Raw genomic sequence first — 57,128 nt, 5'->3', positions numbered from 1 at the left:
TGTGCGGCTGGGCGAGCAGCAGGCCGCTCATGGTGCCCGATGTCCTCAGCGACGACCTCGCGGTCCTCTACCTGCAGTACTCGACGCAGTGGGATTCCTTCGCCCACCACGGCGCCGTCTTCGATCTCGACGGCACCGGCGAGCCCGTGATCTGCTACTACAACGGCTATCGGGCCGACGTCGACGTGCTCGGCGACCCGGCCGGTTCGGTGCCGCCGCACGCCGGCGCGCTCGGCATCGAGACCATGGCCCAGACCGGCGTTCAGGGCCGAGGGTGCTGGTCGACTTGGAACGGGCGGTCGGCCACCGGCGCGTCGCCGTCGGGTACGACATGCTCACCGAGATCATGGCGGCGCAGGACGTGACCGTCGAGGCGGGTGACATCCTGTGCGTCCACACGGGACTTACCGCCATCACGCTCGAGCTCGGCGACGACCTGACCCAGGAGACGCTGGACGGCAGCTGCGCCGTGCTGGACAGCCAGGACGGCCGCCTGCTGCAGTGGATCACCGACAGCGGGCTCTCGGCGATCGTGGCCGACAACCTCGCCGTGGAGCGCTTCAGCCTGGATCCGGCCCCGGCGCCGAATCCGTGCTGCCGCTGCACACCCACTGCCTTTTCAAGCAGGGCATCCCGCTGGGCGAGAGGTGGTACCTGGCGGATCTCGCCCGCTGACTGCGCGAGCACGGGCGGTCCCGGTTCCTGCTGACCGCACCCCCGCTTCGGCTTCCTGGTGCCGTGGGCTCTCCGGTGAGCGGGGTCGCCACCGTCTAGGCGCAAGTCCGCTCACCGGGCGCGAAAGCCGGGAGCCCGGCTCGCTGGTCCGCGAGCCGCGGTCAGGGCCGGGCGAAGATTCCCGCGGTGGCCATCGCAACCCGTCTGCGCGCGGCCGCTTCGTCGTCGCCGAACCGGTCGACCGCCCACGACAGCGCGAGCACCAGCTCGTACACCTCGCCCGCGGCGACCGGGCCGGCCAGCTCACCGGCGGCCGCCGCCGAATCGAGGAGGCTGCTCGTCCGATCGAGCAGCGGGTCGTAGGCCGGTTTCATCGGCGACTCGGCGTCCTGCAGCGCGGTGGCCAGGCAGTACGGCAGGTCGTGCCAGACGCGCAACCGCCAGGTCAGCAGCACCAGCCACTCGACGAGCGCCTCACGCGCGGAGCGGGTGCGGGCCAGCTCGTCGGCTTCGCCCAACGCCTCGGCGATGCTGCTCGCGATGACGGCGGCGAGCAGGTCGTCGCGGGTCGGGAAGTGGCGGTAGAGAGTGGCGTTGCCGACTCCCGCGCGCAGGGCGATGCCGTCGAGCGAGGTCAGCGCGCCCTCGGCCTCGAAGACTTCGCGGGCCGCCTCGACGATCGCGTCTCGGTTGCGCCGGGCGTCGGCGCGCAGCTTCCGGACCGTGGCCATCGACACTCCTCCTGGCGAAGTGGGGACTGTCCCCGCATAATGAATCCGGGGACGTTCCCCACTTGACAAGGAGTCTAGATGAGTCAGTCACTCGACGGCCGTACGGTGCTCGTGACGGGCGCCAACGGCGGTCTCGGCGAACAGTTCGTCCAGCAGGCGCTGGAGCGGGGTGCGGCAAAGGTCTACGCCACCGCCCGCACCCCGAAGCAGTGGGACGACGCCCGCGTCCGGCCGCTCGCCCTCGACCTCACCGATGCGGCGAGCGTCGCGCGGGCCGCCGCGGCCGCGTCGGACGTCGACCTGCTGATCAACAACGCTGCCGTCGCGCCCGCCGGGGACTCCATTTCCGGGCCGGAGGACGAGCTCCGCCGGATCTTCGAGACGAACTTCTTCGGCACCTTGCGGGTCGCGAACGCCTTCACCCCGGTGCTCGCGGCCAACGGCGGCGGCACGCTGCTGAACATCCTCTCCGCGGCGGCCTGGATCAATGTGCCGACCGGCTACGCGGCGTCGAAGGCGGCGATGTGGTCGGCCACCAACGCGCTGCGGACCGAACTCGGCCCGCGCGGCACGCAGGTCGTCGGCCTGCTCGTCGGCATGGTCGACACGCCGATGTCGGCGCGCTGGGACGTACCCAAGGTCAGCGCCGAAAGCGTGGTGGCCCAAGCCTATGACGCTGTCGCGGACGGTTCGCTCGAGGTGCTGGCCGACGAGCCCACGCGGAACCTGAAGTCCCGGCTCGGCACCAAGGCCGAGGAGCTTTACCCGTGGCTCGACGAGCAGCTGGCCTCGTTCGTGCCCTGATCGAGCGGGTGCCGCCGCCGGGGCCGGGGTCCGGCACGCCCCGTGCCCTGTCCCTGCGCGCCGGCCTGCCCTACATCGCGCTGCCGACGACCTACGCGGGATCCGAGATGACCCCGGTCCGGGGGATCACCGAGGACGCACGCAAGCGGACCGGGCGGGATCGGTCGGTGCTGCCGGCCCGGGCGACCGCACTGCGGGGCGCTTGGCTGCGCGGGGCGTGCCTCGGCGCGACGACGATGGGCCTGCACCACAAGCTCTGCCACGTACTCGGCGGCATGCCGTCCTGCTCCCGCACGTCGCCGCGTTCACGCTGCCGGCCGCAACCCCACGCCGCCGCCGTGGTGAGCAGAGCACTCGACGCTCCCCTTGCCGTACCCGCCTGCACGAGCTGGTCGCCGGACTGGGGCCCCCACGAGCCTCGCGGAACTCGGGGTCACCCGGCCCCAGCTCCCTCGAAGCAGCCTGGTCCGGCACCATCTGAACTTCTGGTACTTCACCGTTCGGGAAACGATGCGGGCGCAGCGGCGTTGAACGCACAGCCCACCGCAAGGCGCCGTGCCGAGTTGATTTCCGTTGCGTGACAATGATCGTCACAAGCGCTACCAGCAGGAAAGGCCGCGAATGTCCGTGCCCACCCCGTCCTCCCTCCTCTCCCTGGACCCGAACGACGACCCGTCCACCACCTTGGAAGCCTTCACCTGGGCGCTGGCGGCCCTCATCGCCACCCTGGACGACGCCGCCACGAAGCCGCTGGCCGATGTCTTGACGGCCAACCCGCATCGCACTGCCGTACTCGAAGCGGCCGGACTGGTGCGGCGGGACGGGGACTCACTGGTTCTGCATCGGTCGTACCAGTACCCCGACGGTCCGACGAGCCGCAGCGCGGCGCAGGCACGCCTGAGTTCGCTTCGTCAGGCGGTGGGTGCGGCTGCGGGAGACCAAGGTGCGGCTGGCGGCTGGGCGGACCAGGACGACGAGGTGTTGCGCAATCAGGGCCGCGCCTCCGCGGGCACCGGCCGCGCCATCGCCGGCGAGGTCGTTCCCGCCCTGCCTGGTCTCGCGGAGCGGCTGGACCGGCCGGGTAGCCGGATCCTGGACGTCGGCACCGGCATCGCGGCGTTGGCGCTGGCGCTGGCGGAGGCGTTTCCCCGTGCCGAGGTCGTCGGCGTCGACGTTATGGAGCGCGTGCTGGAACTGGCGCGCAGGGAACTGGCCGACGTCGGTACCGAGGCCGCCGGCCGCGTCACCCTGCGTCACGCCGACGTCGTCGATGTGGCGGACCGAGCCGCCTACGACATGGTCTGGCTGCCCGCCCCCTTCCTGTCGGAGGCTGCCCTGATCCAAGGATTGCCACGACTGATCGAAGCTCTGAAACCCGGTGGCTGGATCGTCGTGGGCACCAACTCGGCGGCCTCCGATCCCCTGCTTCGCGCCGTCGCCGGCTGGCACGCCGCACGCAACGGCGGCAACGCCTACGACGCGGACCGGATGGCGAACGCTCTCACCGCGCACGGCCTGCGGGGTGAACGGGAATTCCCGACGGTGCCGGGCGGGCCCGTGCTGGTCGCGGCACAGCGCGACTGAAGGCGCTGCCGACGCGGGGCATGGTGACGTAGTGGCAGCCGGGCGAGTGGCGAGGCGAGTCGTTCACGGGCCGGCTTCACGACGAGTGCGTGCAGATCACCGTGTTCTGGTCGCTGCCCCGGCCCGGGTCGTGATCAGCGACTGGAAGATCGAGTACGAGTGCGGGCGCATCGATGTCGTGGTCGACAACGCCGGACACGGGCTGTACGGAACCGTGGAGGAACTGACCACCGAGCAGATCAGACACTGCAGACCGGACAGTGGACCAGCGCCTACGACGGCTCACCAGCCGCGCTGGTGCGGGCGTGCAGGCGCCTTCCTGGCCCGCGGTCGGTGACCCCGCGCTGATGGCAGCTCGAATCATCGAGAGCACGGTCACGCACGCCTACCGCTTCATCCACGACGCACTGACTGAACGCCTCGCCGAGATCGAAGCCCAGTCCGACAGCTCCGCCAGAACTGATGCATTACCGTCCTGATGAGTCGTCGGCACGATCCGCTCGGCACGGAACCTAAGTGAGGCGAGCCGCCTCGATCACCGCCGTGCCAGCGGTTGCCTCGGCTCGGCGGCGGCGCAAAAATCGGATCGGTAGCTCGACGGCCAACAGCAAGGCCAGCGGCGGCGGGCCGGCTGCCACAGTCACGGCGAAGCACACGGCGTCGACTTGGACTGCATTTAAAGATTCGGCAGTCATTTCGGCTCGGCGGAGAGGCGCAGTGTCCGCGACAAGCCCAACGCGGCCGTCCGGACCGCCGGGGCCAGGTGCGCCGGCCGGAACTGCTCGCGCGGGACCGCCACCGACAGCGCCGCGACGGCGACCGCGCCGCTGAACACCGGCGCCGCGATGCAGCTCACGCCGAGCGCGGCTTCCTGCTCTTCGTACGCCAGGCCGGACACCTGCGTCTGCTCCAAGGCCGTGCGCAACCGGACCGGGTCGGTGATCGACGACGACGTCAGCTGCGGCAACGGATCCGCGAGGATCGCGTCTGCCAGCGACGGGTCGGAGAACGCCAGCAGGGCCTTGCCGATCGCCGTGCAGGTGAGCGGGAGCCGGCCACCGATGCGGGACGGCAGCGGGACCGCGTCGTGGCCGTGGATGCGTTCGAGGTACACGACTTCGCGGTCGTCGCGGATTCCGAAGTGGACGGTCTGGCGGGTGCTTTCGAACAGGTCCTGCAGGAACGGCAGGGCGGCCTCGCGGAGGTCCTGACGCCGAGGCACGAGCGAACCCAGCTCGAACAGCGTGCCGCCCAGCCGGTACCGCTCCCCCGCCCGCTCCAGGAACCCGAGGCGGACGAGGTCGCCGGCCACCCGGAACGCCGTCGTCTTGGTCAGCCCCGCCCGGGCCGCGAGTTCCGTCAGGCGGAACGACCCGCCGTCCGGGCGATACACCGCCAGGACGGCGGCCGCCTTGTCGAGCATGTTGCCGTTCTCACTGTTCCGTGTCACGGTACAAACTTTGGCAGACCGGAGGGCCGGGGCCTATACCTGGCGGGTCACGATCCCTGCTCCGGAGGTCCCTGATGAACGAGGCCGTCCCCAAGGCCGCGGCGGTGCTCGCGGCCGCGGCCGCCACTGCCACGCCGTGTCCGCCGATCCGCGACCTCTTCGCCGACGGCGACATCGACGCGGCTTACGAGGTGCAGCGGCTGCACACCGAGCGCGTGCTCGCGGCCGGGCACCGCCTGGTCGGGCGCAAGATCGGTCTGACGTCACCGGCCGTGCAACGCCAGCTGGGCGTCGACCGCCCCGACTTCGGCGCACTGTTCTCCGACATGGCCCTCGGCCACGAAGGAACAGTTCCCGCCGGCCGGCTGCTGCAGCCCAAGGTGGAGGCCGAGATCGCCCTGATCCTCGGCGCCGACCTGCCCGGTCCGGACTGCTCGGTCGCCGACGTCCGCGCGGCCACCGCGTTCCTCGCCCCGGCGCTGGAGATCGTCGACAGCCGGATCGCCGACTGGGACATCACCATCGTCGACACCGTCGCCGACAACGCTTCCTCGGGCATGTTCGTCCTCGGCGACGCCCGCGAGGCGATCGACGACGTCGAGCCCGCCGACGTCGAGATGCAGCTCCACCGTGGCACCGAACTCGTCTCCCGGGGCACCGGCCGCGACTGCCTCGGCGACCCCCTCAACGCGGCCGCCTGGCTCGCCACCACGCTGGCCCGCCGCGGGGAACCGCTGCGGGCGGGCGACATCGTCCTCACCGGCGCACTGGGCCCGATGGTGCCCGCCGCGCCCGGCGACGTCTTCACCGCCCGGATCTCGGGGCTCGGCGAGGTCACGATCAGTTTCGGAGGGGTCGCATGAGCGCGAAAGTCGCCATCATCGGATCGGGCAACATCGGCACCGACCTGATGATCAAGGTCCTGCGCCTGTCCGAGCACCTGGAAATCGCCGCCATGGCCGGGATCGACCCCGCGTCCGACGGGCTCGCCCGCGCCCGCCGGCTCAAGGTCGCCACCACGCACGAGGGCGTCGACGGCCTCGTCCGGCTCGACGAGTTCGCCGACGTCCAGTACGTCTTCGACGCCACCTCCGCGGGCGCGCACCGCCGTCACGACGAGGTCCTGCGCGGCCTCGGCCGGACCGTCATCGATCTGACGCCCGCTGCCCTCGGGCCCTACGTCGTCCCGCCGGTCAACCTCGGCGAGCACCTCGACGCCCCCAACGTCAACATGGTCACCTGCGGCGGCCAGGCCACCATCCCGATCGTGGCGGCCGTCCGCGCGGTGACCCCGGTGCACTACGGCGAAATCATCGCGTCCATCTCGTCGCGCTCGGCGGGGCCGGGCACGCGCGCCAACATCGACGAGTTCACCGAGACCACCGCGGCCGCGATCGAAAAGGTCGGCGGTGCCACCCGCGGCAAGGCCATCATCGTGCTCAACCCGGCCGAACCGCCGCTCATCATGCGCGACACCGTGCACTGTCTGGTATCCGATGTGGACACCGAAGCCGTCACCGCGTCCATCGAAGAAATGGTCGGCCGGGTGCAGGCCTACGTCCCGGGCTACCGGCTCAAGCAGAAGGTCCAGTTCGAGACCGTCGCCGCCGACGACCCGCTGCACCGCCTGGTCCCCACCGGCGACGCGGTCAAGGTGTCGGTGTTCCTCGAGGTCGAGGGCGCCGCGCACTACCTGCCCGCCTACGCCGGGAACCTCGACATCATGACCTCGGCCGCGCTGCGCACCGCCGAACGCATGGCCGCTCAGGAGGCAGTCCGATGACCGACCTGTACATCCAGGACGTCACCCTGCGGGACGGCATGCACGCCATCCGCCACCGCTACACCGTCGAGCAGGCACGCGCGATCGCCGGCGCCCTCGACGCCGCCGGCGTGGCCGCCATCGAAATCGCCCACGGCGACGGGCTTTCCGGGTCCAGCATCAACTACGGCGTCGGCGCCCACACCGACTGGGAATGGATCGAAGCGGTCTGCGACGTCACCCGCAACGCCATCCCGACCACGCTCTTGCTGCCCGGGATCGGCACGCTGCACGACCTGCGGGAGGCCCACCGGCTCGGCGTCCGCTCGGTCCGCGTCGCCACGCACTGCACCGAAGCCGACATCTCCGCCCAGCACATCGGCGCCGCCCGCGAACTCGGGATGGACGTCGCCGGCTTCCTGATGATGTCCCACATGGCCGAGCCGAGCGAACTCGCCAAGCAGGCCAAGCTCATGGAGTCCTACGGCGCCGCGTGCGTCTACGTCACCGACTCCGGCGGCCGGCTCACCATGGATGGCGTCCGCGATCGGGTCCGCGCCTACCGGGACGTCCTCGACCCGGGGACGCAGATCGGCATCCACGCCCACCACAACCTCGCCCTGGGCGTCGCCAACAGCGTCGTCGCGGCCGAAAACGGCGCCGTCCGGATCGACGCGTCCCTCGCCGGGCAGGGCGCCGGGGCGGGCAACTGCCCCCTCGAAGCGTTCATCGCGGTGGCGGACCTGATGGGCTGGGACCACGGCTGCGAGCTGTTCCCGCTGATGGATGCCGCCGACGACCTGGTGCGCCCGTTGCAGGACCGGGAAGTCCGGGTCGACCGCGAGACGCTGAGCCTGGGTTACGCGGGCGTCTACTCGAGCTTCCTGCGCCACGCCGAAGCGGCCGCGGTGCGGTACGGACTCGACACCCGGGCGATCCTCGTCGAGGTCGGCCGCCGGGGCATGGTCGGCGGCCAGGAGGACATGATCACCGACATCGCGCTCGACCTCGCGGGTTAGCGCCCCAGCGCGGGCAGTACCCGGCCGGCGAAGTCGGCGGTCAGCTGCCGCGGCAGATCGTAGGAACCTACGTGCTGCAGCAGCACCGCCGACACGCCGGACCGGGCCAGCTCGGTCAGCCGGGCCGCGATTTCGGCGGCCGTGCCGTACAAACAGAACCGCCGGGCGAACAGCTCGGCGGTTTCGTCGTCCACAAAGGATTCACAGGCCCGGACCGCCGAGTCCCAGGACTCGGCGTGCAGCAAGTCCGGACGCAGTTGCGGCAGCCGCTCCGGCACGCGCACGTCTACCCCCGCCGAAGCGAGGAACGTCGCCCCGCCGTTGGCCGCGATGCTCAGGCACACCGGCTTCAGTTCCCGGGCGTCAAGCCGTACCGAGTCGGTGACGCGGCAGAACGCCGACACGGTGATCGGCACGGATCCGCCGGCCGTCACCTGCCGCATCGCGGCCTCCAGGGGCTCCGGGGCCACGCCGGACAGCAGGATCGCACCGTCCGCGATCTCCCCGGCCAGTCGCAGGTTCCGCGGCCCGCTCGCCGCCAGGTGGAGCGGCACGGCGACCGGGTCGCGCAACCGCGACCGCACGCCGCCGAAGTCCACCTCGTCCCCGGCCAGCAGGGATCGGATCACCCGGAGCCCGGCACGCAGCCCGGCCCGGGTCGACGGGGCGAGCCCGGCCGGGACGACCGAGCTGTTGCCCACGCCGACGCCGAGCACGAACCGGCCGGGCGCGAGTTCGGCCACGGTCCGCGCCGCGCCCGCCACCACCGACGGGTGCCGGGTGACGACGTTCGTCACCGCCGTGCCGAGCCCGATCATCGACGTGCCGGCGGCGGCCGCGGCCGCTGTGGCGAAGACGTCCCGCCACAGCAGCTGCGAGTCCGGGAACCACACGTCGTCGAACCCCAGGCGTTCGACCTCCTGGACGAAGGCCACCAGCTCCGGCAGCGGGACGCACGGCGGAACCCGGACCCCGATCCTCATGCCGCCGGCGCCCCGGACGCCTCACGGAGGACCTCCGGCTGCTCGGACGGCGCGGGCCGCAGCAGCAGCCCGCCGACCGCGGTCAGCGCCCATGCCACCGCCATGTACGCGGCGATGGACACCCACGTGCCGGTCGACTCCAGCAGGGACGCGCTGATCGCGGGAGCGAAGGCGTTGCCGAGGATCGTGCCGAGGGTGAAGCCGATCGCCATCCCGCTGAACTGCAGCGAAACCGGGAACGCCTCCGAGAAAAAGACCGGGAACATCGCGAAGTTGGCGGCGTAGCCCGCGAACAGCAGCGCGAACCCGAGGAACATCAGCCAGGGATTTCCCGTGTTCAGCAAGGGGAACCAGGCGAACGAGAGCACGACCATCGCGACGGCGGCGGTGACGAAGACCGTCTTCGGCCCGATCCGGTCGGCCAGCCTGCCGTACAGCGGCGCGCCGATCACGACCACGAACAGCCCGGGCAGCAGGACGTCGATCATCGTCGACGTGCTCACGCCCAGCTCGGTCTTGCCGTACGTCAGCACGTACACCGAGCTCACGGTGATCGTGACGCCGGCGCCGAGCGTCGCCAGCGTCACCAGGACGACGGTGCCGCCGCACCGGCGCAGGACGTCCACCAGCGGCAGCTTGTGCACCGCGCCGGCGCCCTTGACGTCCGCGAACTCCGGGCTCTCCCGCAGGCCCAGCCGGATCACCAGCCCGGCGACGACGAGCAGCACGCTCACGAGGAACGGGATGCGCCAGCCCCAGGCGAGCTGCGCGTCTTCGGGCAGCCGGGCCACGAGCAGGAACATCGCGTTGGCCAGGATGGTCCCGACCGCCGTGCCGGTGTTGAGGATGCCGCCGAAGAACCCGCGCCGCCGCTGGTCGGCGTGTTCGACGGTGAGCAGCACGGCACCGCTGGACTCGCCGCCGAGGGACACGCCCTGCACGATCCGGAGCGCGACGAGCAGGATCGGCGCGGCGATGCCGAGAGTGCCGTACGACGGCAGCAGCCCGATCGCCGTGGTCGCGACGCCCATCATCATCAGCGTGGTGACCAAAATGGACTTGCGGCCGAGCCGGTCACCGAGGTGCCCGAACAGCAGGGCGCCGAACGGGCGGGCGACGTAGCCGACCCCGAAGCTGGAGAGCGAGATGAGCGTGCCCACCACCGGGTCGGCGGCGGGGAAGAAGACCTTGGGGAACAGCAGCGACGCCGCCAGGCCGTAGACGAAGAAGTCGTAGAACTCGACGGTGGTGCCGAACCACCCGGCCAGCGCGGCCCTGGTCTGTTGCCGTTGTGGTTGTGTACCAGCGGACATGGTTGCCTCCGGAAGAGCCGGTTGAGTTGGCGTACTTTCGTGTGCGGGCCGGGACGTCGGCAACGCGCGGGTTCAATCAGCGGACCGGGTGAACCGGCGCAGGAAGGGCAGCACCGTGGCCGCGACCTCGTCGGCCTTGTCCTCCATGAGCGCGACCGTGCCGCCGTCGATCACAGCCAGGTGCACGAGGGCAGCCCCGGTCAGGTGCTGTTCCAGGGGCTCCAATGCGGGCAGGGCGAACGGGTCGGCGCCCGCGCCGAGGAGCAGGGCGGGGGCGCGCACCTGCCCGATCCGCCGTTCCATCTCGTACCGGGCGCACGCCAGGTGACCTTCGCGCGGGTCGACGCCGGGAGCCAGGGCGTCCCGGACGAACCGGTCGAGCAGGCCGGTCGCCGCCTTCGGGTAGTAGGGGCGCCGCTGTTCCCACCACGCGAGCAGGTGGCCGCCGCCGGGTTCGCGAGCGGCGTCGTCGACCCCGGGACCGTCCACATGCGACGCACGGTAGCCCGCGTCCGCCCACGGCGTCGACGACAGGACCACGGCGGTGATCCGGCCGGGTGCCGCGGCGGCCAGCTCGACCGCCACCACGCCGCCGGTGTGGTGGCCGACCACCGCCGTGCGGTCCACCCCGAGCGCGTCCAGTGCCGCGAGGACGCCACGGGCGTAGTCCTCGATGTGCTGGGGCGCGGGCAGCGGTGTGCTGTTGCCGAAGCCCGGCATGTCGAGCGCGATCACCCGGTGGTCCGCGGCCAGCAGCGGCTGCAGCTCGCGGAACTCGTCGTGCGAGCGCGGGGTCTGGTGCAGCAGGAGCACGGCCGGGCCGGTTCCCTGCTCCGCGTAGTGCACCTGGCCGCCGGGCACCTTGACGTAGCCGTACTCCGTCGTCATGCGGCTCCCTGAGGTCGGAATGGAGGTGCCCGGGAGTGTTCGCCGTCACCCCCGGCGGACCTAACCCGGCGGTCCGCCTACCGAACCGCGTCACCAGACCGTTTCACGGCGGGAACGACCGGAAACTCGCTGGTAACGGACGGTGACGTCCGCTGGACTTGGATCTTTCCGCGTGGTGATAATCCACAGCCGCGAGGAGGTGCCATGTCCACCGAGGACGAAGGCCGGCCCAGTTCGGTGCTCGGCAAGGCGCAGCTGCTGCTCGGCGCGTTCGAATCCGGCGCCTACCAGCTGGGACTGACCGACCTGAGCCGCCGGTCCGGCGTGCCGAAGGCGTCGGCGTACCGCCTGGCGCAGGAGCTGGTCGAGTGGGGCCTGCTGGAGCGCCGCGGCGACTGCTACCAGCTCGGCCTGCGGATGTTCGAGCTCGGCCAGCGGGTACCGGCTTCGGCGGTGCTGCGCGCGGTCGCCCGGCCCGCGCTGGCCGACCTGTTCGCCGCCACCCGCGCGACGATCCACCTGGCCGTGCTCGACGGCGCCCACGTGCTGTTCCTGGAGAAGGTCGCCGGCGAGGCGAACATCCACTCGCACTCCCGGATCGGCGGCCGGCTGCCGCCCGGCGCGGGCGACGCACGAGCGGCTGCCGGTGCTGCTGTGGATCCACGGCGGCGGGTTCTCGTCCGGCTCCGGCAGCGCGTTCGACGGGTCGCTCCTGGCCGAGACGAACAACATCGTCGTCGTGACGATCAACTACCGGCTCGGCGCGTTCGGCTTCCTCGGCCTGCCCGGCTTGAGCAACTCCGGCGCGGGCAACTACGGCCTGCTCGACCAGGTCGCCGCCCTGGACTGGGCCAACCGCAACATCGACCGGTTCGGCGGCGACCACAAGGCCGTGACCGTTTCCGGGCTCTCCGCCGGCGGCCACTCGGTGTGCGCGCTGCTTTCGTCGCCCCTGACGCGCGGCCTGATCGACGGCGCCATCATCCAGAGCGGCGGCTGCCCGAGCCACACCGTCGCCGAGTCCCAGGCGGCCGGCGCGCGGTTCGCCGCCGACGCCGGCTGCACCGCCGACGCGGTCAGCTGCCTGCGCGCCAAGTCCGCGGCCGAGCTCCAGAGCGCGAGCGCCGGCTTCCGCGGCGGCATCCTCACCGGCCCGCTGCCGACCGCCGGCGTGCCGGAACTGCCCCTCCCGCCCGCCGAAGCCGTGCGCACGGGCCGCTTCGAGCGGGTCCCTCTCCTGATCGGCAGCACCCGCGACGAAGTACGGGGCTGGGCCCAGCCGTTCGCCACCGCCACGCCCGCCCAGTACACGAAAAGCCTCGAGTACCTCTTCGGCAACCGCGCGGCGGACGTCGAGAAGGTGTACCCGCTGAGCAACTACCCCGCCCAGAACACGGCGGCCTATGCCTTGGGTGCGGTGTGGACGGACTCGAGTGTCTTCTACGGACTGGGCGGCTGCCAGTACGCCCGGCTGGCGCAACAGTTCTCGAGGTATCAGCCGAAGACGTTCCTGTACCGCTTCGACGCGCGAAGCCCCTCCGCCCCGCCGGCCCCGGGCTCCTTCGACGCCGGCGCGGCGCACGCGGCGGACCAGGCCTATCTCTGGCCCACGGCGACCAGCGTCTACGACCGCGACCAGCTCCGGCTGTCGGCCGAAATGGTCCGGTACTGGGGCGCGTTCGTCCGCCAGGGCACCCCGGACGCCGCCGGGCAGGCGGAATGGCCGGGCGTCAAGGACAAGGGGGCGATGATCCTCCGGCTCGGCGGCAGCTCGGCGGTGGCCTCGACCGCGTTCGCCGCCGCGCAGCACTGCGACCTGTGGAACAGTTTCGGCTACCAGTGGCTGGACATCAATCCCGATCAGCTCGCCCGGCAGGTCGGGGTCGTACAGAAGTAGCTCCGGCGGCGCCGGCCGACGGGTCCGGCACGTCGGCCGGCCCGCACCGCCCGAACGACCCGGCCGACGATTGCCGACTGGCCGGAACGGCGAGGAGTGCGACCCGATCCGATTCGGGACGGGCGGCGCCCACCCCACGCGCCCGGACGAGCAACGGCTCACCCGCTCGCTCGGCCTTGCAGCCCTCGACGCTCGCCGGTGATCATGTTCGGGCCGAGCAGCCGCCGCTCCGAGTTCATCGGGCGCCCGGCGACGCGGCCGGCCGAAGCGGTCCGCCACCTCGTCGAGATCCGAGGCACGTCACGGCAGATCGGCCTCGGTCCGGCCCAGCACCAGCTGGTCGAACCGGGCGCCGGCGCCGTCCGCGCGGAGGCCGAACCCGCGCACCGGCACCGGCTTGCCGCCCGAGAGGGCCCAAAGGTCCACGCGGACCTTCGTCCACGCGGACGGTGGCTCGCCGGGCACCCGGTGCTCGGCGAGCACCGAGTAGTCGGGCCAGCGCGAATCCCCGGCGAACACGCAGTAGGCCGGGGCCGGCCACGGGTGGCCCAGCCGCACCCCGATCCCCGTCGTGCCGGGCGACGTCGCCGTCCACGCGAATTGCAGCCAGCGGTACTGACCGGGCTGCGGGTTCTCGGCGATCGTGAAGTCCCAGTCGGGGATGGCGTGTCCGAACGGCGCGCGGTAGAACGGGTGCGCCTCTCCCGCGCCGGAGAGCTCGAGACACGTGCTGCCCGAATACGCGTCGCCCTGGTGGAACCCGAACACCGGGAAGTACAGCATGGCGGCGAGGTCGCCGACGCGGTCGTCGAACAACGTCGCCCGGCCGCGCCGGGCGAGCACGTCACGGTGCGACGCGCCGAGCTGCTCGCCGTGGAACACCACCTCGCCGAGCCGGATGTTGCCGCCGGGCCAGCTGCCGCCGCCGGTCGTGGCGAACCGGAAGCGGGCCGCCTCCAGGGGCTGGTCGAAGACGTGGCTGTGCAGCGGCTCGTCGGACAACAGCAGCGGCCCGTCCTGCCACCGCTCGGTTTCCGCGTCCCACCACTGGATGCGCAGGTCGCGCAGCCAGGACGCCGGGTGGGCCGGGTCTTCGGCGAGGGTGACGCCGGTCAGCCGCAGCTGCGTGCGGAAGGCGTCGAACTTCAGCACCAGCTCGTCCCGCCAGCCGCTGTTCACCAGGCCGATGTCGTGCCAGTGCAGCCACGGCTCCGGCGGCGGGTCGGTCTTGCCGTCGCGCAGCAGGTCGGCGGAGTGGCGGCCCTCCAGGGCCTGCTGGGGCCGGACCGACTCGGCCGTGATCAGCGCACTCGTGTCCGTCAGCAGGTTCGGTGTCAGCGGCAGCGGCGGGTGGACGGCGTTGCCCCAGCCGGTCTTGCGGGTGGTCGGGGTCGGGTCCGGCAGCCGTAGTTTCGCGCGGGCGTCGGTCTCGGTGGGGGCCAGCTTCGTCCGCCACCGCTCGGCGAACCTTCCGTCGTAGCGGATCACCGTGCCGAGCCAGGTCGCCACCAGCAGGTCGCCGCCGGGCAGCCAGGCCGCGACCGGCAGCGCGCGCAGGTCGCGCTCGGCCAGCACCACGCCGTCGCCGGAGAGCACGGTGAGGGTGCCGAGCTCGCTGCCGACCGCCACCCGGGCGCCGTCGGCGGAAATCCGGGGCCGGCGCAGGAGGTCGTCGCCGGTGAACGTCCACAGCAGACCGGTGGCCGCGTCGAACAGCGACAGCTTGCGCCCGGCGGTGACGGCGATCCGGCTGCCGTCGGCGGAGACGGAGACCTCCTCGGCCGGAGCCGGGATGGTGGCGGCCACCGCGCCGCCCCGCACGACGAACAGCCGCCCGCCTTCGCCGTCGGACCACAGCACCGCGGTCCTGCGGTCGGCGCTGACCACGCCGCCGCCGAACCAGCCGGCGTCCGGCACCGGGATCGAGAAGACCTGGAGACCGTTGTCGGCCGCGTACCCGGTGATCCATTCGCCGCGGTAGCCGATGAGCACGTCGTCGTCGAGGGCCAGCAGCCGCAACGGGGTCCGGTCGTCGGCCCACCACTCCGCCGACCAGCGCTGGTTCCCGGCCGCGTCCCAGACCACCACCCCGAGGTCGCCGGCGGTGGCCACCCAGGACCCGTCGGGAGCGACGGCGAAGTTGGGCATCCCGGTGTCGTAGGCCCACTCGCCCTGCGCCCAGTCCGTGGCGCGCTTCGGCAGCCCGAACACCGCGAACCGCCGCCGCGGCACGCCCGCGGGGTCGAGCAGGTAGAGGTGGTGGCCCTCGGCGGTGTCGAGGTCGAAGCCGCGGACCGCGAACCCGCCACTGTGGACGGTCGGCGCGATGGCGAAGTGGTGCCCCAGCTTCCGGCGCCACCTGGTCTTCCCGGTCGTCAGGTCGAGGCCGTAGGCGTTGTGATCCCAGGCGAAGCAGTTCAGCAGCGCGTCGCGGCCGTCGGCGGTGACGGCGATGTCGCGCACGTGCGGGCCGAACGCGTCGGGCGACGCGGGCGGCAGGACTCCGTGCACGACCGGCACGACGGCGTACAGCCGTGCCGGGGCGGTCCGCAGGTCGGCGGTGAACCGGCCGCCGACCAGCGTCACCGGCTTCCCGGTGAGCACGTCGACGACCTGGTGCAGCAGCGGGACGTCGAGGCTCAGCTCGGCCAGCACCGGCACCCGGGCCGTCATGAACAGCCCGACGCGCCACGCGTCGCCGGGGTCCCAGTCGAGCATCGTGTTGTTGACCACCCAGATGTACCGGACACCGCCGGCGGTCCAGTCGCCGAGCAGCACCTCCGGCTGGTCGCACTCGGCGACCGGCTTGACGCCTTCCAGGACCTTGCGCAGCGCGGCCGCGTGCTCCAGGAAGCAGCCCTGCAGCCGCGGGTAGGCCGAGTCGTCCTGGAACACCGACGGATCCCGGCGGACGCGGTCGAACGTCAGGCCGAGCGGCGGGTAGCCGGCCACGACCTCCGGGCGGCAGGACCCGTCGTGGTACACCGGCACGCCCGCGGTGCGCAGCGCCTCCGCGAGTGGCGGGTCGAGCTCGACGCGCTGGCCGACCAGCAGCACGGCGTCGAACGCGCGCAGGACGTCGGCGTGGGCGTCCTCGGTGAAGACGAACGACGCCGGGCGGTGGGCGTAGAGGCAGGCGTTGTAGGCCTCGAACTGCGCGGCGAAGTAGCTGCTCCAGATCTGGGCGTCCCATTCCTCGATGCTCTGCATCCGGCGGGAGACGACGATCGCGACGCGGTTGCCGTTCTCGGCCCCGGCGGTCACCGGGCCGTACTTCGCGGCCAGGTCGAACAACGCGCGCAGCATCGACGTCTTGCCCGCGCCGCCCGACCACGCGTCGCCCGGCCGCGCGCCGAGGCCGCCGGTGCGCTCGTTCGCGACCGCGTGCGGCGGGATGTGCCGGGCGCCGGCGTCGCCGACCATCCCGGTGCCGTGCGCGCCGCGCATGACCTGCTGCAGGACGGTCGGGGCGAACATCCCGCCGGTGCCGTCGTCGTTCCAGAGCTCGGGGTGGCCCCAGACGGGTTTGCCCGGCCGGCGCTGGAAGTCGACCTCGTGCCCGGTGACCTGCGGCGGCTGGATCTGCTCGGCCTGGAACTGCACGTCGACCTCGTCGGCGTGGGCGAACAGGACCTGCGGCGGGCTCTGGATCGCGCGGTAGGGCCCGGTCATCGCGCTCACCTTGCCCGAGTCGACGGAGTCCGCCGCGGCCCGCAAGCGCGCCTCCGCGTCGACCTTCAGCGCGAACGCCCGCGCGGCGACGGAGTCGAGCACCGGGTCCCAGGCCCCAGTGGCCTTGGCCGCCGCCAGCGCGGCGGTGTAGGCCGCCTTCTCCGTCTCGTCGGCGGCGAGGTCGGCGCCGGTCTTGGTGAGCCACCAGTTCGCCGCCCAGCTCCAGCCGCGGAACGCCGGGTAGTGCTTCAGGATTCCGGTGACGCCCTTGACGTCGGCTTCCATCTGCTCCGGGCTGCGGGTGTCGTACGGCGTCCCGAGCGGCAGCCCGGCGTCCATGTACAGCAGGATCGCCTGCTCTTCGATGCCCTGGGCGCCGTACGCGGCGATCGCCCGGCGGCTCGGGTCCTCGAAGACGGCCTTTTCCGGGGCGACCGCGGCCGGGTCGGCGGCGAGCCGGGCGGCCGTCGCGGGGTCGGCCGAATGTTGTTGGAACCGGCCCGGCCAGCCCCAGCCGAGGCGGTCGACGAAAAGGGTGAGCCCGAGTTTCTTGGCGCGGGTGACATGGTCTCGCAGGACGTCCGGGACGTCGGCGACGCGCGGCGGAAGCGTGCTGGTCGTCCGCGGGTCGGTCGGGAAGCCGTCGCCGTAGTCACCGTGCTGGACGAGGTGGTACGCGGGCCTGGTGGCGAGCCCCGGGCCGAGGTCGAGATGCTGCGGCGCGACCGTGGCGCCGGGAACGTCGGCGTCGAGGACATACCGGCCGATCGGCCACGATGTCGTGTCGAAGCTCGCCTGTCCCCGGCCGCCGGTCAGGGTGACGTCGGCGGTGGCGACCGGCTTTCCGCCGCTCACGGCCGCGAGCCGGACGGTGCCGGGCGCGGTCCCCCGGGCGACGACGGTGACCGGCACCGGTTCGCCACGGCCGAAGGAGAACCGGTTGAGCTCGGTGAAGACCGACACCGTGCCGGCCGCACCCGGCGTGCGGATCTCGACGACACCGTCCACGACGTACTCCGCGTGGCGCCCGCGGACGTCCGGCGAGACGCGCAGCTGGTACAGCCCCCGGGCACCGGCGGGCGGAGTCACCTTCCCGTCGATGAGCGGGAGCTCGGTGAACTCCGGCACGCCGAGCGGACGCACCCACACGCGCCAGCGCGGCGCCGCCGTCCAGCGCCCGCGGTCGTGCGCGATCGTCAGCGGCACGGGCTGCCCGGCGAACCAGACGTCGTCCGGACAGGTGACGGTGAGCCGCTCGACGTCGGCCGCGACGCGGCGGAGGAGCCGGCCGGTCGTGCGGTCGTAGACCTCGAACAGGGTCGCCGGGTCGTCACGGCGGACGTAGATCTCGCCGCCACGCAGGCGGAGGGTGCTCACCGGGTACCGGGAGTCGGGCAGGGCGAGGGTGAGGGATCCCGCGGGCGACCCGTTGTCGTCGTACCGCTGGACTTCGGCGCCCCCGGCGAGGACGTGGAGGTGACCGTCGTCGGCGATGTCGAAGGCAGCCAGCAGAAGTCCCGCGGGCCGCACCGGGACGTTCCACAGTGGACGGCCGTCGAACGTCGTGGCCCAGATGCCCCCGGCCTGCCAGGCGGTGTAGAGACGGCCGCGCGCCTCGGCGACGCGGAGCCCGCCGGTGTAGTTCCTGGCCTCCGCCGTGACGTCGAGCGGGTGCACGGCCACCACACCGCCGCGGTTGAGCCGCAGCACTCGCTTCTCGTACTGGTCGAGGGCGTAGAAGTCACCCGACGCGCCCGCTTCGACAGCGGCGGGCGCGGCCCAGCCGACGGTGTCGTTGTCGGTGAAGTCGTCGAGGTGGCCCAGCGCGTTCCACCACCGGTCCCAGAACGCGACCCGGTGCGGGAAGTGCGCTTCGGCGGTGACGACGGTGCCGTCCGCCCCGGCGGTGACGGCGAGGGCGGAGTACCCGACCTGGCCGAGTTTCGGCGACGACCCGTCCGGGCCGACGCGGAGCACGCGCCCGCCGGCGGTGAGGTAGACGAGCCCGTCGAGGCCGAGCCCGAGCTGCGCGCTTGCGACGTCGAACGCGGGGTCGTGCCGGGAAACCACCTGGTCCAGGATCATCGCCGCGTCCTCCCGCCGATCGAGGATCCGATCGTGACAGGCGCGGGCGTCGGCGACAGGGTCCGAAAGTGCAGGTGAACGGGCCGTTCACCGGCCGCGGGCGCTGACGCGCTCCCCCGGTGGCGCAACGCCGAGGCCCGCGGTGCGGCCCGCATCGCGAACCGGGCCGCTCGCCGAACCCCTGCTCCAGCCGGCGCTTGCCTTGCTACAGCGACGTCCGACGCGACGCGGGTCCGCTACCGCCCCGGCGTGGGCTCATCTGCTGGGGCCGGGGACGTCACCAGCGGCAGCAGGACCTCGTCGACGATCGCCGTCACCTCTGCCGCGGTGACCGTCCCCGCCTCCATGTGTTCGACGAGGACCAGGCGCGGTCCCACCGCGGCGATCCGGGCGGTGACCGCGGAGGCGCGTGCCTCCGCGCGCTCGGCGGCATCGGCCAGCACGCCGAGGATCAGCTCCTGGCGGGGGCGCAGCACCAGGTCGCGGACCCGGGCGAACAGCCCCGGGTGACGCTCCCGCTGCGTGACCAGCGGGCGCAGGGCCCGGCCGTGCGGTTCGTCGAGCACCCGGGCCAGTCCGCCGAGCAGGGCCAGCAGGTCGCCGCGCAGGGTTCCGGTTTGCGGCGGCCGGGCCTCCCCGAAGCCCGCGTCCGGGTCGGTGAGCGCGGCCAGCACCAAGTCCTCGGGCGTCGCCCACCGCCGGTAGAGCGCCGCCTTGCCGGTCCGCGCGCGGGCCGCGACCTTCTCGAAGCTCAGCTCCTCGAACGAGGTTTCGGCCAGTTCGGCCAGCGCCGCCTCGAGGATCGCGCGGACCAGCGCGTCGCCGCGGCGCCGGGTCTCCGCCATCGGCCACTCCTCTCGTGTACGGTCGTTAGTGAACGATATCGTTCCTTATAGGAGTGGGTTATGACGGCCATCACGAACGTCCGGGTCTTCGACGGCACCGGGCTCACGCACCCGCGGACCGTCTTCGTCGACGGCGGCCGCGTCTCCGGCGAAGCCACCGGCGGCCCGGTGCTCGACGGAACCGGACAAGTCCTGCTCCCCGGCCTCATCGACGCCCACGTCCACCTCCACGGCCGGGAGAACCTCGAACAGTTCGCCCGGTACGGCGTCACCACGGCCCTGGACATGGCGACGACGTCGGCGGCACTGCTGGCCGGCCTGCGGGACCAGCCAGGGCTCCCCGACATCCGCAGCGCCGGCGTGCCCGCGATCGGGCCGGGCGGGATGCACGCCCGCATGCCCGGCATGCCCGCCGACGCGGTCGTCACCGACCCCGCACAGGCCGCGGGCTTCGTCGCGGCCCGCACCGCGGCCGGGTCGGACTACCTCAAGATCGTGCTCGAAGCACCCGGGAGCGGCGGACCCGAACTGCCGGCCGCCCGCGCCCTCACCGAAGCCGCGCACGCGGCCGGGCTGCTGGTCGTCGCCCACGCCGCGAGCACCGGGGCGTACACGATGGCGCTGGACGCGGGCGTGGACGTCGTCACGCACGCGCCGCTCGGGCCACCGATCGCGGACGGGGACCTCGCGCGGGCGAAGGTCGTCGTGCCGACGCTGACGATGATGAAAGGCATCGCGACGGCGACCGGCCGGCCGCAGCTCTACGCGGGCGCGGCGACGTCGGTGACCCGGCTCCACCGTGCGGGCGTGGCCGTCCTGGCCGGCACCGACGCGAACGCCGCGCCGGGAGTACCTTTCTCGGTCGCGCACGGCGCGAGCCTGCACGACGAACTCGAACTGCTCGTCGCCGCCGGACTGTCCACAGTGGAAGCACTGCGCGCCGCGACCGTGTTGCCGGCCAAACACTTCGGACTGACCGACCGCGGCGAGATCCGGCCGGGACTGCGCGCGGACCTGGTCCTGCTCGACGGCGACCCGATCGCCGACATCCGCGCCACGCGTGCGATCAGCCGGGTCTGGTGCGCAGGCGTCGAGTACTGATCCAGACCACGCCGAGCACGGCGGTCGAGGTCGCCCTTCGTGAAGGTCTTTCGCGGGTGACGGGGGCCCAGCTTCGGCGACACAGAGGCTTGCGGTCCTGCGACCGCGTGCCCGCCGCCGCGCCGCTCTGCGCATGACCGTCGCCGGGGCTGCGTGCCTGCGAGTCACCGGTGGCGGCGCCGGCCTCGCCGCCGTCGGCGGGCGGAAACCACGGGAGCAGACCCTCAAGCTGTGCCAAGCTCTGTGGAACACCGGTCGGTTCGACGACCCGGGGTTCCAGAGCGCGACTTCCGGAGGTAGGCGATGACCGAAGAGGGATCGACCAGACGCGATCGACAGGAGTTCGCTGTCACTTCTGTCCTTTTTATCATTCTTTCATTCCTGGGAGGCGGATTCATCCACCAGGAGCCTTATCGGACTTTCTGGCCCATAGCCGCCGGTGTCCTGTCCTGCGCCGCCGGGATTGGCTGGCGCCGGCTCCGCGCTGGGCGGGGCAAGGCGTAGCGCTCGGCGACGATAGCGCCATCGCCTGCCCGGTTGTACACGTCCGTCCGTTTCACCGAGCTGAGAGAGAGCGCCACGATATCGGTTGACTGGCGGCAGTTCGGCAGATCCGCTCAGCCCGAAACGATCCGCCGGAAGGCTTCCCGTTCCTCCCGGGAAAGGGGCACCAGCGGGACGTCGGCAGCCGGCCGCGGGACCGGGACGGCCGGCCCCGGCTCGAACGGCGCCGGCAACACCAGGACCCAGCCGATGCCGGACAACGCCCGGGCGAGCGCGCGCACCGCGCCCTTCATCCGGCGACCGTGACCGGATGCCGAACGACCGCGCCGAACAGGTAGCCCTGCGTGTTGTACGGCGCGACGTCCGGCTGGCTCACGCCGGTGATGTCGGTGGCGCGCGCCCGCAGCGTGTAAGCACCGGCCGCGTGCGGGCGCCACGCGAATTCCCACCGCAGCCAGCCCCGGTCGAAGGCGCGGCCGATCGGTCTCGCCGGCTGCCAGGTCACGCCGTCGGTGCTCACCTCGACCCGCCGGATGCGACCGTGCCCCGACCAGGACCGGCCGCGCAGCACCTGCCGCTGCCCGGAAACGAGCGTCGCGCCCCACGGGAGTTCGAACGCGCTCTTCACCACCTGCTCGGTGACGAGCGTGCCCTCGGCCGGGTAGTCCGGGCCCAGCAGCCGGTAGAACTGCGTGCTCCACGGCGACACCAGCGGCGACGCCGACACTTCGATCCGGCCCAGCCACTTGATCGACGAGATCCCGGCCCACGACGGCACCACCAGCCGCACCGGGAACCCGTGGTCGGGCGGCAGCGGCTGCCCGTTCATCTCGTACGCCAGCAGGACGTCCTGCAGTGCCTTGCCCACCGGCAACGGCCGCCGCACCTTGCCCAAGTTCACCCCCGCCGCCACGTAGTCCGCATCGAGGCCCTCCGGCAGCACGTCCACCGCGTCGCGGGTGAGTCCGGCCCGGGCGAGCACCGTCGCCAGCCGGACGCCGCGCCAGCGCGCGACCCCGACCGCGCCGAGCTTCCACGCCGTTCCGCTGACGGTCTGTCCCTGCTGGCTGGTGAAGAAGCTCCGCCCGTTGCCCGCGCACTCGATGAACGCGGTGATCGTCTCGGACGGCAGTGCGCGCAGGTCCTGATAGGTGAACTCGAACGGCCCGCCACGCAGCCCGGAGCCGAACAGCCGCAGCCGCCAGGTCGCGGCGTCCAGCACCGGCGTCGCCGTGTGGTCGCGGACGAAGAACCGGTCGACCGGCGTCAGGTAGCCCTGGCCGCGCATTGCTTCCCAGCGCGTCTCGGCGTTGCTGCCGTAAACGTCGAACAGCTCCGGCGGCAGCGGCTTCACGATCGGCCCCGCGGCCGACGCCGTCCCCGGTGCCGTCCCGGCAGCCGCCAGCGCGAGACCACCGGCCGCCGTCAACCGCAACAGGCCGCGCCGGCTCAGTCCCGGCATCCGGGCCTCTCCGGCCCGCCACTGCGCGACGCGCACCCGGTCGTAGGCGGTCTCGTCGTTCAACGCCGTCATGCGGGCATTCTCAGGATCCCGTTACCGGACGGCCAGCACGTCCACACAGCGGAACAAGAGCTGTCCGGGTGGAGGCCGCCGGCGTGCGGGTAGGTGAGCAGGCTGCCGAGCAGGTTCACCGCGAGCGGTACACCCGACATCGTGACCACTGGCGCCACGCACCGCCACCGGGAGGGCGTCGCGCAGAACGGTCGCCGACGACGGCAGTCGCCCGCAGTTCCTTCACCTCGGCGCGGCAGATGATGCGCTGTTCGCGGCCGTTCTGTGCGCGGTCCGGTGGCATCGGCCACCCGCTTCAGCCGATCGTGAGGACTGCTGGAATCACTGGGCCGTGAAGCGGGCCAGGATTGCGATTCGTATCGCCACCCGGCATGCGAGGTTCGGAGAAGGCAAAGCCGGCGGCTTCCAGGAACCCGCGGCCAGGTTCCCAACCGGGAGCCACGTGCGTACCTATCCGGACATAGCCCGCGTCGGCGGCCGCGTCGAGCAGGGCCTGTGCCACGGCGCCGCCGATACCGCGCCTCCGGAACTCGGACCGGATCAGGAAGGTTCCGACTCCGATCGAGCCGTTGCGAGGGTATCCCAGCACCGCGTCCACCAATCCGACGACCGCGCCGTTCGCTTCGACGACCAGCAGCAGCTTGTCTTCGAAGGCGCTGCCTTCGGGCAGAGCATAGAAAAGGCTCTGCACATCGCCCGGGGCGGACGGCTGCCCGGTCTCGGCCACGAACCAGTCCTCCGAGGCGGTGAAGACGTCCAATACAGCGTCCTCGTCCTCAGCACTCAGGTCGCGGACGACGACAGCGGTGTCACCGGCACGGAGATCAAAGCGCATGACCCCAGTGAAACACAGAGTTTTCTCTTGAGCCCAGCGGTTTTCTGCCTTGACACAGGCAGTGCCGGGACCTGGGCGGAGCCGGGGCGGGGCCGCCAGGGTGTCAGACTGGCAGGCTGTCGCAGCGAAGGAGATGAGCAGTCGGCGAAGCACTCGAGTTGCAGGATTGCACGACCGTGCACGTGACTACGTGCGGTGTCACGCAACTCAAGCTGCTGATGGCGTACAGCGGGATCGTGGAGAGCCGTTGTCGGGAGGCTGCTGACCTTGTCGTTGACCAGAGCGGTGAGCGTGGTGTCAAGGCGGGTTCGTGCGCCGGTTTGGTACCCGTGGCTGTTCCTGGTGATCCCGCCGGCCGGCGATCGGGCTGGGCATGACGACCTGCGCGGCGATCGGCGGGCCGGCCCAGAACAGGATGGCGGCGGTCGCCTCGAGCCGGCGAACTCCGCCTCCTGGATGTCCCCGTCACGGCCTGCGATGCGGCACAGCGGTACGAGGCCCGGGAATCGCCATCTGCCGGAGATGCGGAACACCGCCGTCGAGCTTCAACCGCAGGGCAAGATCGAAGGCGTCCTCTAGCCTCGCGGCGTGTATCCGCGCCACGTCGTGGTCGCCGACCGACCTCGCATCCGCCGCATTGCGGCTGGCCTTCGCGATCCGCCGCCGAAAAGCCGCCTCGAACCCAGCTTTTTCTTCCATCCCCGCAATCCTTCGATCGAACACGAAAAGAAACTTTGCCCTTGACCGACGGAATGGACTATTCCGCGCCGGCCCGACTTTAGCACTGCTCAAAGTACCGAGCGGCAGTCACCGTCGGACACGAACCCGCGGTCGCCGAACCGGAGTCCGACCGAGCTGGCCGGCCGCAGGACGCCGCATCGTCCGTCGATTGCATTCTTCACACCGTATCGCTTTCCGAGGTTCGCTACTTCGACCATCGTCAATCCTGGGTCGTCTCCGTCCAGATCCTGAAGGGACGCCGGCACGCTGGTCAGGCGTGGTTTCCGTCCTTCGGGTGGCGGTGCGGGGAAACGTGCCCCGGAGAGCGAGGGAGACGGCGAACGGGTGAAGCCGTTGCGGCGGCGCCGCCTTCGCGGTTCGCCGGCGTGTCAGGAAACCCAGGGGCGTGACAGCTGACTCACGGCGCATTCTGCCCGAGCGTCCGTGAAGCCGCGCGAACACGCCACGGCCGGGTGTACCCCAGGTCACAGGTCGCGCGGTATTCTGCGGCACGAGGAGTGCTCGGGGCACTCACCCGGGGGAGGGGTCGATTCGTGGACGCTGCTGTGCGCGCCGAAGGGCCCGAAGCCGCCGATGAGCTCCGCTCCTTGAATTCCTGGCTCGCCGACGTCGACGAGCTGCGGGGCGCCGTCCGCCCCCGTGCGCAGGAGCCTCGGCCGGGCACACTGGGGCCGGTGCTGGACGCGCTCGCCGTGGCGCTCGGGCCCGCGGGGGCGGTCACCGCCTTCGCCACCACGTTGATCGCCTGGCTGCGTACCCGGCGGGGCGACGTGCGGATCAAGGTGACTCTGGACGGCGGCCGCGTGGTGGAGCTGACCGCCAAGCACGTCGCCGGCCTGGACGCCGAGGCGCTGGCACGCCAGGTGGAGCAGGTGACCGCACTCCTGGAAGCCGACCGCGAAAGCCACTCGTGACGGACCTGTCCGGCGACGGCGTCCGCGTCCTGCTGCTCGCCACCGCGACGCACGACAACCCGGACCTGCTCCCGTCCGTGCCCGCCGTCGCGCGGAGTTACGTGGACCTCGGACGGGCGTTCGCCGAACGGTGCGGGGTGCGCCCGGACCGGCTCCGGATGGTGCTCGACCCGCCCGACGCGCGGACCATGGCCGAGGTCGTCGCCGAAGCGGCCCGGCAGGCGGAGACCGTGCTCCTGGTGTACTTCATCGGGCACGGCCTGATGCTGCCCACGGGCGACGAGCTCTACCTCGCCGCCCGGAGCACGGCCGAGCTCGTGCCCGGCTTGGCCGAGCACCAGGCGCTGTCGTTCTCCGCGCTGCAGCAGGCACTCGCGGCCAGCCGCGCGTCGTCGGTCGTGGTCGTGCTCGACTGCTGCTTCTCCGGTAAGCCCCGGCTGCGCGACGGCCTTTCCGTACCCGCCTTCACCGGCGTCGAAGCGGCGCACGGCCGGTACCTCATCGGCTCGGCGGAACAGCTCGCGCTCGCGCCGCGGGACGCCGCCCACACCGCGTTCACCGGAGCCTTCCTGGACGTGCTGGAGCACGGTGACCGGCGCGGTCCCGGCTCGCTGACACTGGACGCCGTCTACGACGCCGTCTTCCGGAAGCTGGCCGAGCAGAGCCGGCCCTGGCCCCGGCGGCAGGCGGGCGACCGCTCGGGGAACCTGATCATCGCGCCCAACGCGGCGGCCCCGGCGGAACCGCCCGTACCCGAAGACGACAGCAGCGCGCCGGCCCGCTGTCCCTACCTGGGCCTGGACGCGTTCGGCCCCGACGACGCCGCCGTGTTCTTCGGGCGCGAGCGGATGACCGAGCGGGTTCTCGCGGCGGTGGCGGAGCACGCCGGCGCCGGGCCCGTCGCTGTGGTGGGCCCGTCCGGTTCGGGCAAGACGTCGCTGCTGAACGCGGGACTGCTGGCCGGGCTTCGGGCCGGCGGGCTGCCCGGCATCCCCGGGTCGGCGGCGTGGCCCTGCGTGCGGGTGACGCCGGGGCCGGCTCCCTTGCGCCGGCTGGCCTCGGCGTTCGACGCCGGGCCCGCCACCGTCGAAAGCCTGTGGCAGGAACCGGAACGCGTGGCGACGGCGCTGGCGGCAGGGCGGGTGGTGCTCGTCGACCAGCTCGAAGAGCTGTTCACCCTGTGCCCGGACGCGACCGAGCGGACCGCTTTCCTGCGGGCGGTCACGGCGATGGCGCGGCAGGTGCGCGCCGCGGTCGTGCTCGCGCTGCGAGCCGACTTCTACGGCCGGGCCGCCGACCACCCGGAGCTGCTCGAGGCCCTGCGCGACCGGCAGGTCCTGGTCGAGCCGATGACGCCGCGGGAGCTGCGCGACACCATCGAGCGCCCCGCGGCCGCGGCCGAACTGGCCCTCGACGGCGGGCTCGCCGACGTGATCCTGCACGAGCTGGGCGAACCGGCCGGCGCGCTGCCCCTGCTGTCCCACGCGCTGTGGGCGACCTGGCGCGAGCGGGCGGGCTCGCGGCTGACCGTGGCCGGCTACCGCGCGACCGGCGGGATCGCCGAAGCCATCGCGACCACCGCCGAACGCGTCTACACCGCGCTCGACGACAACGCCCGCGACGCGACCCGCCGGGTGCTTCCCCGGCTCGTCCGCGTCGGCGACGACACCGCCGACACCGCCCGCCCCGTGGACCGCGCCACGTTGCTGCGCGGGCTCCCCGACACCGGCGCGGCGCAGCGGGCGATCGACCGGTTCACCGAAGCGCGGCTGCTCACCCACGACAGCGACACGACGCGGATCAGCCACGAGGTCCTGCTGCGGGCCTGGCACCGGCTGGCGGAGTGGGTCGACGCCGACCGCGAATGGCTTCGCGCTCGCCAGCAACTCGCCGCCGACGCCGCCGCGTGGGAGCGGGCCGCGCGCGACCCGTCGTTGCTGTACCGCGGGAACCGGCTGGCCGCCGTCCGCGAGCGGGCGGACAACGCCACGGCCGGAGCCGGCGAACTCGTCCCCGAGGCCGCGGACTTCCTCGCCACCTCCTGGCAGCACGAACGTCGCGGGCTGCGTCGGGTCCGGCTCGCCGTGGCCCTTCTGGCGGTCTTCGCGCTGCTGGCCGCGGGCGGCGCGTTCTGGGCGGTGAGCGCCAACAACGAAACGCAGCACCAGCTGCGGCTGGCGAACTCGCGCGCGCTGGCCGAAGACTCCGCGCGGGTGCAGCGCATCAACCCGCGAGCAGCGCTGCAGCTCGCCCAGAGCGCCTGGCACACCGCGCCGACACCGGAGGCGTACGGCGCCCTGTTCACCCAGTACACCCGGCTGCAGCACGCAGACCGGGTGTTCCAGGACATCTGGCACGACAACCTTCGCCGCATCATGACCGGCCCCGACGGCGGAATGACGGTCGCGGTGAACGACGGCGGCCTCCCCACCACGTGGACGGGGCTCAACGGCGACGCGCCGCGTCCCGACGTCGACCGGTCGCAACCACATGAACTGACCGGCGGCACCTTCGAACTCAGCCCCTCGGCCACGAAGCTCGGGTACGCCAACGACACCGGCACCGTGGCGCTGTGGGACCTCGAGCACCACACACCGATCGTCATGCTGCGCGACACCGTCCGGCCCACCGAGGCCGTCCGCTCGATGGCCTTCTCCGCCGACGAGAAGACCCTGCTGATCAGGCGCAGCGGCTACGACGGCAAGGAAACCACCCTCGAAGCCTGGGACCTCGTGCGCCGCACGACGCTCCCGGTGGCGGCTTCGCTGGGGCCGCAAGGAGTGGACACGGATTCCGCCATCCCCGGCCCCGTGCCCGGCACCATCGTGATCGGCAAGTCCGGTGGCGCCGCGCGGGTTCACGACCTCGCCACCGGCCGTGAAGTGCGGTCGTTCCCCGAGAACGGCTCGACCGGGCACGTCGCCCGCAACGGCACAACGCTCGTCCAATGCCAGGAAAGCCAGGACCATCCACTGACCGAAGGCGTGCTCACCGTCACCGACATCGCCTCCGGAGTGCTCCTGCGCACCATCGACGTCCCGGAATGCCGGAACTTCGAGCTCGACACGAGCACGAACTACGCCCTGATCACCGAACTCGACCCGACCGATCTGGGCGGCACCGGCCAGCTCCTGCTCGCGAACCTGGCCACCGGAACCAAGCACCGGCTCTACACCCCGCCGCTCGACCTGAGCACCGGCAGCCTGTCCACCGAGAAGTTCTCCGACCGCACAGCGGTCTACGCAGGCCGCGACGGGCAACCCGAAGTGCTGATCGGGGACAAGAACCTGCTCTACCGGCTGCGCCCGATCAAGCCGGTCGAACGCGTCGCCGACCCCGGCTCGAGCCAAGCGATCAGCCCGCGCGCGGACGTCGACATCACCTTCGGCCGGCCGGACCGGTTGCTGCTCAACGACCTCCGGACCCGCGCCCCGCTCGCGACGACGACCCGCGGACAGCTCTGCTGGGGAACGTGCGGCGAGGGCAGGCCGATCGACTTCACCTCCGACGGGAAGCACCTGGTCGCCGTCTGGGGCGACGAGCTGGTGACCTACGCGGTACCCAGTCTCACCGTCGAAGCCCGCGTCCCCCTGCCCATGCCCGACCTCGGCGGGCCGCCCACCGACGACGGCGACTACCCGGCCTGGAGCAGCTCGATCGCTCCCGTGACCGACGACCAGGTGACGGTCCTGCACGGCGGGCTGATCACCCGCTGGCGCCCGGCCGACGGCACGCAGATCGGATCGCCGACGCAGGTCCGGACCGACCGCGACGGGCTCCGCCGCTCAGCGCACGCCGCCGTGCTGGAAGCACGCTGGCAGCACCCCGGTCAGGCGGTCGTCGTCGAACCCAGCGGCGACGTCGAACTGTGGGATCTCGACCGCCACGAGATCATCTCGCGGCTGGGCCGGGCAGAGAACCGGCAGGGCTCGGTCGGCTTCACCGACGACGGCGCCGTCGCGAGCGTCCGTGACCCGGACGGCGGCATCCAGCTCTGGGACGTGGACGCGGCAGGCACGGCCCGCGCGCGCGGCCGGCCGATCCCGTCCGGTGGGAGCCTGCTCGGGTTCACCCCGGACGGCAAACTGCTCGTCACCAAATCCACCGGAATCCCCGGCAGCGGGACCGTCCAGCTCTGGGACCAGTCCGTCGGGAAGCAGCTCGCGGAGCTGAGGTGGCCCGCGATTTCCCCGATCTGGGGCCTGGACGGCCGGACCCTGATGCTGTTCGGCGGCGACGACGTCCAACGGCTGGAACTGGACCCGGACCAGTGGTTCACCACGCTGTGCGGACTGAACGACCGCCCCTTCGCCGACGACGAACGCGTGATCCTGAACCAGCTCGGCGCGCCGGAAGACCGGCCATGCGGATGAGTCCCTGCTCTCCGGCTTCCCCGCGGACGCAGGCATTCCGGCGAGCGATCGTCCGGAGGTCGACGCGTCGAGGTGGCCACCAGCGAAGCACCACGACAACAGCCGCAGCCCGCGCCGCCGCGAAGACAGGCCAGTGGTGTGCGGCTTGAACTCGGAGGGGGACCTTTCCGGAGGCGGGCTCGGCAGCTTCGCACCCGGACGGCGACTGACGTGCACGCGCACCTGCCATCTACGGAGAAGGCAGAACCGAGGAAGAGATCATCCGCTGCCTCAACGGCACATTGCCCGGCGAGCCCAGAAGCTGATCCGGCTCGGCGGGAGGAGCCGGGAGCGCGGCACCGCTCTCCCGGCTCCTCCCCTCACCGGCCCACGGTCACCGAGCCGGCGAGCGTCCCGAGCCGCACCGCGTGGGTTCCCCGCGGCAGGTCGCGCACCTCGAACGAGACCCCGGTGGTCTGGTCCTTCCGCACGAACACCGCCCGCTCGCCGGCGATCGCGCCGTCGATCCACAGCAGCGCCTGGTACGTGCCCGCGACCTCGCCGACGTCCTTCACCGACGCGGCGATCCGCACCGGCGCCCGGCCGTGACCGCCGTCGGTGCGCAGGTCCGCCACCGCGAAGCGCGGCTCGGGGCCGGGTGCCCGGTCGTGGACGAAGATGTCCGAGTAGCCGTTCGTGTCGTCCTCGACGAGGTTGGTCGCCTCGCTTTCGAACGCGACGTACTTGCCGTCGGCGCTGATCGACGGGAAGTCGCTGTAGGCGTCGCCGAGCCGGCCGCCCACGCCGCCGGACACCTTGGCCGTCGTCCGCGCCCGCAGGTCGCGCACGAACACGTCCGACATGCCGTCGTCGCCGGGCACGAGGTTGGCGGCGAAGCTGAAGAACGCGACGAAGTTCCCGTCGCCGCTGATCCTCGGGCTCGCCGTGTACGCGTCCGCGCCGCCGGTCCCGCTCGCCGCCTGCGACACCAGCGTGCTCGCGCGGGTTTGCCGGTCGTACACGGAAACCTGCGACGGCGCATCGGGGCTGCTGCTCGCGTAGGCCACCATCCGGCCGTCCGCGCTGATCGACGGCTGGGTCACCTCGACCCCGGCCGGCGCCGGGATCATCTCCGTCGTCCCGGTCCGCCGGTCACGCACGAAGACGTCGCGGTGGCCGTTGCCGGTGCCGGGCACCAGGTTCTCCGCGCCGCTCTCGAACGCGACGAACCGGCCGTCGGCGCTGACGCTCGGCTCCAGCGAATCGCCGTCCGCCTGCACGCCGGCGGCACCCACCGAGACGCGCTCGGTCGTCCCGGCCACCCGGTCGCGCAGGAAGACGTCCTGCCGGCCGTTCGTGTCGCCCGGCACCAGGTTCGTGGCCTGGCTGAGGAACACCGCGTACCGGCCGTCGGCGCTGAAGACCGGCTGGCCGGACAGCCCGTCGGCCTGCCGCTCGTCGGAGGACACCGAGATCAGCTCGTTCGCGCCCGTCCGCCGGTCGCGCGCGAAGGAGTCGGGCACCCCGTTGACGTCGCCGGGCACGAGGTTGGTCGCGCCGCTGAGGAAACCGACGTACCGCCCGTCCGGGCTGATCGTCGGGCTGATCGCCCACGCGTCCGCCCCGGTCCCGTCCGCCGCGGCCGAGATCCGTTCGATCACGCCGGTGCGGGTGTCCCTGGCGAAGACGTCCATGTCGTCGTTCGCCTCGCCGGGCGCGATCTCCGAGGCCATGCTGGCGAACGCGATCACGCCGCCGTCGCCGCTCATCGCGGGCCAGAAGGTTTCGGCGTGGATCTGGCCGCCGTCGCGGGTCACCGAGGCCCGCTGCGTCGCCGGGGGCCGCGGCAACGCGAAATCGGCCGTGGCGGCCCAGATCCGGCGCACGGTGACCTGCCGCGGGTTCGCCGTCGAGATCCCGCCCGCCGAGGCGGTCACCCGGTAGGTGCCTTCCGGCACGTCCTTGATGGTGTAGCGGCCGGTTCCGTCCGAGACGGCGGTGAGCTCGTCGAGCACGTCCGCCACCCGGACCGTCGCGCCGGGCACCGTGGAACCCGTCGGCCCGTAGGTGACGCGGCCGGTGATGACGCCTCGCGGCGTCGGCTTCAGCGCGACCCGCAGATCCGTCAGCTTCCCGCCGGTCACCACGACCCGCACGCGCTGGTCGTGGTAGCCGAAGCGGGACAGCGTCAGGTCGTAGGTGCCCGCGGGCACGCGGATCTTGAAGTGCCCTTCGGCGTCGCTCGGGTACGACCGTCCGGTGGCCGTGACGGTGATCGTCGCGCCCCGCAACGGATCCCGGGACTTGTCCGCGGTCACCGTCCCGGTGATGCCGCTGGTGAGGCGCGCCTCGGCGACGGCGGCGGCCGCGTCGATCCGGCCCGCGCCGAAGCGGGTGTTGGGCCGCGCGCCGTAGCGGTTGTCGAAGAACGCCGTCCCGGTCAGGATGTCCAGCGTCTCGTCGGGGGTCAGGCGCGGGTTCGCCTGCAGCATCAGCGCGACGGTGCCCGAGACGTGCGGGGTCGCCATCGACGTGCCGCTGAGCAGTCCGTACTCACCGCCGGGCAGCGACGACAGGACGTCGACGCCGGGCGCGGACAGGTCGGGCACGACGTAGCTGTCCGGCCAGTTCGCCGGGGCGTCGGCCCAGTCCTTCTTCCGCACGACCCCGCCGCACGAGAAGTCCGGCACGTTGTCGTCGACGTCGGTCGCGCCGACGCCGGTCGCTTCGAAGACGTTGCCGGGCGCCGCCGAACCGCCCGCGACGCACTCGTTGCCGATGGCGAAGGCCGGGAACGCGCCCGCCAGGTAGATGTTGCGGGCGGGCTCGACCATTTCGCTGCTGTAGCCCTCTTCGCCGAGCGACATGCTCACGACGTCCGCGGGCTGACCTGCCGGCTTGCCGTCGGCGTCGTACGGTGCGATCGCCCACTGCATCCCGGCGATCACCTGGGTGAGGGTGCCGGTGCCGCCCGGGATGACGAGCCCCGCCATCAGCTCCGCGCCGGGCGCGACGCCGATCTGCGTGCCCGAGCTGTGCCCGCCCGCGATGGTGCCCGCGACGTGGGTGCCGTGGTAGGAGCTGTCGTGCGGGGCGGAGTGGACCGGGGAGCCGTCGGCGGCGAACTCGAGCCAGCCACCCGGGTGCTCCGGGTTCGCCGGGTCGGCGCTGACGAGCTTGCCCGCGAGGTCCGGGTGCTGGGTGTCGATGCCGGTGTCGAGGATCGCCACCCGCACCCCCGCGCCGGTGCCTCCGTCCCGCTGGACCTTGTCGGCGCCGATCTTCTGCACGCCCCAGGCCACCGCCGGTTCCGCCGCCGCCTGCTTTGTCTTCCGGGGTTCGGTCGGCGAGTGCAGCGTGAAGTTGGGGATCACGCGGTCGACCAGCGGCAACGCCGCGACCGCGTCGAGCGTGGCCGGGGTGGCGCGGACGAGCACCATGTTCTTGAGCCAGAACGTCTTCACGACCTGGTCCCGGCGGGCCCCGACGAGGTCCACGACCGGGGCCTGCATGGCCGTCGCCGAATCGGTGAGCGCCTTGCGCGCGGCCGCGGGGGCCGACGGCCGCAGCCCGCGGTCCTTCAGGACGACGACCGCCTCGAACTTCGCGTCCGGGCCGNTGAGCCAGAACGTCTTCACGACCTGGTCCCGGCGGGCCCCGACGAGGTCCACGACCGGGGCCTGCATGGCCGTCGCCGAATCGGTGAGCGCCTTGCGCGCGGCCGCGGGGGCCGACGGCCGCAGCCCGCGGTCCTTCAGGACGACGACCGCCTCGAACTTCGCGTCCGGGCCGGAGCGGGCACCGGCCATCCGGTCGAGCAGTTCCTTCGCGATCTTCGAGTGGGCGGCCGCGGGCGGCGGGCCGGCGGCGGCCGCCGGCCCGGCAGCGAGGCACCCGGCGGTGACGAGCACCGCGAGCACCAGGTGCCGGCCTCGGGTCCGCAAGGCGGACAGGGACATGGGAAGACTCCTTCGTTCCGTCAGGTCGCGGCGGACAAGCGAGACGGCGCGCCCCGTGTGAGGTTGCGCGCCGTCGACTTCCAAACGGTGCATTAATGATCACCGCGTGACAAGCTCACGAAGGCGGCGGATTCCGGTCAGGTGTCGGAAACCCGACACGAAGGAGGACGACGGTGCTGGAGCCGATCGGGGTGAGCAGCGCGGACGAAGCGACCTACAACGCCCTCGTCCGGCGCACCCAGGCGACCGCCCCCGAACTCGCCCAGGACACGCACCGCTCGCTGCCCGCGACCCGGCGGGCGCTGCAGGCGCTCGTCGAGGCCGGTCTGGCGACGCGCTCCGCCGGACGTCCGACCCGGTACGTGGTCGTCCCGCCCGACCGGGCCATCGAGGCGGTCCTGCGCGAACGCGAGGCCGCGCTGCGCGACACGCGCCGCCACATCGGCACGCTGATGGAGACCTACCGCGCGAGCACGCGGTTCGCGCACCCGGGCGAGCTGGTCGAGGTGATCTCCGGGCGGGACGAGGTCAACGACCGCTGGACGCGGATGCAGCAGGACATCCGGGTGCAGATGCGCGGCTTCGACCGGCCGCCGTACGCGGCCCCGCAAGGCCACGGCGAGCCCAACCACGTGGAGCTCGCGCTGCTCGAACGCGGGGTCAAGTACCGGGTGGTCTACGACAAGAGCGCGGTCGAGCTGCCGGGTCTGCTCGACGACATCGAACTGGGCGTGCGGCACGGCGAGCAGGCCAGGATCGCCGGCGACGTCCCGATGAAGCTGGCGATCGCCGACGACCGGCTCGCGATCATGCCGCTGATGCGCCCGGGCGACCCCGCGCTCACGGCCTCCTACCTCATCCACCCGTCCCCGCTGCTGGACGCGCTGATCGCGCTGTTCGAGTCGGTGTGGACGCGCAGCGTGCCGGTCCGGTTCGGCGCCGACGATCCCGGCGACCTGTCCGCGGACGAGTCGAAGCTGCTGGCGCTGCTGGCTTCCGGGGTGACCGACAAGGCCGTGGGGCGGGCGCTGGGCTGGAGTGAACGGACGGTGCAGCGCCACGTCACCAAGCTGATGCAGCGGACCGGGGCCCGGACGCGGTTCCAGATCGCGATGGAGGCCACCCGCCGCGGCTGGATCTGAGCACGGTTGGAAACCCGCTCACCGGTCTTGTCGACGGCAAACCCTTTGCGCTACGGTCCCCGGGAGCGCTCCCAGTGGCTTCGCATCCCCTGAGAGAGGAACACCATGCGAGCTACTCCGAGAAGGAACCGCACGGGCCTCCGGGCGGTGACCACCGTGGTGCTGCTGGGCCTGGGTGTCGTGTTCCCGTCCCCCGTCGGGTCCGCCGCGGACGCCGACACGGCGCCACCGACCGCGCCCGCCGATCCCCGCACCTCGAACCTGTCGTGCACCGGCGTGACGTTCTCGTGGTCGGCGTCGGCCGACGACGTCGGGGTGGCCTTCTACGACATCTACCACGACGGGCAGCTCATGACCTCGGTGCCGGGCACGGCGCTGTCGGCCGAGCTGACCGTCGTGCCGGGGGCCACCTGGGGCCTGTACGTCAACGCCCGCGACGCCGCGGGCAACGTCTCCCAGGCGAGCCCCACGGTCACCCTCACCGTGCCGCAGTGCCAGGCCGACACCGAGCCGCCCAGCACCCCCACCGGCGTGACGGCGACCGCGTCGGGCACCACGGTCACCGTGCGCTGGTCGCCGGCCACCGACAACGTCGGCGTCACGGGCTACGAGGTGCTCCGCGACGGCACCCAGGCCGGCTCGACCAGCGGCGCCGCCACGACGTCGTTCACCGACAGCGGCCTGGCCGCGAACACCCGCTACCGGTACCAGGTGCGGGCGCGTGACGCCCAGGCGAACCGCTCGGCCCCGAGCACGGCGGTCGCGGTCACCACCGGCACCTCCTGCGCCACGGCCATCTGCTCGGTCACGAAGGCCGCCACCGAGACCGACCTGCCGTGGGGCCTGACCACCCTGCCCGACGGACAGGTGCTCTACGGCCGCCGCGACGCCTTCGAGATCGTCCGGCTCGATCCCGCCACCGGCACGAAGACCGTGGCCGGACGGATGCCCGGCGTGGCGGGAACCGACGGCGAGGGCGGGGTTCTGGGTCTCGCCGTGGCGACCGACTTCGCGGCGGACCCGTGGCTGTACGTCATGCACACCAGCGCGACCGACAACCGGGTGGTGCGCGTCCGCTACACCGGCGGCGTCCTCACCGGCACCCCACAGGTGCTGCTGACCGGCATCCCGCGCAACAAGTACCACAACGGCGGCCGGCTGCGTTTCGGGCCGGACGGCAAGCTCTACATCTCGACCGGCGACGGCCAGAACGGCGAGTGGGCCCAGGACCTCTCGAACCTCGCCGGCAAAGTCTTGCGCATCAACCGCGACGGCACCATTCCGTCGGACAACCCCTTCGGCACCCCGGTGTGGAGCTACGGCCACCGCAACCCGCAGGGCCTGGCCTTCGACTCCCAGGGCCGGTTGTGGGAACAGGAATTCGGCAACAACGTGATGGACGAGACCAACCTGATCGTCCGCGGCGGCAACTACGGCTGGCCCCGCTGCGAGGGCACCACGGGCAGCTGCGCCGAAGCCGGCTTCATCGCGCCCAAGCGGACTTATCCCGTAGCCGAAGGTTCGTGCAGCGGCATCGCCGTGGTCCGCGACGCTCTCTACATCGCTTGCCTGCGCGGAGCACGGCTGTACCGGGCCGAGATCTCCGGGGACAGCCTGACCGATGTCCAGCAGTACCTCACCGGCACGTACGGACGGCTGCGTACCGTGGAACCGTCCGCGGACGGCGGTTTGTGGCTGACCACCAGCAACTACGGCGACAAGGACAGCATCGCGAACAACAGCAACGAAAGCATCTTCAAGGTCGAGCTAGGACGGTGAAACCCCCTCACGGAAGGAGAGCCGTCATGGCTCATCGAAAGACGCTCCGTCGCATGTGGACGGTGACGGCGGCGATCGTCGTCGCGGGCGCGGTGACACCCGCGGCGTCCGGCACCACCACGGCCTCACCGTGCGCACCGGACGGGACCTACGGTCCGCCGCTGCCGAGCCAGTCGGTGACGGCCCAGCTCATCCGGGGCGGGTTCAGCTTCCTTGAAGGGCCCACGTGGGACCGGCGCACCGGAACCCTGCTGCTGTCGAACATGCAGAACCCGACCGGCCCCCAAGGTGTGCAGCCGTCGGCGATACTCCGGTTCACGCCGCCGGCCACCTTCGAGACGTTCATCGCCGACTCCGGCAGCAACGGCCTGGCGATCACCGCCGACGGCACGCGGGTGCTCGCCGCCACCCACGACAACCGCACCGTGTCTTCCTACAACCTGACCGACCGCAGCCGGACGACGGTCGCGGCGAACCACCTCGGCCGCGCGTTCAACTCGCCGAACGACCTGACCACCGGACAGGACGGCACCACCTACTTCAGCGACCCGAACTACCAGCGCGGCAACCGCCCCGACGAGCAAGGCGGCCGGACCAGCGTCTTCCGCGTCCGCGACGGCGTGGTCGGCCTCGTCGACGACACGCTGCCGCAGCCGAACGGCGTCGTCCTGTCCCCCGACGGCAAGACGCTCTACGTGGGAGCCACCGGCGCGAACGCGATCATGAAGTACACCGTCTTCCCCGACGGCACCACCGGCAACCGCACGACGTTCGCGACCATGCGGACACCCGACGGCGCGACCATCGACTGCGCGGGCAACGTCTATTGGGCATCCTTCGACGAGGGGCTCGTCCACGTCTTCTCGCCGTCAGGCGTCCAGCTCGGCACGATTTCCGCCGGCCGCAACACCACCAACGCGGCGTTCGGCGGCCCGGACGGCCGGACCCTGTACCTCACGTCCGGGGTTTCCGGCGCGTTCGGCCTCTACCAGACGCGCCTCAACGTGCCGGGCAATCCCTACTGACCGAGCCGGGCCCGTGATCAGGCCGGCGCCGCGGGCCCGGTGGAGTCGCGGACGTCGAGGGTCGTCAGGGCTGCCGGGACGCGGCGGACTGGCGCGGTCTCCGTGACACGCCCAGCGCGGATCGCCATGTCGCGGAGGGCCCGCTTGACCGGTCCCGGGTTGCGGTGCCGCCCATCCGGGCACTGGCGGCGTTCAGCCGAGCAGTTCGTCGACGACAGCCCAGCGCGGTACCGGGTTCATCCCGGACGGAAGCCGCATTGTCTTGCTGTAGCCGAACTCGCGCAGCGTCTCGGCGGCGTGTTCGCGGCCGTAACCACTGTGCTTGGTTCCGCCGAACGGGGTGCCGATGACCGCGCGGTTGTAGTTGTTCACGAACACGATGCCCGCTTCGATTCCGCGGCCGACCCGCAGCGCGCGGGCATTGTCTGCGGTGTACACCCCGGCCACCAGGCCGAAATCGGTGTTGTTGGCGATGGCCACGGCCTCGGCCTCGTCGTCGAAAGGGATCACGCACACGACGGGGCCGAAGATCTCCTCCTTGGCCACGCGCATGTCCGGGGTCACTGCCGTCAACAGCGTCGGCGCGACGTAGAACCCCTTGGCCAGCTCGGGATCCTCCGGCAACTGCGCCTGCGCGGCGACGACGGCGCCTTCCTGGACACCGATGTCGATGTAGTCGAGTACCCGTCGCTGCTGGGCCGCCGTGACGAGCGGGCCCACGTGCGTGGTTTCGTCGAGGCCGCGCCCGACCCGCAGCCCGGCCACGGCACGGCTCAGCCGCCCGACCACCTCGTCGTGCACCGAACGGTGCACCAGCAACCGGGAGGCCGCGGTGCAAGCTTCGCCTTGGTTGAAGTACCCGCCTTCGAGGGCAGCGGCCACGGCGTCGTCGAGGACGGCGTCTTCGAAGACGACGAGCGGGTTCTTGCCGCCGAGTTCCATCAGGGTGGGGGTGAGGTTGTCCGCGGCCGTCTTCGAGACCGCGACACCCGTCGTCGGAGACCCGGTGAACGACAGCTTCCGGACCAACGGGTGTCCCGCGAGCGCCGCTCCCACGGATCCGCCGCCCGCGACGACGTGGACGACGTCGTCGGGCAGCACGGACTGGATGATCTCGGCCAGCCGCAAAATGGTGAGCGGCGCCTGCTCCGGGGGCTTCAGCACGACGGCGTTCCCCGCCGCGAGCGCAGGGGCGGTCTTCCCGGCGGTGTGGATCGGCGGCCAGTTGAACGGGATGATGGCGCCGATCACGCCGAAGGGTTGCAGCGTCGTGACGTCCAGCGAATAGCCGGTGTCCCGGACCGCACCGGGCATCTCGTGCGTGAGACTGCCGAACAGCTCGAACACGGCGACGCAGGCTTCGAGGTCGAACGCCCGCGCCTGACTCCTGGGCTTGCCGTTCTCCCGGGATTCCAGCTCGGCCAGTTCGTCGGCGTGCAGGCGGATTTGGCGCGCGACCTCCAGCAGGAACCGGCCACGCTCCACCGCGGGCCGGCGGCTCCAAGCGAGAAAACCTTCGTGGGCCGCGCGGACAGCCGCGTCGACCTCCGCCGCACCCCCACCCTGGACCGTCGCGAGGCGGTGCCCGGTGGCGGGGTCGTCGACGACGAACTGGTCTTCGTCGCGCTGAGAGGACCAACGGCCCTTGACGACGGTTTCGAGATCCATCATGCTCCTCCAAAACTCCAACAATAGTGTTGGCTTCTGTTTCCGAACCTACGCCTGCCGCCGACGATCTGCAACGCGAGTGTTGGATTTGGCCGTGGGACCGTGGTCACTGCTGGGCGGACGGGTTGCGCCGTCGCGCAAGGGGATGCAGCGGAGCCCCTCGCGTGATCGCAGCGCGGATCTCACCGAGGTGCTCGACGCTCAAGGTGACCTCGTCGCCGACGTCGAGCCAGGGATACTCCGCTCCACTGTGGACATTGGCGAGTTCCAGGATGCAACCGGTACCGACGGTGCCGGAGCCGATGACGTCCCCGGTCTGCAGGGTCGTCCCCCGGGAGGCGTAGGAAAGCAGGTCGGTGAAGGACCAGAACTGGTCGGCCCAATTCCCTTCGCTGTAGACGACGCCGTTCACCGACGCGGTCATCTTCAGGTCGAACCCCTCGCCGCTGCGCTTCCCCTCGATCTCCTCGGGGGTGACCAGGAAGGGCCCGAGACTGGTGGCCGCGTCCTTGGCTTTGCCGGGGCCGATCGCCATGGTCATCTCCGCCGCTTGGAGGTCCCGGGCGCTCCAGTCGCACAAAATCGTGTAGCCGGCGATGTGGGCGGGGGCTTCGGCCGGGCTGACGTTGGTGGCCGGGGCACCGACGATCGCCGCCACCTCGAGCTCGTAGTCGAACTGCCGGCTCCCGGGGGCGATCGGCACCGTCTCGCGCGGCCCGCGGAGCGCGGCCGGATTCTGGAAGTAGAAAACCGGCTGCTGGTAGTAAACGGGGTTCGTGGAAAGCCCCATCGCATTCATCGAAGTGACGTAGTGGTTCTCGAACGCCATGAAATCCCGGACCGACGGCGGGCGTGGTATCGGTGCCAACAGCTGCACGTCACCGGCGGGGACGATCTCGAAAGGGTCGTCTCCGGCTTCACGGGCGGCCTCCGCCAGGACCGCGGGAGACCCGATGAGGTCGATCAGCTGCCGATCGCCGCGGAGACCGTGGAGTGCTCCGCCGTCGAACAGGGCTGCGTGCTCCTCGCCATCCGTCGGTGAGCGGTAAGTGGCCCACTTCATGTTCGTCGCTCCAATTCGGTGGTGGTGATTTCGAGACCGAGCAATTGAGCCGCATTGAGCCCGGCGATGCGCCGCAACTCGGCTCTCGGCAGACCGGTCTGCTCGAGCCGGGCGAGCGGGTCGCTCACCCCCATGTCGAACGGGTAGTCGGTCCCGAGCAGCACCCGGTCGCTTCCCACCGCCCGCGTCAGCGCCGCCAGCTCCGACGCCCGGTAGACGAGACTGTCGAAATACAGCTGGGGCAAGTACTCACTGGGCCGCTTGGCCATCGAGCGGCTCTCCGGGCGCACCTCGTAGGCGTGATCAGCCCGGCCGAGGTAGACCGGCAGGAAGCCGCCGCCGTGCGCGCCGCAGATCCGCAGCCGGGGAAACCGGTCGAGCACGCCGGCGAAGACGAGCCGGCACAAGGCGATCGTGGTTTCCAGCGGCTGGCCGATGATGTTGCCCAGGTAGTACGACGACAGCCGTTGCTCCACACTGCATCCCCACGGGTGCACGAAGACGAGCACGCCGAGCTCCTCCGCGGTCGCCCAGAAAACGTCCAGCGTGGGGTCGGAGAGCTCCCGTTCGCCGGAGCGGGTCGGGATCTGCACGGATTTCACCCCGTACCGCTCCACCGCGTCACGCAGCTGAACGGCTGCCCGGCCGGGGTGCTGGAAAGCGACGTGCGCCATGGCGGTCAGCCGGTCGGGCGACTTCGCCGCCAGGTCGGCCAGGTGCTCGTTCACCAGGTACGTCAGTTCGTCCGCGAGCACTTCGTCCGCCCACGAGTGGTACTGCGTGGGCGCGACGCTGACGGCCTGCACGTCCACGCCCGCTCGGTCCATCGCGTGCAGGCGGGTGTCCAGCTCGGTGAGAGCCGAGTACCACTCTTTCCGGAACAAGGTTTGGTTGATCGCAACGGATTCCGGCCCGAAGACCGAGAGCTGGGCGCGCTGCTCCTGAAGGTGGTGTTCCCGGCCGGCCACCAGTTCGTCGACCGGCGCGTGGGCGTGCGCGTGGATGTCCACCACCAGCGGGAAGGAGCCGGCCGTCAGCATGCCCCGCGCTCCGAGCCGATGAGGCTGTCGTACAGCGCCCCCGCGTTCTCCGCCTGGATGTAGTCAATCAGGTGGTCCAGGCCGACGTCGGTCCGGCACGCTTCGGCGAAGTTGACGCGCTGGATCGTTTCTTCGCGGGACCAGCCCTTGGCCACGGCGTCAGCGACGGCGCTCTGCCAGCCCAGCAGCACGGCCCGCTGCTCCCGGACGGCTTCGAGGGTGGTGATCGCACCGTGGCCGGGCACGACGTGGTCGACGTCGAGCCGGGCGATCCGGTCGAGCGAACGCAGCCACTGGTCGACGTCGGACGTCATCAGCCAGGTCTGGCACCCGGAGAAGATGGTGTCACCGGTGAAAACGGTGCGCTCCTGGGGAACGTGCACGGCGATCTGGCCCGGCGTGTGCCCGGGGGTGTGGATCAGCTCGAAGGTGTGCTCCCCCAGCCTGAGCGTCACATCGCCGGTGAAGACGATGTCGCCCTTGTTGGGGTCGTCGTAGTACTCACCGCGTTCGGGGATCAGCTTCGCGCCCTCGGGATCGTCGTCCTCGGCGGCTTTGACCGCGAAGGCGAACGGATCCAGGTCGTAGACGGTCATGAAGTTGTCGAACACCCCTTGGTGGTGAACCACCAGACCGGCGCCGGCGAAGAAGTAGTTGCCGAAGATGTGGTCGACGTGGTGCTCGGTGTTGACGACGTAACGAATGGGGCCGTGGCTTTCCGCCTGCTGCCGCATGGCGAGTGCGTGCGTCGGCAGCTGGGGGGTGTCGATGACGACCACCCCGTCCGACGTCACGACGAAGCCGGGATCGCATCCGCGGGTGCCGGTTTCCACGTACACGTTCGGGGTCAGCTGCCCGAGCGGCCGGGGCCGCCCTTCACCGTTTTCCATCGTGGAGAACCTCCCTGTTCCCGAACGAGTTCTTCTCGCGTGTCACGGCCAGCGCGCTCAGGCCGACGAGTGCACAGGCGGAGCCCCACAGGCCCGGCGCTCCCGCCCATCCCGTCGAAGCGTCGAGCGAGGCGGCGATGGCGGGACCGAAGCCCCCGGCGACGATGGTGCCGAGGTTGAGACCGATGGACACGCCCGTGAATCGGGTGCGGGTCGGGAAGAGCTCCGGGAAGCCGGTGAAAACGGCCGCCGAGACGAACGGCTCGACGACCAGGTAGATCAGCAGAGCCGGCACCACGGCCGGCGCGCTGCTCGCCGCATCGACGTAGAGGAACAGGGGCACCGGCAGCACCGCGGCGGCGCTCAAGCCGATCCAGGCGACCGGGCGGCGGCCCCGGGCATCCGACTTCACCCCCATCACGGGGAAGATCCAGACCGTCGCCACGAAGGCCAAGCCGAGCAGGAAATAGACTTCCACCGGGGGAAACTTCTTCACCTGCACCAAGTGGACGGAGAGGTAGAGCTTGCCGAGGATCGACGGTCCGAGGACTCCGATCGTCAGCGCCGCCACGCGCAGCACGTCCAACGGGTGCCGGCGCAGCGTTTCCCGGACCGGCGTCCGGCTGACCCCGCCCGCGGTGCGGGCGATGGCTTCGAACTCCGGGGAATCTTCGAGGCGGAAGCGCAGCGCCACGCAGACCGCGGTGAGCGGAACGCAGACCAGGAAGGGGATCCGCCAGCCCCACGTGCTCATGCCGACACCGGTACTCGCGACGAGCGCCACCACCAGCGCGGCGGAAATGAACCCGATGCCGACACCCATCGCCGGGATCGATCCGTACAGCGCGCGCTTGCGCGGCGGTGCCATCTCGGAGACGTACGTCAGCGCTCCCGCCCATTCACCGCCCGCGGAAAACCCCTGGAGCAGCCGCAGAACCAGCAACAGGACCGGCGCCGCCGGGCCGATGGACGCGTAGGTGGGCAGCATCCCGATGAGTGCGGACGACACCCCCATCATCAGAAGTGTGGCCATCAGGACCGGACGACGCCCGAGACGATCGCCCAGCGCGCCGAACACCACGCCGCCCAACGGCCGGGCGAGGTACCCGGCTCCGTACACCGTGAGGGCCGACAGCGTCGCGGCCACCGGCGACGAGACGGGGAAGAACAGCGGCCCGAAAACCACGGCCAGAAAACCGTAGACGGTGAACTCGTAGTACTCGACGACCGTGCCCACCAGAGAGGCCCGAACGGCACGGCGACGGGTCGGCCCGCTCACCGACGGAGCTGGGACGGGTCTGGCAATACCGTGATCGGCAGGAAGAGACGACATCTGTTTCTCGCTTCATCGAGGGAAACCGGTCGGTTGTGGACGGTCGCGATCGGGAACTGGAACACCATGCGCCGCACGGAGCGGACCGCGGAAGCTCGATCTGCCGATGGGTGGTATCGACCTGCTCTATCCCCGGGTCCCGCTTGCTGTCGCCGGGCCGGGTGTGTAGTCATGGCGCTGTGAACGAACCCACGACCGCAGGCCACCCGTGAAGGAGCTGAAGAACCTCAACCTGAACCTGCTCGTGCACCTGGACGCGCTGCTCGCCCAGCGCAGCGTCTCCGGCGCGGCTCAGCAGCTCGGGCTGAGTCAGCCGACGGTGTCGTCCGCGCTGGCCAGGCTCCGCCGGCACTTCGGTGACGAGCTGCTGGCACGCCAGGGAAGCAGATACGTGCTCACCCCGCTGGCCGCGGCCCTGCAACCCCTCGTCACCGACGCGGTCACCAGCAGCGAGCGGGTCTTCCTCGGCCGCGCGGGGTTCGACCCGGTACGCACCCGTCGCCAGTTCGTCATCCTGACGAGTGATTTCTGGCTCGAGGCCGTCGGCCCGTCGGTCAGCCGGCTCCTCAGCGAGGCCGCGCCGGCGTCATCCGTCCGGTTCGACCTGCTGCGGATCGCCGACCTCGACGAACCCCTGGAAACCTTGCGCACCCTCGACGGCATCCTGCTGCCGCACGGAGCCATGCCGGAGGCACCGCACGTGGATCTGCTGACCACCGAATGGCGGGCGCTGGTCGACGCTCGCAACGACCGGGTGGGAGCGGCCCTCGATCGCGAGACGCTCGCAGCGCTACCGTGGGTGCTCTACGCCGACCGGTCCACGGCGACCGCGGCGCTCGTCACCTCCACGATCATGCGCCAGCTGGTATTGGCCGGGCTCGACCCCCGCGTCGAGGTCACGGTCGGGACGTTTTCCGCCGTGCCGTCCTTCGTCCGGGGCACCGATCGGGTCGCGGTCGTCCACAAATCCCTCGCACTGCGCGCGGAACTGACCCTGGGCCTGCGCTCGTTGCCGCTTCCGATGGCGTTCGACGCACTCACGCTGGCGTTCTGGTGGCACCCGCGTCACACCAACGACCACGCCCACCGGTGGTTCAGGTCGTTGACGAGGTCAGCCGCCGGGCTGGTCGCCGCCGACGCCTCGGGCTTCGAACTCGCGCCGGCCACGGAGGAACCTCCCGGGGACGGAGAGTAGGTCGACCGGGCCGCGGTGGTCGCGCGACCACACATCAACCGCCGACGGCCGCGATCCGCCGTGCCGCCTGCACGACGGCCTCCCGGCGCCGAGCCGGCGAGTCGTCGTCCTGCCCGGTCGCCAGCATGCGAGCCATCTGCGGCGTCGCCCACCACTGGACGGCCAGCGCGATGAGCAGGAAGACAAGATGAGCGGGGGCCATCGACGAGTCGACCAGCCCCGCCCCTTGGGCCTCGGCCACCGCACGAGCCTTGCCCACGTACAGCCCGGTTCGTTCGGCTTCGTCCTGGACGGCGCCCGAATCGGCGAGGCCCTCCCACAGGATGAGCCGGGCCACATCCGGGTGCTCCCGCAGGTAGTCGAACGAGAGTCCGGCAAAGTCCGCCAGATCGTCCGGGCCCGTCACCTGGCGAAGAGGCACATCTTCGGCGAGCTTGTCCAGTTCGTACCGGATCACCTTCGAAAACAGCGCCGTCTTGTCGCCGTAGTACTTGTAGACCCGTTCACGGTTCACCCCGGCGCGCTTGGCGATCCTGTCGATCGTCGTCCCGGCCGCTCCGAACTGCGAAAACTCGACGAGCGCAGCTTCTTGGATCCTGCGCTTCGTACCTTCGACGTCCCAGGCCATGGCGCAACCCTACGCCAACACCAGTGTTGCCAATCTGCCGTCCGAAGGTACGGACACCGGACTCCGCCCTGTTCAGGCCGGCGCCTCAGCTCGGGCTGGGGTGTCGTTCGCCGAGCAGGTCGAGCAACGCCGTGGTGGCCGCGCCCGGCCGCCGCGCCGAAGCCGTGGCGACGACGAGCCGCCACCGCAGTTCCTGGTCCGCGACCTGCACGGTGTCGAGGCCGGCCAGGTCGGGCACCAGCCTCTCGCCGAGGAACCCGATGCCCAGCCCCGCCCGGATGAAGTCGGCGACGGTTCCCACGTCCGGCACCTCGAGAGTCACCTCCCGCTGCACGCCCGCCGCGGCGAACGCCTGATCGGCGATGGCGCGGTTGGTGAAGCCGGGTGGGGAGTCGATGAACGGGAACTCGGCCAGCCGCGCCAGTGACGCCCGGCCCTCCCCGGCCAGCGGATGCGAGCTGGGGACGTAGACGACCATGGGAGCCGTGGCCAGCAGCCGCGTGTCGAGGTCGGCCGGCGGCGGACCGGGCAGGGAGAGGAAGGCGACGTCGAGCCGGCCTTCACGCAGGTGCTGGGCCAGGCCCGCCGATCCCTCCATCGCGGTCCGGAGCCGGACGGAGACACCGGGATGGCGGTCGCGCAGCTCGGCCAGCAGTCCGGGCATGCCGACGAAGTCCACCGAAATCTGGGTGCCGACCATGACCGTGCCGTGCAACGTGCCTTGTGTCCGGTGAACGGCGTCCTTGGCCGCGCGGGCAGCGTCGAGGGTTTCCCGTGCCCGGGGCAGCAGGGCGAGTCCGGCCGCCGTCAGGGTGACTGCCTGCGGGCTCCGGGTGAACAGGGCCGATCCCAGCTCACGTTCCAGCGCCTTGATCGTCGCCGACACCCCTGACTGCACGACGTGCAGCGTTCTGGCCGCCTGGGTGAAGCCGCCGGTGTCGGCGACCGCGACGAAGTACTCGAGATGACGTAGTTCCACGCATCATTATCACTGATCGTGCTGGCGTTTATCAGTAGACATCGTTGGACATGATGACTTTCTCGGCGTGAAGGTGGACTAGTAGGACCTGTGAGTCGTGATGAGGAGACCCGGCGTGAGTGTCGACGAAACCGAGCAATCCCCCTGGCGTTACACCGAACTACCCGTTCGGGCCCGGCAGGCGATCAAGGGCTTCGCGCCGCCGGACGCCCTCCTGGCCGAGCGCCTTGAGCGCTACGCCGACGTGCGGCCCCGTCCGGCCGACCGCGACGGGGATACCGAGGTACTCGACGGCACCGTGTTCACCCACCGCTTCGCGGACGCCCCCGGCGACCACGAAACAGTGCGGTGGCACTACGTCGAGGCCGGCACCGGGGAGCCTGTGGTGTTCCTGCACGGCATGCCCGACTCGTGGTTCATGTGGCACCACCAGATGGCCGCGCTGTCGGACTCCTACCGCTGCATCGCGGTGGACCTCAAAGGCTACGGGCAATCCGGGAAGGATCGGGGCGACTACAGCCAAGCCGGTGCCGCCGCGCAGCTCGTCACGTTGCTCGACACGATCGCGGTGGACCGGTTCGTCCTGGTCACGCACGACCGGGGAACCGTGCAGGGCGACCACATCACGGCCGCCCACCCCGCGCGGGTCCGCCACTACGTGCGCGGCGAAGGACACCTGTACCACTTCCACCCCGACCTCGCCCCGCACGACGAACTGCTCGCCGAGGCCCCGTGGACCGGGTTGCTGGAAGACCCGAAACGGTTCGTCCTCTGGGCCTACACCATGATCGGCGAATTGCCGGTGGCCGACGAGGACATGCGCCGCGTCATCCAGGAGTTCTCCTATCCCGGCATCACCCGGGCGGTCCCGCGCTACAGCATGGCCTCCACATTCCGCAAGGAGTGGATCGAGCGGCGTAGTGAGCTGATCCCCCGCTGGTGCTCCCCGGTGACCGTCATCCAGGGCCGGGACTCCCGGACCCAGCCCCGCGAGTTCTTCACCGACGCCGCCGAACGCATCCCCCATGCCGCCCGCGTCGAGGTCCGCTACGTCGACGGCGGGCACTTCTGGCCGTTGGAGAGCCCCGGGCAGATCAGCACGATCTTGCGGGAGGTCCTCGGTGCCGAGCAGGCACCGGAACTCTGACCAGAAAAGGAGGAACGTGGATCGGCGCCGCTCGGAGTCCAAGCCCCCGAGGCGATGACGGCCGCGGAATGTGACCGCTGTCGAATCGGCTCAGGCCAGCAGGGCGATGAGGGTGGCCAGTGCGGGCGCGCCCTGGCCGATCAGGCCCTTGATCCGCGCCCGGCGGGGGTCGAAGGCGATCAGCGCCACGCTCGCCGCGAGCATGGACGCGCTGGCGGCCAGGACGAGGGCCCGCCCGGCCGAGATCGCGCCCGAGTGGGCCGCGGTCAGGCCGGTCAGCACCTGCAGGGCCAAGAGTGCGTTGTAGCAGCCCTGGTGGAACGCCCAAGGGCGGACCGCGGCGAGGTCCGCCGCGCGCACCTCGAACATGGCGTGCACTTCGGGACGGCCGAAGCGGACGCTTTCCATCGTGAAGATCCACAGATGCAGCAGCGCCGCGGCCAGCGCGAGCAGTTGTGCGGGGACGTTCATCGGGGCGGAGCCAGCCGCAGGGGCGCGCCCGGAAGCAGCGCGCCGGTCTCGTCCAGTTCGGCCAGCAGAGCGGGGACGCCGACGGTGAGCATCTTGGTCCGGACGGCGCCGAGCAGCTTGGCCATCGCGAACCCGCCGATCCCGGTGAATCCGGTGTGATGGTAGGTGAAGCGGGTTCCCTCGGCGGCGGGCTCGAGCCGGTAGCGGACGTGGCTGGGTGTCTCCCCCGGCGCGCCCACCCAGGTGTAGTGCAGCAGTTCCCGCTCGCGGACCGCCAGTACCTCGCAGTCGACGATGCCCCGCCAGCCGGGCATCGGCTTGGCGACGAACTGGAACTTGTTGCCTACCACCGGCTCGAAACCCTCGGCGCGGGCGCCTTGCCCGGTCGAAGTCCAGTACGGGATCAGGTCCGGGTCGGTCATGGCCCGCCAGACCTTCACGGGCGAGTGCGGGTAGTCGCGGACGATGTGGATCTCGGACACGGCAGTCTCCTTAGCTTCAGTGACTATAAAATTATAGTAGCAGAACTTTTCAGGTGACTGAAGTAGGATGGCTGCGTGACGACAACGGGGACCGGCCGGCCGGCCGTCGAAGGGTTGCGGGAGCGCAAGAAGCGGGCGATGCGCCGGCAGCTGTCGGACACCGCCGCGCGGATGTTCCTCGACCGCGGCTTCGACGCCGTCCGGGTGGCCGATGTCGGCGAAGCGTGCGGAGTGTCCGAGAAGACCGTCTTCAACTACTTCCCGAGCAAGGAAGCGCTGCTGCTGGACCGGCTCGAGGCCACGGCCGACGCGCTGCGCACCCACCTGCCGGACCCGGCGCTGACCCCGGTCGGCGCGATGCTGACGATCCTCGACGACGAACGGGACGGCCTCGCCGAAGGTCTCGCCGCCGACGTCGACGCCGACCGCGCGCTGGCGCAGTACCGGAAGTTCGGCGACCTGATCCGGAACACCCCGTCACTGCGGGCATACCAGAGCGACATCGCCGACCGGTTCGTCGACATCGCCGCCGAAGCGCTCGCCACCCGGACCGGACTGCACCCCGACGACCCCGAACCCCAGATCGCCGCGGCGACACTCCTCGGCCTGTGGCGGGTCCAGTTCCGCGCCCTCCGGGCCCACGTACGCCCCGGCCACCCCTTGCCGGACGCGATCGACGCCGTAGCCCGGGAGGTCCGCCGTGCCGCCCGCCTGGCCGAAGCAGGACTGGCCACGTTCCCGGCACCCGCGAAACCGCGCTGACCTGCCTCTCAGCTTCGAACGCCGCTGCTCCCCCGGTGCGGACCGGGCCTGCCGCGGCAGCACCGCCGCCCGACCGCCGATGGTGACCACCGACCCGTAGCCGCACGCCACCATCGCCGATTGGCAGGGAAGGTGACGTCGGCGGTCCGGGCGCCTCGGCAGGTCCCTCAGCTTGACGTGGAGCGCGCTCCAGGTCCTAGCGTCGGCGGCGTTCGTCAGTCCTCGAGGTACCGCCCGGCCCGCCGGGCAGGAGGAGTATCCGCGCATGATCACCCGAACCACGCTCGGCTCGCCCGGTCTCACCGTCAGCGCGATGGGCCTGGGCTGCATGGGAATGAGCGAGAGCTACGGCGCCACCGACTGGGACGGCGGCCTGGCCACCATCGACCGCGCCCTGGAGCTGGGCATCACGTTCCTGGACACCGCCGACGCCTACGGCACCGGGCACAACGAGGTACTGGTGGGCCGGGCCATCCACGGCCGCCGGGACCAGGTGCAGGTGGCCACCAAGTTCGGCATCGACCGCAGCGCCGGCGACCGGGCACGCCGTATCCGCGGCGCGCGGGATTTCGTGCTGCGCTCGTGCGATGCCTCGCTGCTGCGGCTGGGTGTCGAGGTGATCGACCTGTACTACGCCCACCGCCCGCCTCAGGACGTGGAGATCGAGGAGACCGTCGGGGCGATGGCCGAACTGGTCGAGGCGGGCAAGGTCCGCCACCTGGGCCTGTCCGAGGTCGACGGCGAGCTGCTGCGCCGGGCGCACGCGGTGCACCCGATCACCGCCGTGCAGAGCGAATACTCCCTGTGGACCCGCGACGTCGAGGCGGTCACCCCGGTGATGGCGGAACTGGGAGTCGGGCTGGTGCCCTACTCGCCGCTGGGGCGGGGGTTCCTGACCGGCACCCTGGACCGCTCCGCGCTGGGCGAGAAAGACTTCCGGCGCACCAACCCCCGCTTCGCCGGCGAAGCGGGGCAGGCCAACGAGAAGATAGCTCAAACCGTGCGCGAGGTCGCCGCCCGGCTGGGCGCCACCCCGGCCCAGGTGGCGCTGGCTTGGGTGTACGCCCAGGCCGAGCGGCTCGGAGTGGTGGTGGCGGCCATTCCGGGCACCCGCAGCCCGGCCCGGCTGGAGCAGAACGCGGCCGCGCTGCAGCTCACCCTGGACGCCGACGCGCTGGCCGCGCTGGCCCCGCTGAGCGACCAGGTGACAGGCGAGCGCTACGCCCCCGCGCACACCGCCGAGGTCGCCCGAGGCTGACCGGTGCGCGCGACGTCAACCTCCTTACCTGGTCGGAGATCCCCCCCATCACCTTCGCGGCGACGCGCCCACGCCGTGCAGCCGGTGACAGCGCTGCAAAGCGAATACTCGCTCTGGATGCGCGACCACGAAGCCGAAATCATTCCGGCCTTGGAGAAGCTGGGCATCGGTCTGGTGCCGTACAGCCCGCTGGGCAAGGGACCTGACCGGCACCATCGACTCCCACACATCGCCGGCCGACGACAAGGGAGCCACCCCGGCCCAGATCGCTCTCGCCTGGGTGCTGGCGCAAAAGCCGTGGTTCGTGCCGATCCCCGGCACCACCAAACCGCATTGCTTGGAAGAGAACCTGGGAGCACTCGATGTCGAATTGACGCCCGGCGGCGCGGTGGCCGGCTGCCACTGAGTGACCCGACGTCCTTGGGGGACAGCGCATGAACCGGCATGGTGGACCTTCGAGCATCGTCGTCGCGAAGGAGAGAGATGACCTGGGACACCTTCGACTCGGTTCGGCTGGCCGACGTGGAACTGGCTTACCGCGTCGTCGGGGACGGGCCGCGCCTGATCGTCCTGCTGCACGGGTGGCCGCAGACCGGCGAGTGCTGGCGCCACGTCGTCGAGCCGCTCGGCCAGGACCACACGGTCGTCGTCCCGGACCTGCGCGGCTACGGCGCCTCCGGTCTTGCCGAATCAGGCTACGACAAGCGGTCCACCGCCGGTGACGTCAGCGGGCTCATCCGCCACCTCGGTCACGAGTCGGCCGTCGTCGTCGGGCACGACCGCGGTGCCCGGGTCGCGCACCGGTGGGCTCTCGACCATCCGTCCGAAGTGGACGCCCTGGTGCTGCTGGACATCCTGCCCACGCGGGTGGTCATGAACGCGTTCGACCGGACGTCGGCGGCCGCGATGTGGCACTGGTTCTTCCACCGGCACCCCGAGCTGGCCGTCGAGCTGGTGTCCGGCAACGTCGAGGCGTACCTCGCGCACTTCTTCGCCGCGGTCCGGAAAACCGGCGCCGTCGACGAGAAGACCTTCCGGCACTACGTCTCCGCGTTCAGCGACCCCGGGCACCTCCGGGCCTCCTTCGAGGACTACCGCACCGGCTTCGACGTCGACCTCGCACTCGACGAGGCCGACCACGCCGCCGGGCTCCGCCTGGCGGCGCCGCTACTCGTCTTGTGGGGCGCCGAGGGCGGTCTCGCCGCGAGCGACGTCGTCGGCGTCTGGCGGGAGCACCACGCCGATCCGGAGGCGGTGACCGGGCACGCTGTTCCAGGTGGCCACTACGTCCCGGAGGAGGCGCCCCACGAGGTGGTACGCGCCCTCCGGGAGTTCCTGTGAGTCAGACCGCGGTGTAGCCGCCGTCGACGAGGATTTCGACGCCGGTGACGTAGGACGCCTCGGAGCCGGCGAGGAAGAGGATCGTGTCGGCGACCTCCCGCACCTGCCCTTCCCGCCGCATCGGCACCGCCGCGATCTGCCGCGCGCGCCAGGCCGGATCGGCGGAGCCGCGTGAGGTGCGCATCGGCGGCAGCATGCCCGGCGCGACGGCGTTGACCCGGATTCCCCGCTCCGCGTACTGCACGGCCGCGGTCCGGGTCATCGCCTTGACCGCGGCCTTGGACGCGCTGTAGCCGAGGTGGATGCCCGTCTGGCCGACGGAAGCCGAGATCGACGACAGGTTGACGATCGAACCGCCGCCGGTGCCCGCCATGGCCGCCGCCGCGTGTTTGATCCCGAGGAAGACGCTCTTGGCGTTCACGAGCATCAACTGGTCGTAGAACGCCGTACTGCCCGGGTCGGGGTCGAACGAGCCGCTGATCCCGGCGTTGTTGACCAGCACGTCGAGCCGGCCGAACCGGGCGGTGACCTCGCCGATCACCGCGGCCCACGCGGCCTCGCCGGTGACGTCCAGGTGCCGGTAGTGCGCTTCGCCGCCCGCGGCGCGGATCTCGGCGGCCGTCTTCTCGCCGTCCTCGTCGAGGATGTCGGCGACCACGACCGTCGCGCCTTCGCGGGCGAACGCCTCGGCGGTCGCGCGTCCCATTCCCCCGGCCGCGCCGGTGACGAGCGCGATCTTGTCCTTCAACCGCATGGTGATTCCTTCCGTGTCAGGCCGCGACGGGCTCGGGCTGGATGCTCCGCGCCGAGCGGGCCTTGAGGACGACCGCGAGGACGCAGCAGGCAGCGGGCAGCAGGAGGGCGAGGAAGACCTGCCGGTAGTTCAACCCGACGGCGACGAGCACGGTGCCGGCGGCCGCGCCGGCGATCGCGCCGAACCGAGCGATGCCCGTCGCCCAGCTCGTCCCCGTGGCGCGGATCGACGTCGGGTAGAAGTCCGCTGACAGGATCGGGAAACCGGTACCGACGGTGTTGGTGAACATGCCGAGCACGAAGATCAGGATGCCGATGACCAGGACGTCCGGCGGAGCGAGAGCGACCAGCACCAGCAGCACCGCGGCGCACCCCATGGCCGCCGCGACCGTCCGGTGCAGGCCGAAGCGGTCCATCAGCCAGCCGATGCCCAGGTTGCCGACCGTGCCGCCGGCCTGCAGCAGCAGCCCGATGGTCGCGGCGGCGGTCAGCGAAAACCCGACGTCGGTCATCAGGATCGGCAGCCAGCTGTTCATCAGGTAGACGATGAAGAACGCGGCCACGAACCCGGCCCAGATCGTGAGGGTGCCGGCGCGGAAGCGTCGGGTCAGCAGCCCGGCGACCCGCACCTTGGCGGCGACGGCCGGTTCGTCCAGCACGAAGCGCGTGCCGGCGGGGAACGTCTCGGGCACGAGGCGGCTCATCAACGCGGCCAACTCGGCGTGCCGGCCTTCCTGGCGGGCGAGGAACTTCGGCGATTCGGGCAGCGCGGCGGCGATCACCACGGCGTAGGCCAGCGGGAGCGCCCCGCCGGCGACGAGCGCCCAGTGCCAGCTCGCGACCTGGACGAGCGCGGTGGTGAGGTACCCGGCGACGGCGCCGCCGAGGGTCATCCCGCAGTAGGCCAGCGACATCATCGCGCTGCGGCGGCGCGCGGGGGCGTACTCCGACACGAGCGTGGTCGCGTTGGGCAGCGCGGCGCCGAGGCCGAACCCGGTGAGCACGCGCAGGACGGAGAAGCCGGTGACGCCCGTCGTCAGCGCGGTCGCGGCGCTCATCAGCCCGAAGAACACCAGCGAGGCGATGATGACCTTGCGGCGGCCGAGGCGGTCGGCGAGCGGGCCGGCGACGAGGGAGCCGAGGGCGAGGCCGAGCAGCCCGCTGGTGACGACCGGGCCCAGCTGCGCCTTGGTGATGTGCCAGTCGGAAATGAGCGACGGGCCGAGGTAGCTGACCATCGCGACGTCGATCCCGTCCAGCGTCACCACGCCGAGGCACAACAGCAGGACCCGCCGTTGCAGGCGGCCGACCCGGTGGCGGTCGATCAGGGCGTGCAGTTCGAGGGTGCTCATGAGTCCTCCGTTGGACGTCCGCCGGTGAAGGCGGTGTGGAGCAGGTGCCGCAGAACGGCTTCGGTGACGGGCACGGGGTTGGCGTAGGGCGCGGCCAGCGCCTGCTCGATGACCGCGTCGATCCCGTTCTCCGGCAAGCCCAGTGCCTTCAGCGACATTTCGGCGCCGAGGCCCTGCGCCAGGCGGAACACGTGACCGGCGGGGTCGGGGGTGTCCCAGGCGGACTTCAGCGCGGCCCCGGCCGCGGGGGCGGCGGGCAGGTTGACCGCGAGGACGTGCGGGAGCACCGCGGTGTGGACCGGCGCGTGGGGCAGGTCGAAGGTTCCGCCGAGGATGTGGCAGAGCTTGTGGTGCAGTGACATCGTGGTCGACCCCAGTGCCGTTCCGGCGAGCCAGGAGCCGTAGAGCAGGTCCGTGCGCGCGTCGAGGTCGAGCGGATCCGCGGACACCCGCGGCAGAGCGGCGGCCGTGACCCGCGCCGACTCCTTCGCGACGAGTGCGGTGACCGGCGAACAGTCCGGTGCGTAGAGCGCTTCCGCGACGTGGGCGAGGGCGTTCACCCCGCTGGTCACCGAGAACGCCGTCGGCAGCGAGAGGGTCAGCTCGGGATCGTAGACGACGAGGACGGGCCGGACTTTCGGGTCGCGGCCGGTGGTTTTCCCGGTCTCGCCGGTGATGCCCCAGATCGGGGTCATCTCCGAGCCCGAGTAGGTCGTCGGCACGGCGGCGACCGGCAACCCGGTCTCCTTGGCGACCGCTTTGGCCAGGCCGATCGCGGACCCGCCGCCGACGGCCACGCAGCCGTCGGCCCCGGCCGCGGCCGCCACGGCTTCGGCGGCGACCGCGGCGGGGACGTGCATCGCCGCGTGGGGGTGCAGTTCGGCCCCCGGGGGTGCCAGTTCGGCCGCGAGGGTCGCTTCTCCGGGAGCGCACACGACGAGCGGGCGGCGCAGCCCGGCCCGCTCGAGCTCCCGCGGCAGCCGGTGCCGGGCCCCGGCGCCGAAGACCACCCGCCCCGGAGGGTTTTCGTGGACGAAGTCGCGCGTCATCGCGTCACCTCGGCGAGGACGACGTCGAACTCGAGGAGCCGGAACGGGTTCTCGACGCCGAACCGCGCCGCCCGCTCGGGGTCGTCGACGGTCGTGACCGGCCGGACGAGCGTCTCCTTCACGCCGAACACCGTGTCGGAGTCCAGGTACGGGCTGCCTTCGACGAAGACGTGCGTGGTGACCGGGACGTGCCCTTCCGCGCCGGCGATGACGTGGATGTGCGCCGGGCGGTTCGGATGCCTGCCGGTGGCGGCGAGCAGCTTGCCGACCGGGCCGTCGTCCGGGATCGGGTAGTACCGCGGCACGACGGTCCGCAGCCAGAAGCGGCCGGCCCCGTCGGTGGTGAACAGCCCGCGCAGGTTGCGTTCGGGCTGCACGCCGGGCTGCTGGACGTCGTAGAACCCGGCTCCGTTGGCCTGCCACACGTCGACCAGCGCGCCGGGCAGCGGCGTACCGTCCGAAGAGGACACCCGGCCGGCGAACACGCACGGTTCGCCGTTGTGGTCCAGCGAGATGTCGGCGCCCAGCTCCCGCGGCGGGGAGTCGACCAGGTGGAAGGGGCCGAGCACGGTGGTTTCCGTGGCGCCGGCGGGCTTGCGGTGGTTGATCGCGTCGATCAGCATCGACACCCCGAGCACATCGGACAGCAGCACGAACTCCTGCCGGGTCTCGTCGCACATCTGTCCGGTGGCCGTGAGGAAATCGACGGCCTGCTGCCATTCCACTTCGGTCGGTTCGATGTCCTTGACGAACGCGTGCAGGTGCTCGACCAGGCTGGTGACGATCCGCTTCAGCCGCGGATCGGGGGTGCCGGCGAAGCTCGCGGTGACGACGTCTGCCGAGGTCTTTTCGGAGAAGCCGGTCATCGGGCCGCCTCCAGGTTCGTGCGCCAGGCCGACGCGGCGAGCCCCGCGGAGCCGAGGACGGCGGCACCGGCGTCGAACGCCAGCCGGGCCGCCTCGGCGGCCGGGAGCCCGTCGAGGTCGTCGGAGAAGACCTCGACGGAGACCGGCGCGGTGACGCCGTGCTCGCGCAACGCCCGTAGGACGCCCGCGGTGTCCCCTGCTCCTCGGCCGGGCAGCAGGCGGCGGTGCCGGGCTTCGTCGGTGAGGTCGGGGCCGGGCTCGGGCCGCACGTCGTTCAGCTGGACCGTCGTGATCACCGCCGCCGGCACCTCCGCGAGGTCGGCGGGCCGGGCGCCGGAGCGGAACCAGTGCCACAGGTCGAGCGTGATGCCGCCGTTCGGGCGGTCCGCGGCGGCCACGACCTCAGCCACCTCCGCGAAGGTCCGGACGTGGCTGTAGGGCAGGAACTCGAACCCGACCAGGACACCGTGGCGGGCGGCGCGGTCGCAGAAGGCGCCGAAGGGCTCGATCAGGTCCCGCACCGGATGCGGGAAGAACATCGGGATGTTGAGGTGCCGGAACCCCACGCGGTCGGCCAGCCGCCACATCGCCTCTTCCACCGGGTCCTCCCCGGCGGCCCAGTCCCAGGTGTGCTCGAGCTCGAGGACGCGGACGCCGTGGCGGTCGAGCAGGTCGCGGATGTCCGCATCGGACTGTCCGGCGTCGAGGTAGTCGGTCAGGCGCAGGCCGATCCCGGTGAACCCCGCCGCGGCCGCCGAAGCGACGCGGGTGGGCAGGTCGGCGAAACGCAGCGTGTTGGCGCTGCAGGTCAGGAACACGTCGTAGCCCTTCAGTGCGGGTCGCCGGCGGTGGCCGAACCGGCCAGCCACCGGGCACCTTCGTCGTACAGCCGCTCGACCGCCGGGCCGGTCAGGCCGGGCAGCCCGTCCCTGACCGTGAAGCCGGCTTTGGTCTGCAGGTAGCCGAGGTGGCGGTACCCGGCCGGGAAGCGGCCGAGCAGCTCGGGGTCGAGCACCGGCCGGACGGCCGGGTCGACCGGGTCGAGCCGGTCCTTCTCGTAGATCGGCTGGCGGCGCACGATCTTCCACTCCCCCTCGTGGCGGGCGCAGAAGTCGTAGAACCGGCCGGTGCAGACGACGTCGACCTCGGAACCGTCCACAGTGGCCCGCTGGTCGATCGTCATCTTCGTCTGCGCGATCGCCCGGTCGCCGCGGATCTCGGCGGTGTGCCCGCCGAGGAAGTGCAGGATGCTGACGC

47 protein-coding genes and 2 pseudogenes (1 of these 49 running past the window's edge) are annotated in these 57,128 nt (G+C 71.5%); 22 read left to right on the top strand and 27 right to left on the bottom strand.

Annotated features, from left to right (window positions below):
- The first annotated feature begins 29 nt into the window (after positions 1–29).
- Positions 30–365, top strand: a complete 336-nt coding sequence (locus ABFJ78_RS46700) for a hypothetical protein (RefSeq protein WP_436393907.1) — start codon at positions 30–32, stop codon at positions 363–365.
- Positions 332–709 carry a hypothetical protein gene (locus tag ABFJ78_RS46695; protein WP_436393906.1) on the top strand — a complete coding sequence of 126 codons (378 nt, stop codon included), beginning with the start codon at positions 332–334 and terminating at the stop codon, positions 707–709. The genes ABFJ78_RS46700 and ABFJ78_RS46695 overlap by 34 nt, the downstream gene beginning before the upstream one ends.
- 127 nt (positions 710–836) lie before the next feature.
- On the opposite strand, the gene ABFJ78_RS46690 is transcribed toward ABFJ78_RS46695, so the two are convergent.
- Positions 837–1,406 (bottom strand): TetR/AcrR family transcriptional regulator, encoded by a 570-nt coding sequence (locus ABFJ78_RS46690; protein WP_436393905.1) that lies wholly within the window; start codon positions 1,404–1,406, stop codon positions 837–839.
- Positions 1,407–1,484: 78 nt separating this feature from the next.
- Between ABFJ78_RS46690 and ABFJ78_RS46685 the strand changes: the two genes are divergently transcribed.
- The 3 genes from ABFJ78_RS46685 (at position 1,485) to ABFJ78_RS46675 (ending at position 4,273) form a co-directional block, all read left to right on the top strand.
- The gene (locus ABFJ78_RS46685) at positions 1,485–2,210 is read left to right on the top strand and encodes an SDR family oxidoreductase (RefSeq protein ID WP_436393904.1); all 726 of its coding nucleotides are present in this window, start codon (positions 1,485–1,487) and stop codon (positions 2,208–2,210) included.
- Positions 2,211–2,831: 621 nt separating this feature from the next.
- Positions 2,832–3,794 (top strand): class I SAM-dependent methyltransferase, encoded by a 963-nt coding sequence (locus tag ABFJ78_RS46680; protein ID WP_436393903.1) that lies wholly within the window; start codon positions 2,832–2,834, stop codon positions 3,792–3,794.
- 305 nt (positions 3,795–4,099) lie between these two features.
- Positions 4,100–4,273: a hypothetical protein gene (locus ABFJ78_RS46675; RefSeq protein ID WP_436393902.1), complete on the top strand. Its 174-nt coding sequence runs from the start codon at positions 4,100–4,102 to the stop codon at positions 4,271–4,273.
- Positions 4,274–4,485: 212 nt separating this feature from the next.
- On the opposite strand, the gene ABFJ78_RS46670 is transcribed toward ABFJ78_RS46675, so the two are convergent.
- A complete protein-coding gene (locus tag ABFJ78_RS46670) occupies positions 4,486–5,244 on the bottom strand; it encodes an IclR family transcriptional regulator (protein ID WP_436393901.1) in 759 nt (252 codons plus the stop codon).
- Between the two features lie 74 nt (positions 5,245–5,318).
- On the opposite strand from ABFJ78_RS46670, the gene ABFJ78_RS46665 reads away from it, so the two are divergent.
- From ABFJ78_RS46665 to dmpG, 3 genes are read left to right on the top strand one after another with little or no spacing between them, the layout of a single operon-like run.
- Entirely contained in the window at positions 5,319–6,107 is a 789-nt protein-coding gene (locus ABFJ78_RS46665) for a 2-keto-4-pentenoate hydratase (RefSeq protein ID WP_436393899.1), read from the top strand.
- Positions 6,104–7,027, top strand: a complete 924-nt coding sequence (locus tag ABFJ78_RS46660; protein WP_436393898.1) for an acetaldehyde dehydrogenase (acetylating) — start codon at positions 6,104–6,106, stop codon at positions 7,025–7,027. The genes ABFJ78_RS46665 and ABFJ78_RS46660 overlap by 4 nt, the downstream gene beginning before the upstream one ends.
- Positions 7,024–8,025 (top strand): 4-hydroxy-2-oxovalerate aldolase, encoded by a 1,002-nt coding sequence (gene dmpG / locus ABFJ78_RS46655; RefSeq protein WP_436393897.1) that lies wholly within the window; start codon positions 7,024–7,026, stop codon positions 8,023–8,025. The genes ABFJ78_RS46660 and dmpG overlap by 4 nt, the downstream gene beginning before the upstream one ends.
- On the opposite strand, the gene ABFJ78_RS46650 is transcribed toward dmpG, so the two are convergent.
- The 3 genes from ABFJ78_RS46650 to ABFJ78_RS46640 form a co-directional block, all read right to left on the bottom strand.
- On the bottom strand, positions 8,022–9,008 hold the full coding sequence (locus ABFJ78_RS46650) for an LLM class flavin-dependent oxidoreductase (RefSeq protein ID WP_436393896.1): 987 nt from the start codon (positions 9,006–9,008) through the stop codon (positions 8,022–8,024). The two genes, dmpG and ABFJ78_RS46650, sit on opposite strands and share 4 nt — an antisense overlap.
- The gene (locus tag ABFJ78_RS46645; RefSeq protein WP_436393895.1) at positions 9,005–10,321 is read right to left on the bottom strand and encodes an MFS transporter; all 1,317 of its coding nucleotides are present in this window, start codon (positions 10,319–10,321) and stop codon (positions 9,005–9,007) included. Before ABFJ78_RS46645 ends, ABFJ78_RS46650 begins: the two co-directional genes overlap by 4 nt.
- Before the next feature lie 72 nt (positions 10,322–10,393).
- Entirely contained in the window at positions 10,394–11,209 is an 816-nt protein-coding gene (locus tag ABFJ78_RS46640) for an alpha/beta fold hydrolase (RefSeq protein WP_436393894.1), read from the bottom strand.
- A 204-nt stretch (positions 11,210–11,413) separates the two neighbouring features.
- On the opposite strand from ABFJ78_RS46640, the pseudogene ABFJ78_RS46635 reads away from it, so the two are divergent.
- Positions 11,414–11,764: pseudogene (locus ABFJ78_RS46635) on the top strand (helix-turn-helix domain-containing protein); the annotation flags it as partial.
- 82 nt (positions 11,765–11,846) lie between these two features.
- Positions 11,847–13,106, top strand: a pseudogene (locus ABFJ78_RS46630) (carboxylesterase family protein); the annotation flags it as partial.
- Positions 13,107–13,406: 300 nt separating this feature from the next.
- Here the strand turns inward: ABFJ78_RS46630 and ABFJ78_RS46625 are convergent.
- The gene (locus ABFJ78_RS46625) at positions 13,407–18,863 is read right to left on the bottom strand and encodes a WD40 repeat domain-containing protein (protein WP_436393893.1); all 5,457 of its coding nucleotides are present in this window, start codon (positions 18,861–18,863) and stop codon (positions 13,407–13,409) included.
- A gap of 236 nt (positions 18,864–19,099) precedes the next feature.
- Positions 19,100–19,708 carry a TetR/AcrR family transcriptional regulator C-terminal ligand-binding domain-containing protein gene (locus ABFJ78_RS46620; RefSeq protein ID WP_436393892.1) on the bottom strand — a complete coding sequence of 203 codons (609 nt, stop codon included), beginning with the start codon at positions 19,706–19,708 and terminating at the stop codon, positions 19,100–19,102.
- A 60-nt stretch (positions 19,709–19,768) separates the two neighbouring features.
- On the opposite strand from ABFJ78_RS46620, the gene ABFJ78_RS46615 reads away from it, so the two are divergent.
- Positions 19,769–20,809 (top strand): amidohydrolase family protein, encoded by a 1,041-nt coding sequence (locus ABFJ78_RS46615; RefSeq protein ID WP_436393891.1) that lies wholly within the window; start codon positions 19,769–19,771, stop codon positions 20,807–20,809.
- A gap of 617 nt (positions 20,810–21,426) precedes the next feature.
- Here ABFJ78_RS46615 and ABFJ78_RS46610 read toward each other — a convergent pair.
- From ABFJ78_RS46610 to ABFJ78_RS46595, 4 genes are all read right to left on the bottom strand, one after another.
- Positions 21,427–21,606 carry a hypothetical protein gene (locus ABFJ78_RS46610; protein WP_436393890.1) on the bottom strand — a complete coding sequence of 60 codons (180 nt, stop codon included), beginning with the start codon at positions 21,604–21,606 and terminating at the stop codon, positions 21,427–21,429.
- A complete protein-coding gene (locus tag ABFJ78_RS46605) occupies positions 21,603–22,847 on the bottom strand; it encodes a sulfite oxidase (protein WP_436393889.1) in 1,245 nt (414 codons plus the stop codon). Before ABFJ78_RS46605 ends, ABFJ78_RS46610 begins: the two co-directional genes overlap by 4 nt.
- A gap of 295 nt (positions 22,848–23,142) precedes the next feature.
- A complete protein-coding gene (locus ABFJ78_RS46600; RefSeq protein ID WP_436393888.1) occupies positions 23,143–23,682 on the bottom strand; it encodes an N-acetyltransferase family protein in 540 nt (179 codons plus the stop codon).
- Between the two features lie 465 nt (positions 23,683–24,147).
- Positions 24,148–24,381, bottom strand: coding sequence for a hypothetical protein (locus ABFJ78_RS46595; RefSeq protein ID WP_436393887.1), 234 nt, complete (start codon positions 24,379–24,381; stop codon positions 24,148–24,150).
- Positions 24,382–24,956: 575 nt separating this feature from the next.
- Between ABFJ78_RS46595 and ABFJ78_RS46590 the strand changes: the two genes are divergently transcribed.
- Positions 24,957–25,337, top strand: a complete 381-nt coding sequence (locus ABFJ78_RS46590) for an effector-associated constant component EACC1 (RefSeq protein WP_436393885.1) — start codon at positions 24,957–24,959, stop codon at positions 25,335–25,337.
- The gene (locus tag ABFJ78_RS46585) at positions 25,334–29,710 is read left to right on the top strand and encodes a caspase, EACC1-associated type (protein WP_436393884.1); all 4,377 of its coding nucleotides are present in this window, start codon (positions 25,334–25,336) and stop codon (positions 29,708–29,710) included. Before ABFJ78_RS46590 ends, ABFJ78_RS46585 begins: the two co-directional genes overlap by 4 nt.
- Positions 29,711–30,069: 359 nt before the next feature.
- Here the strand turns inward: ABFJ78_RS46585 and ABFJ78_RS46580 are convergent, their stop codons facing one another.
- Positions 30,070–33,129, bottom strand: a complete 3,060-nt coding sequence (locus ABFJ78_RS46580) for a S8 family serine peptidase (RefSeq protein ID WP_436393959.1) — start codon at positions 33,127–33,129, stop codon at positions 30,070–30,072.
- Positions 33,130–33,821: 692 nt separating this feature from the next.
- Here ABFJ78_RS46580 and ABFJ78_RS46575 point away from each other — a divergent pair.
- From ABFJ78_RS46575 to ABFJ78_RS46565, 3 genes are all read left to right on the top strand, one after another.
- Positions 33,822–34,790: a helix-turn-helix transcriptional regulator gene (locus ABFJ78_RS46575; protein WP_436393883.1), complete on the top strand. Its 969-nt coding sequence runs from the start codon at positions 33,822–33,824 to the stop codon at positions 34,788–34,790.
- A 147-nt stretch (positions 34,791–34,937) separates the two neighbouring features.
- Positions 34,938–36,569 carry a PQQ-dependent sugar dehydrogenase gene (locus tag ABFJ78_RS46570; RefSeq protein WP_436393881.1) on the top strand — a complete coding sequence of 544 codons (1,632 nt, stop codon included), beginning with the start codon at positions 34,938–34,940 and terminating at the stop codon, positions 36,567–36,569.
- Between the two features lie 26 nt (positions 36,570–36,595).
- Complete coding sequence (locus tag ABFJ78_RS46565; protein WP_436393879.1) at positions 36,596–37,594, top strand: SMP-30/gluconolactonase/LRE family protein; 999 nt, start codon at positions 36,596–36,598, stop codon at positions 37,592–37,594.
- Between the two features lie 192 nt (positions 37,595–37,786).
- Here the strand turns inward: ABFJ78_RS46565 and ABFJ78_RS46560 are convergent, their stop codons facing one another.
- The 5 genes from ABFJ78_RS46560 to ABFJ78_RS46540 form a co-directional block, all read right to left on the bottom strand.
- Entirely contained in the window at positions 37,787–39,262 is a 1,476-nt protein-coding gene (locus tag ABFJ78_RS46560; protein WP_436393878.1) for an aldehyde dehydrogenase family protein, read from the bottom strand.
- A 106-nt stretch (positions 39,263–39,368) separates the two neighbouring features.
- A complete protein-coding gene (locus ABFJ78_RS46555; RefSeq protein WP_436393877.1) occupies positions 39,369–40,325 on the bottom strand; it encodes a fumarylacetoacetate hydrolase family protein in 957 nt (318 codons plus the stop codon).
- On the bottom strand, positions 40,322–41,365 hold the full coding sequence (locus ABFJ78_RS46550) for an amidohydrolase family protein (RefSeq protein ID WP_436393876.1): 1,044 nt from the start codon (positions 41,363–41,365) through the stop codon (positions 40,322–40,324). The genes ABFJ78_RS46555 and ABFJ78_RS46550 overlap by 4 nt, the downstream gene beginning before the upstream one ends.
- Positions 41,359–42,255: an MBL fold metallo-hydrolase gene (locus ABFJ78_RS46545; RefSeq protein ID WP_436393875.1), complete on the bottom strand. Its 897-nt coding sequence runs from the start codon at positions 42,253–42,255 to the stop codon at positions 41,359–41,361. Before ABFJ78_RS46545 ends, ABFJ78_RS46550 begins: the two co-directional genes overlap by 7 nt.
- Entirely contained in the window at positions 42,242–43,492 is a 1,251-nt protein-coding gene (locus ABFJ78_RS46540; protein WP_436393874.1) for an MFS transporter, read from the bottom strand. The genes ABFJ78_RS46545 and ABFJ78_RS46540 overlap by 14 nt, the downstream gene beginning before the upstream one ends.
- A gap of 304 nt (positions 43,493–43,796) precedes the next feature.
- Here ABFJ78_RS46540 and ABFJ78_RS46535 point away from each other — a divergent pair, with 304 nt between their 5' ends.
- Positions 43,797–44,783 (top strand): LysR family transcriptional regulator, encoded by a 987-nt coding sequence (locus ABFJ78_RS46535; RefSeq protein WP_436393872.1) that lies wholly within the window; start codon positions 43,797–43,799, stop codon positions 44,781–44,783.
- A 34-nt stretch (positions 44,784–44,817) separates the two neighbouring features.
- Here ABFJ78_RS46535 and ABFJ78_RS46530 read toward each other — a convergent pair whose 3' ends face one another.
- Positions 44,818–45,411: a TetR family transcriptional regulator gene (locus ABFJ78_RS46530; protein WP_436393871.1), complete on the bottom strand. Its 594-nt coding sequence runs from the start codon at positions 45,409–45,411 to the stop codon at positions 44,818–44,820.
- An 85-nt stretch (positions 45,412–45,496) separates the two neighbouring features.
- Positions 45,497–46,390: a LysR family transcriptional regulator gene (locus ABFJ78_RS46525; RefSeq protein WP_436393870.1), complete on the bottom strand. Its 894-nt coding sequence runs from the start codon at positions 46,388–46,390 to the stop codon at positions 45,497–45,499.
- Positions 46,391–46,505: 115 nt separating this feature from the next.
- Between ABFJ78_RS46525 and ABFJ78_RS46520 the strand changes: the two genes are divergently transcribed.
- Positions 46,506–47,537, top strand: coding sequence for an alpha/beta fold hydrolase (locus tag ABFJ78_RS46520; protein ID WP_436393868.1), 1,032 nt, complete (start codon positions 46,506–46,508; stop codon positions 47,535–47,537).
- 90 nt (positions 47,538–47,627) lie between these two features.
- On the opposite strand, the gene ABFJ78_RS46515 is transcribed toward ABFJ78_RS46520, so the two are convergent.
- Together ABFJ78_RS46515 and ABFJ78_RS46510 are read right to left on the bottom strand one after the other, a co-directional pair.
- Positions 47,628–48,008 (bottom strand): DUF1304 family protein, encoded by a 381-nt coding sequence (locus ABFJ78_RS46515; protein ID WP_436393867.1) that lies wholly within the window; start codon positions 48,006–48,008, stop codon positions 47,628–47,630.
- Positions 48,005–48,490: an SRPBCC family protein gene (locus tag ABFJ78_RS46510; RefSeq protein WP_436393866.1), complete on the bottom strand. Its 486-nt coding sequence runs from the start codon at positions 48,488–48,490 to the stop codon at positions 48,005–48,007. Before ABFJ78_RS46510 ends, ABFJ78_RS46515 begins: the two co-directional genes overlap by 4 nt.
- 75 nt (positions 48,491–48,565) lie before the next feature.
- Between ABFJ78_RS46510 and ABFJ78_RS46505 the strand changes: the two genes are divergently transcribed.
- The 4 genes from ABFJ78_RS46505 (at position 48,566) to ABFJ78_RS46490 (ending at position 51,851) form a co-directional block, all read left to right on the top strand.
- Positions 48,566–49,252 carry a TetR family transcriptional regulator gene (locus ABFJ78_RS46505; protein ID WP_436393865.1) on the top strand — a complete coding sequence of 229 codons (687 nt, stop codon included), beginning with the start codon at positions 48,566–48,568 and terminating at the stop codon, positions 49,250–49,252.
- 265 nt (positions 49,253–49,517) lie between these two features.
- On the top strand, positions 49,518–50,510 hold the full coding sequence (locus ABFJ78_RS46500) for an aldo/keto reductase (protein ID WP_436393864.1): 993 nt from the start codon (positions 49,518–49,520) through the stop codon (positions 50,508–50,510).
- A gap of 280 nt (positions 50,511–50,790) precedes the next feature.
- Positions 50,791–50,916, top strand: a complete 126-nt coding sequence (locus ABFJ78_RS46495) for a hypothetical protein (protein ID WP_436393863.1) — start codon at positions 50,791–50,793, stop codon at positions 50,914–50,916.
- Between the two features lie 77 nt (positions 50,917–50,993).
- Positions 50,994–51,851 (top strand): alpha/beta fold hydrolase, encoded by an 858-nt coding sequence (locus tag ABFJ78_RS46490; protein WP_436393862.1) that lies wholly within the window; start codon positions 50,994–50,996, stop codon positions 51,849–51,851.
- A 1-nt stretch (position 51,852) separates the two neighbouring features.
- On the opposite strand, the gene ABFJ78_RS46485 is transcribed toward ABFJ78_RS46490, so the two are convergent.
- The 6 genes in view from ABFJ78_RS46485 to ABFJ78_RS46460 are tightly spaced (at most 16 nt apart) and all read right to left on the bottom strand, a layout consistent with a single transcriptional unit that may run on beyond the window.
- Positions 51,853–52,605, bottom strand: coding sequence for an SDR family NAD(P)-dependent oxidoreductase (locus ABFJ78_RS46485; RefSeq protein WP_436393861.1), 753 nt, complete (start codon positions 52,603–52,605; stop codon positions 51,853–51,855).
- 16 nt (positions 52,606–52,621) lie between these two features.
- On the bottom strand, positions 52,622–53,956 hold the full coding sequence (locus ABFJ78_RS46480) for an MFS transporter (protein ID WP_436393860.1): 1,335 nt from the start codon (positions 53,954–53,956) through the stop codon (positions 52,622–52,624).
- Positions 53,953–55,005, bottom strand: a complete 1,053-nt coding sequence (locus tag ABFJ78_RS46475; protein WP_436393859.1) for a maleylacetate reductase — start codon at positions 55,003–55,005, stop codon at positions 53,953–53,955. The genes ABFJ78_RS46480 and ABFJ78_RS46475 overlap by 4 nt, the downstream gene beginning before the upstream one ends.
- Positions 55,002–55,871 carry an intradiol ring-cleavage dioxygenase gene (locus ABFJ78_RS46470; protein ID WP_436393858.1) on the bottom strand — a complete coding sequence of 290 codons (870 nt, stop codon included), beginning with the start codon at positions 55,869–55,871 and terminating at the stop codon, positions 55,002–55,004. The genes ABFJ78_RS46475 and ABFJ78_RS46470 overlap by 4 nt, the downstream gene beginning before the upstream one ends.
- A complete protein-coding gene (locus ABFJ78_RS46465) occupies positions 55,868–56,740 on the bottom strand; it encodes a sugar phosphate isomerase/epimerase family protein (RefSeq protein WP_436393857.1) in 873 nt (290 codons plus the stop codon). The genes ABFJ78_RS46470 and ABFJ78_RS46465 overlap by 4 nt, the downstream gene beginning before the upstream one ends.
- Positions 56,701–57,128, bottom strand: the 3' portion of a protein-coding gene (locus ABFJ78_RS46460; RefSeq protein WP_436393856.1) for a nuclear transport factor 2 family protein. Its footprint extends 178 nt past the window's final position; 428 of the gene's 606 nt are visible here — the last part of the coding sequence; its start codon lies beyond the right edge, outside the window; the stop codon is at positions 56,701–56,703. Before ABFJ78_RS46460 ends, ABFJ78_RS46465 begins: the two co-directional genes overlap by 40 nt.

Source organism: Amycolatopsis sp. MEPSY49, from assembly GCF_051337345.1.
In the GTDB taxonomy this organism is placed as follows: Bacteria; Actinomycetota; Actinomycetes; order Mycobacteriales; family Pseudonocardiaceae; genus Amycolatopsis.
The sequence above is the reverse complement of the archived record's forward strand: the minus strand, read 5'-3'. Positions and strand labels throughout refer to the sequence as shown.

Excerpts from the sequence above, each read along its gene's own strand:
- ABFJ78_RS46595 (WP_436393887.1), bottom strand. The coding sequence starts at position 24,381 with ATGGAAGAAAAAGCTGGGTTCGAGGCGGCTTTTCGGCGGCGGATCGCG.
- ABFJ78_RS46625 (WP_436393893.1), bottom strand. The coding sequence starts at position 18,863 with ATGATCCTGGACCAGGTGGTTTCCCGGCACGACCCCGCGTTCGACGTC.
- ABFJ78_RS46610 (WP_436393890.1), bottom strand. The coding sequence starts at position 21,606 with ATGAAGGGCGCGGTGCGCGCGCTCGCCCGGGCGTTGTCCGGCATCGGC.
- ABFJ78_RS46680 (WP_436393903.1), top strand. The coding sequence starts at position 2,832 with ATGTCCGTGCCCACCCCGTCCTCCCTCCTCTCCCTGGACCCGAACGAC.
- ABFJ78_RS46645 (WP_436393895.1), bottom strand. The coding sequence starts at position 10,321 with ATGTCCGCTGGTACACAACCACAACGGCAACAGACCAGGGCCGCGCTG.
- ABFJ78_RS46565 (WP_436393879.1), top strand. The coding sequence starts at position 36,596 with ATGGCTCATCGAAAGACGCTCCGTCGCATGTGGACGGTGACGGCGGCG.
- ABFJ78_RS46660 (WP_436393898.1), top strand. The coding sequence starts at position 6,104 with ATGAGCGCGAAAGTCGCCATCATCGGATCGGGCAACATCGGCACCGAC.
- ABFJ78_RS46515 (WP_436393867.1), bottom strand. The coding sequence starts at position 48,008 with ATGAACGTCCCCGCACAACTGCTCGCGCTGGCCGCGGCGCTGCTGCAT.
- ABFJ78_RS46615 (WP_436393891.1), top strand. The coding sequence starts at position 19,769 with ATGACGGCCATCACGAACGTCCGGGTCTTCGACGGCACCGGGCTCACG.
- ABFJ78_RS46530 (WP_436393871.1), bottom strand. The coding sequence starts at position 45,411 with ATGGCCTGGGACGTCGAAGGTACGAAGCGCAGGATCCAAGAAGCTGCG.
- ABFJ78_RS46475 (WP_436393859.1), bottom strand. The coding sequence starts at position 55,005 with ATGACGCGCGACTTCGTCCACGAAAACCCTCCGGGGCGGGTGGTCTTC.
- ABFJ78_RS46690 (WP_436393905.1), bottom strand. The coding sequence starts at position 1,406 with ATGGCCACGGTCCGGAAGCTGCGCGCCGACGCCCGGCGCAACCGAGAC.
- ABFJ78_RS46695 (WP_436393906.1), top strand. The coding sequence starts at position 332 with ATGCTCACCGAGATCATGGCGGCGCAGGACGTGACCGTCGAGGCGGGT.
- ABFJ78_RS46500 (WP_436393864.1), top strand. The coding sequence starts at position 49,518 with ATGATCACCCGAACCACGCTCGGCTCGCCCGGTCTCACCGTCAGCGCG.
- ABFJ78_RS46485 (WP_436393861.1), bottom strand. The coding sequence starts at position 52,605 with ATGCGGTTGAAGGACAAGATCGCGCTCGTCACCGGCGCGGCCGGGGGA.
- ABFJ78_RS46545 (WP_436393875.1), bottom strand. The coding sequence starts at position 42,255 with ATGGAAAACGGTGAAGGGCGGCCCCGGCCGCTCGGGCAGCTGACCCCG.
- ABFJ78_RS46480 (WP_436393860.1), bottom strand. The coding sequence starts at position 53,956 with ATGAGCACCCTCGAACTGCACGCCCTGATCGACCGCCACCGGGTCGGC.
- ABFJ78_RS46550 (WP_436393876.1), bottom strand. The coding sequence starts at position 41,365 with ATGCTGACGGCCGGCTCCTTCCCGCTGGTGGTGGACATCCACGCGCAC.
- ABFJ78_RS46620 (WP_436393892.1), bottom strand. The coding sequence starts at position 19,708 with ATGGCGGAGACCCGGCGCCGCGGCGACGCGCTGGTCCGCGCGATCCTC.
- ABFJ78_RS46560 (WP_436393878.1), bottom strand. The coding sequence starts at position 39,262 with ATGGATCTCGAAACCGTCGTCAAGGGCCGTTGGTCCTCTCAGCGCGAC.
- ABFJ78_RS46580 (WP_436393959.1), bottom strand. The coding sequence starts at position 33,129 with ATGGTGCTCGTCCGCGCCACCCCGGCCACGCTCGACGCGGTCGCGGCG.
- ABFJ78_RS46640 (WP_436393894.1), bottom strand. The coding sequence starts at position 11,209 with ATGACGACGGAGTACGGCTACGTCAAGGTGCCCGGCGGCCAGGTGCAC.
- ABFJ78_RS46605 (WP_436393889.1), bottom strand. The coding sequence starts at position 22,847 with ATGACGGCGTTGAACGACGAGACCGCCTACGACCGGGTGCGCGTCGCG.
- ABFJ78_RS46555 (WP_436393877.1), bottom strand. The coding sequence starts at position 40,325 with ATGAAGTGGGCCACTTACCGCTCACCGACGGATGGCGAGGAGCACGCA.
- ABFJ78_RS46600 (WP_436393888.1), bottom strand. The coding sequence starts at position 23,682 with ATGCGCTTTGATCTCCGTGCCGGTGACACCGCTGTCGTCGTCCGCGAC.
- ABFJ78_RS46490 (WP_436393862.1), top strand. The coding sequence starts at position 50,994 with ATGACCTGGGACACCTTCGACTCGGTTCGGCTGGCCGACGTGGAACTG.
- ABFJ78_RS46700 (WP_436393907.1), top strand. The coding sequence starts at position 30 with ATGGTGCCCGATGTCCTCAGCGACGACCTCGCGGTCCTCTACCTGCAG.
- ABFJ78_RS46685 (WP_436393904.1), top strand. The coding sequence starts at position 1,485 with ATGAGTCAGTCACTCGACGGCCGTACGGTGCTCGTGACGGGCGCCAAC.
- ABFJ78_RS46650 (WP_436393896.1), bottom strand. The coding sequence starts at position 9,008 with ATGAGGATCGGGGTCCGGGTTCCGCCGTGCGTCCCGCTGCCGGAGCTG.
- dmpG (WP_436393897.1), top strand. The coding sequence starts at position 7,024 with ATGACCGACCTGTACATCCAGGACGTCACCCTGCGGGACGGCATGCAC.
- ABFJ78_RS46665 (WP_436393899.1), top strand. The coding sequence starts at position 5,319 with ATGAACGAGGCCGTCCCCAAGGCCGCGGCGGTGCTCGCGGCCGCGGCC.
- ABFJ78_RS46470 (WP_436393858.1), bottom strand. The coding sequence starts at position 55,871 with ATGACCGGCTTCTCCGAAAAGACCTCGGCAGACGTCGTCACCGCGAGC.